Here is a 54,763-nt window from a genome sequence, read left to right as displayed (position 1 = left end):
GGCTGAACAACCGGCGCGATCATCTTGCCGGTTGAAGAGCGTCTGCGCTGGTCACCTCGGTGCGGCTCGTACGACCGCTCGTCAGCCCGTCCGGATCGGCAAGACAGGTAGGCACCGCCCATGACTGATGAGTGGTACGTCCTCATCGAAGAGGACACTCGACTGACAGAGCGCGTCGAAGGCGTGGAACTGAAGCTGCATCGCTGGATGCTGGTGGGTACTCACCACATCGAGGGCGATGAGGCACAGGCTGCGGCAGCCGCCGAGGACGCTGCCCTGCACTACGTGCCACAGGTTCTCGCCCGCCATGCCCGACCGGGAGACGAGCCAGCGAGGCATGCCCTCCTCACCTCGGACGGTGCCTGGGTGGTGCTGGTGAGGCAGCGGCACCGGGACTGCCACATACGAGTGACCACGGCGCGGCTCGTGCATTCACGGGAGGAGAAGGAAGCCCCGCCCAAAAGCCTGAAGGAGAAGTTCCGCAGCGCCTGGGACGGACCGTCGCCTGCCGGGAAGCCGTGGACGCCGCCCGGCAAGGCATGAGCGACGTATCCGGAGACGTGCCTGGCGGAGAGGGCAGGATTCGAACCTGCGTGGGCCTCGTGAGGCCCGACCTTGAGGCGTGCTCGCTGGTCCCCGATCAACCACTCCGGGCACCTCTCCCTGCTCCCGGCTTCGGGGTGACCCGCGCCGTTCACGTGAACAACATTGGCAGACCCCACTGACGCCGGCCTGACATGTCGTCCGCTGGAGACGGGCCATGTGCCGCTCGGCTGCGCTGTGGGCATGACTCACGTCGGGGTGGACCGGACTCCGGTGGTGACGGCGACCGGAACCTCCGGTTCCCTGAACCGTGGTCATACACGGGATGTACTGCCTGGTAACTTCTGCGGGTGATCAATTCCTCCCGCTTAAACCGTCTGGCACGCGTCACGCTGATATCCGCGCTCTCCCTGGCCGTGCTGCCCGCCGCACCCGCCACCGCCGCCGACTCGGCTACCCCTCATCTCGACGCCGTGGAAAGCGCGTTGCGTGAGGTCTCGCCCGGCCTCGAAGGGGACGTGTGGGAGCGGACGAGCGGCAACCGGCTCGACGCCGCGGACGGCGACCCCGCCGGCTGGCTGCTCCAGACGCCCGGCTGCTGGGGCGACGCGGACTGCAAGGACCGCGTCGGCACCAAGCGGCTGCTGGCGAAGATGACCGAGAACATCTCACGGGCGACGCGGACCGTCGACATCTCGACTCTCGCGCCCTTCCCGGACGGTGCCTTCCAGGACGCCATCGTCGCGGGCCTGAAGTCCTCCGTGGCCTCGGGCCACAAGCTCAAGGTCCGCGTCCTCGTCGGGGCCGCGCCCCTGTACCACATGAACGTGCTGCCCTCGAAGTACCGGGACGACCTGCGCAGCAAGCTCGGGCCGGCGGCCGACGCCGTCACGCTCAACGTCGCCTCGATGACCACGTCGAAGACCGCGCTCTCGTGGAACCACTCCAAGCTCCTTGTCGTGGACGGGGAGTCCGCGATCACCGGCGGCATCAACGACTGGAAGGGCGACTACCTCGACACCGCCCACCCGGTCACCGACGTCGACCTCGCCCTGACCGGCCCCGCCGCCGGCACGGCCGGCCGGTACCTGGACCAGCTGTGGAGCTGGACCTGCCGCAACCAGAGCAACATCGCCAGCGTCTGGTACGCCGCCTCCGGCGCAGGGGGCTGCATGGCGACCATGGAGCGGGACACGAACCAGCGGGCCGTCCCGGCCACCGGCGACGTACCGGTGATCGCCGTCGGCGGTCTCGGCGTGGGCATCAAGGACGCCGATCCCACCTCGGCCTGGCATCCGGCCCTGCCGTCCACGTCCGGCACCCGGTGCGGGGTAGGGCTGCACGACAACACCAACGCCGACCGCGACTACGACACGGTCAATCCCGAAGAGAGCGCGCTGCGTTCACTGATCTCCAGCGCGAGCAGCCACATCGAGATCTCGCAGCAGGACCTCAACGCGACCTGCCCGCCGCTGCCCCGGTACGACACCCGTGTCTACGACGCCCTCGCCGCGAAGCTCGCGGCAGGCATCAAGGTACGCATCGTCGTCAGCGACCCCGCCAACCGCGGCGCGGTCGGCAGCGGAGGCTACTCGCAGATCAAGTCCCTCTCCGAGATCAGCGACGTACTGCGCAGCAGGCTCACCCAGGTCACAGGTGACGAGCACAGCGCCACGGCGGCACTCTGCTCCAACCTGCAGCTCGCCTCCTTCCGCGGCTCCCCGAGCGCGAAGTGGGCCGACGGACACCCCTACGCCCAGCACCACAAGCTGGTCTCGGTGGACGGTTCCGCGTTCTACATCGGCTCGAAGAACCTCTACCCGGCGTGGTTGCAGGACTTCGGGTACATCGTGGAGAGCCCCGGCGCCGCCCAGCAGCTCGACACCCAGCTGCTGAGCCCGCAGTGGTCCTACTCCAAGGAGTCCGCCACGGTCGACTACGAGCGGGGGATCTGCCGGATCTGAAGTCCCGCTGTCCGCACGGGAGTCCGCGGACAGTCCGGACACTCACCCGCTCAAGGCCGTCTCGATCGGCCTGATCACCGAGCTGCGTGCTACTCGGCGATGCCCCGCGTGAGCAGGACCATCGTGACGAAGGTGCGGTACAGGCGGACGGGGTCGTCGTCGCTCAGGCGGACGGTGACTTCGTCCGCACGGACCACACCGTTGATCCAGGTCACCATCTCGGCAAGGTCGGCATTGCGGAAGCGGACGGTCAGAGTGGCCGGCAGAGTGATCGCGGGCAGTCGGGCGTCCGCCAGCCGCCGCACCGCGGCACCGGCGGCCTCCCTGATGACCTCACGAGCCTGCTCCGGGTGCAGGCTGTCGGCGGCGAAACGGGAGACCGACGTCTTCACCACCGCCGCCCGGACGCCGGGGCAGAACGGCTCGATCTGCGCGGCGGTGACGTCGTCGCCGGTGATCAGTACGACCGGTACCCGGTGCCCCAGCGCGACCAGGGCGTTGATCCCGGCCTCCCCGGTCGGCACACCGTTCAGCCGGACCTCGGCGATGGCACGCGGGTTGTAGGTGTGCGACAGCGTGGCCGGTGCGCCGGACATGGATCCGTGGTACGAGACGAAGAAGACCGCGTCGAACGACTCGTCGAGCCCCTGCATCATGTACAGCGGCTTGTGCCGGCCGGACAGGTAACGTGCCCGGTGCGCCAGGCGGTCCGGCCGCAGATTGGACATCGTCGAGTGCGAGTCGTTGACCAGGAACTGCTGGGCCCCGGCCGCCGCCGCGCCCTCGATCGCCGCGTTGACCTCCTGCTCCAGCAGCTCCCGGTAGTAGGCGTACTCGGAGCCCGCCGGCCGGCACTGGTCCCAGTCGACCACCCCCGCGGTGCCTTCCATGTCCGACGAGATGAAGACCTTCATCCGTGTGCTCCCCTCAACAGCCTTCGATTTCCCGGGCGTTCACGATCGGATCACCGCCCGCGGCCGGTCAAGACCGGCAGCTGGCCCCTGCGTCAGATGCTGCTGCGCAGGCTTCGGAAGAAGGCTCGGATGTCGCCGACGAGGAGGTCGGGCTCCTCCATCGCAGCGAAGTGGCCTCCTCGATCGAACTCCGTCCAGCGGACGATGTTGTTCGTGCGCTCGGCGATGTGACGCAGGACGATGAAGTTCTCGTGCGGGAAGGAGGCGAACGCGCTGGGAGTCGTGGAGGGCTCGGGTGGCTGTCCCCAATAGGGGGCGTGGGCGCGCTCGTAGTAGATCCGCGCGGAGGAACCGGCGGTCCCGGTCAGCCAGTACAGCATCACGTTGGTCAGGAGATGGTCTCGATCCACGGCATCCTCCGGCAGATCGGAGGAATCGGTCCACTCCTTGAACTTCTCGATGATCCACGCAAGCTGGCCGACGGGGGAGTCCGTGAGTGCGTAGGCGAGGGTCTGCGGGCGCGTGGACTGGATGTCGGCGTAGCCCTGCTGCTCACGGCTCCACGCCTGCATCCGCTCCCAGGAGGCTCGTGTGCGTTCCTGCTCCACGGGGCTGAGGGCGGCGAGCTCCGCCTCGGTCGGCTCGGCCGTCGCTCCCGCGCCGGGAATCATGTTGAGGTGGACCCCGATGACTTGGCCGGGGCGGATACGGCCCAGTTCACGGGAGACGGCTGATCCCCAGTCGCCGCCCTGGGCCCCGTAGCGGTGATGTCCCAGGCGCTGCATCAACTCGGCGAACGCGGCCGCGACACGGCGGTACTCCCACCCCGATTCGCGGGTGGGGCCGGAGAATCCGAAGCCGGGGATGCTCGGAAGGACCAGGTGGAAGGCATCGGCGGGGTCGGCGCCGTGCGCGCGGGGGTCGGTGAGAGGGCCCGCGATCCGCTCGAACTCGACGATGGAACCGGGCCAGCCGTGCGTGACGATCAGAGGCGTGGCATCCGGTTCCGGGGAGCGGATGTGCGCGAAGTGGATGTCCGCGCCGTCGATCGTGGTCATGAACTGCGGCCACTGGTTCAGGCGGGCCTCCGCCGCTCGCCAGTCGTACTCGTGCCGCCAGTAGTGCGCAAGCTCCCGCAGGTAGTCACGCGGAACGCCGTAGGCCCAGCCCGCGTTCGGCAGTTCGTCCGGCCATCGGGTCAGGTCAAGACGGTTCCGCAAGTCCTCCAGATCGCTCTCCGGGATCGCTATGCGGAAGGGACGGATCGCCTCGTTCTGTGGTGTCGTCATATCGGCGCAGCTTAGGCTCCTCTGCATTTCAAGATCGGCAATTTTTCGGGGCAGGGCGCGACGGACCCGTGCGTCGTTCTCCTCAGTGGCGGATCAGGCCCGTCCGCTTGACGGTCGCCAGCAGCGGGGTGGTGTCGATGGCGGTGACCCCGTCCAGGGGGCCGACGGAATCGGTGAGGAACGTGTACAGGGCGTCGAGGTCGGCGGCGGCGAGCGCGACGACCAGGTTGGCGGGGCCGGTGGTGGCGGCACAGAAGCGGACGTGAGGGTGGTTGCTCAGGGTCTGTGCTGTCCCCTGCAGTGCGCCGGGCCGCACGGCGATCCACAGCAGGGCTTCGGCGTGAGCGCCGAGCAGTGCGAGGTCGAGTTCGGTGGCAAGGCGGACGACCTTGCCGCGCACGAGGGCGTCGAGACGCCGACGGGCGGTGAGTGCGCTGGTGTCGGCGCGCCGGGCGAGGTCCGTGTAGGTGGCCCGCCCGTCTTCGCTCAGTGCCGTGATCAGCGCGGCGTCGATGTCGACGGGCGGGGGAGGCGTGGTGTGCGGGGTGAGGTCGGGGACGAGCTGGGCCAGTTCGTCGGGTGAGAGGAGTCCGGCGGTCCAGCGGAACGCGGTGGGGAAGACCCGTAGCAGGGTGTGGGAGGTCCAGGTGCCGACCGCCTCCGTGGCGGGCAGGTCGCGCAGCAACAGTGCGTTGCGGGCGTCGGGGCCGGCGAGGAAGAAGATCGTGGAGATCTCGTCACCGCCGCCGAGGATGTCGACCCAGACGGTGTCGTTGCGGCGGGCCAGCGCATGGGCGACCTGAAGGATCTTGTTGGGGCGGCAGCGGATACGCAGGGCGATGGGGATCAGGTGCGGGAAACACGCCGGGTTGCGCACGGCCGTGGCCCGCAGGGTGCCGTCGGCGTACAGGCGGGCGACGTGGCGTACGACGGTGCGCTCGGACAGGCCCAGACAGTGGGCCACCTCGCGCCAGGAGGCCCGCGGCGACGCAAGCAGGGCGGCCGCGATCCGACGGTCCGTTTCGTCGAGCGTCTGGCGCATGATCTGCATCATAAGGCGCGACCGTGACACATTCCCTGCGCTGCAAGCCACTGAATGTACATGGATCGGCTGAAGCGCCGTACAACGATCTGAGTCAGCGGACAGGGTGAGCGAGCTGAGCGGTTCACCGGCGGCCCCTGACCCGCTGCAGACGACAACGTTGAGATGGCGATGGGAGACGACGATGACTGAACGAGCAGCCGATCTGCTCATCCGGGCCGGCGCGGTGCACACGCTCGTGACCGGCATGGCCCCGCAGCGCGCACTGGCGGTACGGGGCGACCGCATCGCGGCCATGTCCCCCGACCCCAGCGGCCTCGACGACTGGGTGAGCCCGCGCACCACCGTCTACGACCTGCCCGGCGCCACCGTGCTGCCCGCCTTCGACGACACCCACACCCACCTGATCTTCGCCGCGCTCGGCGCGCACGACGTCCCCGTCCACCAGGCCCACACCATCCCCGAGTTCCTGGACCTGATCCGGCAGCGGGCCAGGACCACCCCCGAGGGCGAGTGGATCCGGACCACCACCAACTGGCAGGAACTCAACCTGGCCGAGCGGCGCCTGCCCACCGCGGCGGAACTGGACCGGGCCACCGACCGGCACCCGGTCCTGGTCAAGCGCGGCGGCCACAACGACGTCGTCAACACCTACGCGCTGCGCCTCGCAGGCATCACCGAGGACACCCCCGTACCGCCGGGCGGTGTGATCGGCCGAGACGCCGACGGCCATCTCAACGGACGCCTCATCGACAACGCCATGCCCCTGGTGGAGCGCCTGCTCCCTGCCCCCGACCGGGCCCGGCGCATCGAAGGACTGCGCCTGGCCGGCGGTCAGTACGCCGCCACCGGCATCGGCACCGTGCGCGACTGCGCGGTCACCCCCGACGACTACGCCGTACTGCTGGCCGCCCGTGAGGCGGGGGCCCTGAGCACCCGGGTACGGGCCCTGATCTCGGCACTCGGCCTGACCGGCAAGGCACAGGTGGAGGACCTGCTCGACACCATGGAGGACTGGCGCGACGGCTCCGACCCGTGGCTGCGGGTGTGGGGAGTGAAGTTCGGGCTCGACGGCGGCCTGGAGGCCGGGGCCACCGAGGAGCCGTACGCCTGTGACCACGCCTTCTCCGGAACGCTGACCTGGGATCCCGACGCGCTGGTCGAGGCGGTCGAGGCCGTGGTGCGGCGCGGCCGGCGGGTCGGCACGCACGCCTACGGCGACCGCGCGGTCCGCATCCTCCTGGACGTCTACGAACGCGTCCTTCAGCGCAACCCCGGCCTGCCCGCCGGCACGCTGGTGATGGAGCACGGCGGCCTGGCCGGCCCCGAACAGCGCGCCCGCGCCGTCGCCCTGGGCATTCCCGTCACCATCCAGCAGCCGCTGCTCCACGACACCGCCGAGGTGGAGGAGGGCTTCTGGGGCCCGGAACGCGTCGCCCGGCTCTTCCCCGCCCGGGGCTGGCTCGACCTGGGCGCCCAGGTCAGCGCCGGATCGGACTTCCCGGTCGGCCGGTTCGGCGCCATGCGTTCCGTCTGGGGCATGACGACCCGGCAGACCGTGATCGGCGTCAAGGGCCCCGAACACGCCATCACCTACGACGAAGCCCTCACCCTGCACACCACCCAGGCCGCCCGACTGCACGGCGAGGAGGACCTGCGCGGCACCCTCACCCCCGGCCGCCTCGCCGACCTCACCATCTGGGACCGGGACCCCGCCCTCTGCCACGGCGACACCCTGCGCGACCTCAACCCCACCCACACCTTCGTCGGTGGCCTCCTGGTCACACCCGCGGGCGAGCGGTAAGGGGGACGGCGGCGTTGAGGGACGGCACGTGGCGTTCGCGGCCGGCATCGGAGCAACCGGGTCGAGTCAGCATGGCAGGACCGTGACGCCGAGCCCTTGCAGGAAGCGGACGACACTCTCGTAGTAGGTGAGTTCCCCGGCGGTGTCCACGCTGATGGAGGCGAGCGCCTCACGGGCGACGTCCGCGTCGTGCCATACCAAGGTGAAGGGCGCCCGGGGAAGGTTGCCGCCGCATGGGCAACCCCGCAGCACCGCCCAACACTGGTTGAAGTGGTACCCCGGACCGGCGATGGCCTCGCCCAGGGCGCACTTCAACCCGGGGACGTCGGTCACGTACCGCCCGTCCAGCCGGCACACCGTACCGGGTGCCTCCGGGCCCATGTGCGGCTCGGTGAACCGCAGCCACTCGTGCCGGCCGTCGGCCGGGAACCGCGCCCACTCGTTGCGCTCACGGGGACGGCCCTCGTACCAGGCGTCCCAGACCGACCGGGCTCCCGGCGGCCGTCGGTTCTCCGAGCCGTGCCGGAGGGTTACGTCGACCAGAGCGCCGCCGCGGGCGGAGGGGCGGCACTCGTCGATGCGGAGTTCCAACTTCTCCTGGACGAGGATCGGCCGCCCCTCACGGTCCAGCGCCCACAGCTCGACGGGGCTGCCGTCCCCACCATGCCGGGGTCGGACCAGCCGGGACAGCAACGGCGGTGAGGGCTCGCAGCCGATGAGCTGCAGGGGATCGGGGTCGGGGCGCTCCCGGTACAGGCCCTCCACCCGCCGGGCACGCCCGATCAGGTCACCGGAGACCCCGTTGAACACGCGCACGTCGGCGGCGGCAGGTTCGCGGGCCTTCGGCCCGTCGGACACCACGGCCTCGACGACGACGTCCACGAGCGCGTCATCGTCCGCCCCGGCTCTGGCGTCGACCACCAGGACATCGGCCAGCGACCACCAGTGATCGTCGGGCCACTTGTCCTCCGCGCCGGCTGCCGCGTTCTCGACCAAGAGTTCCAGGTCACCCAGCGGCACGGGGGAGAGCCTGCACCGTTCGACGGCCTTGCGAAGCCGCCCAGTGGGCCTGCACCCGATGATGGTGAGCGTCTCCTTCGCGGGCGGGCCGTCCGCGAAGAGTCCCCCTAGATCGGCGAAGCGGGCCCACAGCGTCTGTTCGCCGTCCCACTCCTCCTCGACCAGCGCGTAACGCAGCGGCAGGTCCCGGGCCCAATTGATCTGACGCAGAGAATCCCCCAACAGAACGGCCCCACACCATGCCTGACCTGAACGCATCATAGGCGCGTCGGCGCGAAGCACCGCTCCCGCCCGTGATCACCGGTACCGCAGGCTCCTGCACTACCGGCCCCTGCACCCCATGCCGTCAACCGGAAGGGACTCTCCGCTGTCAGGCGCCGACGATCAGTGCGATCCCGTAGGCGGCGACCGCCACGCACGCGCAGAAGCACAGCACCGCCACAGCCGTGCCGATCGACCGGCCGGCACGCCGGGTCCGTTCCTCACCGGTGCCGCCGGGCCAGGCGGCGATGCCGAGGGAGAACAGCACGACCGTGAGCAGCGTGATACCGAGGCTCACACCGAAGACGCCGGCGAAAGCACTCCAGTCGATGTGCATCGGTGGCCTCCCTCTGCCTGTGGACCGGACGGCCGCCTCGCTCACGCCGCGGGGTTCTCCGCGTGGCGGGGCAGCGCGGCGGGCAGTTCATTGACGTTGTCGGCAGTCACGGGGTGGCGCCGTGACAAGGCCCAGAACCCGGTCGCCGAGCCGGCGGCCGCGACCGCCACCAGGGCCACACCGAGAGTTCCGTGATCCGCGATCCAGGCCGCCGCGCCGCCGACGGCCGCCGCTGCGGGCAGCGTCAGCAGCCACGACAGGGCGATGCGCCCGGCTGTGCCCCACCGCACCTCCGCCAGTTTGCGCCCCAGGCCCGCGCCAAGGATGCTGCCGGTGCACACCTGCGTGGTCGACAGAGGAAATCCCATGTGGGAGGACGCGAGAATCACTGCCGTGGCGCTGGTCTCGGCCGCGAAGCCCTGAGGCGCCTCGATGTCGGTGAGGCCCCTGCCCATGGTGCGGATGATCCGCCAGCCGCCCATGTACGTGCCGAGCGCGATCGCCAGACCGGCGGTGAGCACCACCCACCAGGGCGGCCCGGAGCCGTGGGGCAGTACCCCGGCGGCGATGAGAGCCAGAGTGATGACGCCCATGGTCTTCTGCGCGTCGTTGGTGCCGTGCGCCAGCGCGACCAACGATGCCGAACCGACCTGTCCCCTGCGGAATCCGCTCCGTGCCCGATCGGGCGCCGTCCGCCCGGTGATGACGTACGCGAGGAAGGTCGCCAGTACGGCCACGATCCCGGCGACGATCGGCGAGAGGACGGCAGGGATCACGATCTTCTCCACGATCACCCCGAACTGCACGGCGGATCCGCCGGCACCGACCCAGACGGCACCGATCAGCCCCCCGAACAAAGCGTGCGACGAGCTCGACGGCAGCCCGGCGAGCCAAGTCATCAGATTCCAGAGGAGTGCGCCGACGAGACCGGCGAAGATCATGACCAGGGACACCTTCGAGTCGTTCACGATGCCGCCGGAGATGGTCTTCGCGACAGCCGTGGACAGGAATGCGCCCGCCAGGTTGAGCACACCGGCGACCGCGACCGCGACACGTGGTCTCAGTGCACCGGTGGCCACCGACGTCGCCATCGAATTGGCGGTGTCATGGAACCCGTTGGTGAAGTCGAAGGCCAATGCTGTCAGAACGACGACGATGAGAAGGAACGAGACGGTACCCACTGGGACCTCACGAGGGATCGCCTGACCTCGCGCCTGCCGTGCGTGCCTGCCCGGACGCGCCTTGCCTCCCACGCTAAGCGGCGTTTCCGGAGCCCGCGACCTCGGGGCGGCGCACGGCTGAGGCGCGGCTCGGGCGACGTCACGCGCGAGCGCGTGCGGCCCTGTAAACGGAGAGACCGCTCAGCGCTCACCGGCCGGCCCCGGCCACAGTGCCCGCACCGCGTCAGGTACCTCGGCCACAACAGCGGGCTGGAGCAAAGCCACTTGGAGGATGTAGCCGGGGAGGACGGAGAGCAACGTTGAAGCGATCGCCTCAGCCGTCACGTTCACGGGCAAACCGCCCTGTTCCTGCTGGTAACGCACCATGGTGATCAGGTTGGCGCGGATGCGGCCCATGAGATCGTCGAGCTTGCGCGCCAGCGAACGGTTTCGCATGGCCTCTCCCCAGACCAGGACCGCGAGTCCGGCCACGTCCTCCTCGACGGACTTGGCCCGAATCACGTCGAGCAGCTCCGCCAAGACCTCCCCGATGGATTGGCCCTGCTGGTTCGTGGCGACGTCGAGCGTGATGTCGAGGACATCGCGCATGTTCTCCTCGGCGATCGCGAGGATCATCTCGTCCTTGCTGGTGAAGTGCCGATACACGGCGCCCGCGGACAGCCCCGCCTCTGCGAACAGGTCCTGCATGGACGTGGAGTGGAAACCGTCACGGAGGAAGCAGCGGCGCGCCGCGTCCAGGATCTGCTCGCGGCGGGCGTCCATGTGCTGCTGGGTGACCTTGGGCATGAGAACAGCCTAACCAAGAAAACGAACATTCGTGTTGACGCTTGCTCGCACTGCGGGTGAGACTGAAACCTAAGAAAACGATCGTTCTTTTTTGTGGGAGGATGGGTTGTGAGGAACCCCTTGTCAGGGCACCGGGCATGGCGGGAAGCGGCCGTTGCCGCCGTGGCGCTGCCAGTAGTGATCACTCTGGCGGTGATGGCTTTCGCCTGGCCGGCGGGGCGGATCTCGCCGCGCGACGTCCCGGTCGGGATCGTGGGAACTGGGGCGGCCGGCCAGCACGCGGTGGAGGGACTGACCCGTGCGAAGCCCGGCGCGTTCGACTTCCACCTCTATCCCGACCAGCAGGCCGCGCGGTCGGCGATCAAGAAGCGCGATGTCTACGGCGCCTTCGCCATCTCCGGCCACACCATCACCGTGCTGAAGGCCTCCGCCGCCGGCCCTTCCGTGGCTCAGCTTTTGACCGATGTCGGACAACGACTGGCCGACAAGGCCACCTGGCAGATCGCCCAGCAGCAGGCCGCCGGGGCTCATTACCCGGCCAAGGACCAGAAGCAGGCAGCCGCCCAGCATGGTGCTGCCCGGCAGAAGGCTGCACAGCAGAAGGCCGCCAGGCAGGGAGCCGCCGGTGCTGATTCCTCGGTGAAGGTCGTTGCGAAGGCGGTCGACGTGGTGCCCGTCGCGGCAGAGGACCCCCGGGGGTTGGTGTTCAGCTCATCGGTGTTCCCGCTCACGATCTGCGGCATCCTGATCGGGGCGTTTGTCGCTATGGCTCGCGGCCTGGCACGCCCGCTGTACCGAGTGCTGACACTTGCAGTCGCCTGCGCCGTCGCGGCCCTGGGTGTCTATCTCGTGGCCCAGGGTTTCCTGGGGGCGCTGCCCCGCGATCACGTGGCCACGTGGGCGATCCTGTCGCTCGACCTGCTCTCCGTCAGCGCCACCGCTGCCGGTGTGATCCGACTTCTCGGGCCGGGCGGCCTTGCGCTCAGCGCCGCGCTCATGGTCTTCGTCGGGAACGCCTTCTCCGGCGCCACTTCTGCTCCGGAGATGCTCCCCAAGGGCGTGGACCACATCGGCCAGTGGCTGCCCCCCGGCGCCGGAGCCAGCCTGCTCCGCGATACCGCGTACTTCGACGGCAACGCCGGTGCAGGCCATCTTGCCGTCCTCGCTCTGTGGAGCGTCTGCGGGCTCACAGCGGTCATGTGCGGCCACTGGGTCACCGGGGAAGCCCGCGGCACGAAGACCAGCGCGACGGCTCCCGGGGAATTGCTCCCGGCCTTGGCGGGGTCCGGCGACGCTTTGCCGGTTCGGCGTCACGCGCCCGCCCACGCCCACGCCCGTCGCCATGACGGTGACGGCTGACGCCGAGCGCCTTGTGCGCGCGCCAAGCAGTTCGGCCCGGTGTCGAAGGTGAATGAGGCGCTGACGCACAGCTGCTCCCTGACTGCGCGAGGAGTTGAACCGCGACGCCTCGCGCCGTACCGGAACGGACACACACCATGACCACCCCACAGCACCCCCAGCCGGCACCCCGGTCCGAACGTCCGCAGTCGACCGATGGTTCACCGGCCATCGCTCGGGCCTTCGCCCTGCTCAGCAGAAGCTGGAACGGTCTGATCCTCATGGCTCTGGCCAAAGGTCCGGCCGACTTCGCGCAGATTCGTGAGCGGGTCCCCGGCATCAGCGACCGCATGCTCGCCCAGCGCCTCCAGGAACTGACCGCGATCGACCTGGTCGCCCGGGACGCCCCGCCCGGGCTGTCGTCGCGAGGCCGCTACGCGCTCTCTCCGCACGGCAACGCTTTCCTCATCCCCCTGGCCGTCTTGTTCTTGTGGGCGGAGGATCACCTTCCGGTGAGCCGCTCGCCGGAATCGGATCAGCCGGCCACGCCGGGCGGCGGCTGACCTCCCTTTCCGCTCCGGCAAGGGGGACCGGGGCCGGACACGTGACTCCAGCGGGCGAGTCCCGCGCTGTCGCAGCGTCCTGGATCCGCTTGACGGAGCCAGGACGCACAAGGACCAGGGGCAACGGCACTCCCTCGTGCCGTTGCCCCTGGTCCTTCCCGTTGATCATGATTCCCGTGTCTGTCGATCCAAGCCTGCAGACGGCGGCCGCGTGGGCGTCGTGACAGGCGGGGATGTCAGGAGAGCCAGTCGGTGTAGCGGGTGGGGGCGAGGTGGGCGTCCTTGTCGGTGAGGACGTCACCCTTGACGACGGCGAACATGCCGGCGCTGGGGTCGGTGGCGACGGTGCGGTGGTCGCCCTTGTGGGACAGGGTGATCCGGCCCAGCTCGTCCAGGGTGAAGATCTCGGGGCCCGCGATGTTGCGGATGCCGTTCAGCGGGGCGCCCGCAGCGACCTCCGCCACTGCGGCGGCCACGTCCTTGGAGGCGATGGGCTGGATCGGGGTGGCGGGGAGCCGGACGGTGTCGGCGTCGGCGGTCCAGGACAGGACCGCGTCGATGAACTCCATGAACTGCGTGGCCCGGACGATCGAGTACGGGATCGCTCCGGCCGCGAGGAGCTTCTCCTGAAGAGCCTTGGCGCGGTAGTAGTCCAGCTCCGGCACCTGGTCCGTGCCGACGATCGAGAGGATGACCACGTGGCCGACGCCGCCCTTGCGGGCCGCGGCCAGGAGGTTGTCCATCGAGGTCTGGAAGAAGGCCGGGGAAGCTTCGTCGAAGGTCGGGGAGTTCGTCAGGTTGACCACGACGTCGGCGCCCGCCACCGCCTCGTCCAGTCCCTGGCCGCTGATGACGTCGACGCCGGTGGACTTCGAGTGCGGTACCGCCTCGTGCCCGGCGGCGGCCAGGTTCTTGACGACCTGCGAGCCGATCAGTCCGGTACCGCCGATGACTGCGATCTTCATGACATGCCTTTCATGGAGATTGTGTGCGAAATATGACATACGAACCGCTACGTAGGTGCGGAATGAAACGGCTCGTTGGTCGAACGAGGAGGGGCGGCGTCAGAGGCCGTCGACGAATGTGACCGTCTCGTCGAGCGGCGCCCGGCCTATGCGGGCGTCACCTGCTGTGACGTCTTCGAACCCGATCGACATGCCGCAGAAGAGGACGAGCCCGTCCGGGGGTGACAGAACTTCCGCCACGGTCTTGTGGTACTTCGCCCAGGCCATCTGCGGGCAGCTGTGGAGCCCTTCGGCGCGGAGCAGCAGCATGACGGTCTGCAGATACATGCCGGCATCGGCCCATTGGGGCAAGCCCATGTCCCTGTCGATGTAGCAGAACAGGGCGGCGGGTGCGCCGAAGCAGTCCCAGTTCGCGGCGGCCGCCCGCTGGCGCGCCTCCACGTCCTCGCGCGCGATGCCGAGCGCGCCGTAGCGCTGCTCGCCGAAGGCGAACCGGCGCTCGCGGTAGGGAGACCTCAACTCGGGCGGATACATCTCGTACTCCGGCGTGTCCCAGGGGTCGCCCGAGGCCAGACGTTCGCCGGCGCGCTTCTTGAGTTCGGCCAGCGGTGCGCCGGTCAGCACGTAGGTGTGCCACGGCTGGATGTTCGATCCGGACGGCGCCCAGGCCGCCGCGGACAGCGCCCGCTCCAGCGTTTCCCTCGGCACGGGCCGGTCGGTGAACGCGCGCACCGCCCGTCGACTCGTGACCGCCTCGTAGACGTCCATGACCGCCCGCCTCCATCTGCTCAACGGGCCCACCTTCATTACGTTCAATATAGTATCACTCAATACCGTATCGAGCGTGACTATCTTGAGGTGTAAATCCCCGCTCGCGGAGCGTCTCGCCGGGTGGCCCCGAGGTGAGGACGCTGTGTGAAGCTCTCGCTTCAGAGGGTCACGCCATCAGGGCGGCCGTGGGCGACCTGTTGGCAGGACGCGCACGGGACGGGACGACGATGATGCTGGGCGAGGGTGAAGGGTGCGCCGTCTGCGTGCGGCGACGTTCGCCCCAGCCCTCAGGTCCGGGGTCGCCGCGGAGGCCGCATGAAATCGAGCGCGCCGACGCCGCGGGCAGTCGGCGCGCCCGCGTGCTTACGCCTCGTCGTCCGCCGGATAGGCGAGCCGGGTCAGCAGATCCGTCAGCTGCTCGGACTCGCCGGGCCCCAGTTCGGCGACCAGGCGCTCGGCCAGCGGCTCCGCCGCCACATGGGCTGCGTCGAAGAGCTCAAGACCCTGAGGTGTGATCTCCACAGCGCGCACACGTCGGTCACCCGGAACGGCCTTGCGTACGGCCAGCCCCTTCCGCTCCAGGTCGTCCACGACGCGCATGATCCCGGCCTTGTCCGACCCTGTCGCAGACGCCAGATCCCGCTGCACCGTGGGCCCGTGATTGACCAGCTCGATCAGCACCGCGAAATGCCGCAACTCGATGCCGAGCGGCCGAAGTGCCTCTCCCATCACCGCGGCCGCGCGCCAGTGCGCCCGGCGCAGCAGCAGACCGAGACCGAAAGGCGACGTGTCGCCGGGGCGGTCGGTCGCATGCGAGGCGGTGGGCTGGTGGGGAGTGTCTGCGGCCATGAGGCCAGACTACTTCATTCGATACGGTATCGCCTGAAACCAAAGTGTCCTTGCCTTGTGGGGTGACGCGACGCCACATATCGTTCCGATGTATCAACTCGATATATCGGTGCGGCACTTGAGGTCGTCCGGCCAACGCGGGGAGAAACGATGAAGTCGATCGACTACGACTCGGAGCAGCACCAGGACTACGCGCGCGGCCGCGCGCTGACGCAGCAGCAACTGCAGGTATGGATGAGCGCTTTCGAAGCGGCGCTGCCCGAACGGCGTCCGCTGGCGGGGCTGGATATCGGCTCGGGGACGGGCAGGTTCACCCCCGCGCTGGCAGAGGCATTCGGGCCGGTCATCGGCGTCGAGCCGTCGGTTCGTATGCGCGAGGTCGCACAGACGCAGTCCCGGCATCCCGATGTGCGGTATCTCCCAGGCACCGCCGAGGAGATACCCGTGCCGTCCGACAGCGCCGACTACGCCCTCATGGGCTGGTCCTGGCACCACGTCCAGGACAAGCCCCAGGCAGCCCGGGAGCTGGCCAGGGTGGTCAGGACCGGAGGGCGGCTGCTCCTGCGCACGAACTTCAGCGACCACCATCCCCGGCCGTGGTGGCTGGAGTACTTCCCCCGCGGCTACGAGGCGGACGCCTCGATCTTTCAGCCACTGCACGAAGTGATCGCGACGTTCACGTCGGCCGGCTGGCGCGTCGCGAGCTTCGGCACGGTCACCGAGCCGTCCTCGGGCACCCGAGGCGCCATGCTCGAACGACTGCGCCTGCGCACCCTCTCCTTCTTCGCACAGCTCACTCCCGACGAGCTGGAGGTCGGCTTCCACCGGCTGGAGAAGGCTGTCGCCGAAGACCCCGGCGCCCCGGCGCCCGTGTTCGCCGAGCCGCTGCTCACGCTCGAACGGAGCTGATGCGGCTCCTCGTCAGCGCCCTCATCCGCTGCCGCAGTTGCACCGGATGACTTGATGCCTCGCCAACGCGGGTAGGTGCGGGCCCCAGGCAGGCCCTACCCTGCCTTCCGGTGGAGCTCCTTCTCCATCAGCGTGAAGGACTTGGGTGTCCCGCTCGGCTGCGGCTTGCCCTCCTTGCCGCCCACGACGCGGTAACCGGCATGCCGGTAATAGGCGTTGAGCTGTGTATTACCGGCCAAGCAGTCCAGGCGCACGCATGATCGTCCCGCCGCGGCCACTCGCTCTTCGGCGGCGTCCAGCAGCAGTCTCCCCGTGCCGGGTGCGGCGACATCCCTGTCCACCATGAGGCGGTGTACGTATCCGGCCACGGGCGGCTGCGGGCCCCAGGCGTCTTCGTCCTCCCACCACAGCTCCCAGGCGCCGGCGATCCGCCCGCCGACCTCCGCCAGCCAGACTTCGCCGTGCGCCATCACCCGGCGGAAGTGCTCCTCGTCCAACTCTCCCGGCAGCCACTGCCCGGTTATGCCGCGGGTGAGCATCCAGCGTGCCGCCTCGTCGCGGAGGCGGACCAGGGCGGCCAAGTCGGCATCGGAGGCGGAGCGGACACGTAGATCGGTCATTCAGGGATCTTCGCATGTCCCAGCAGCGGTGATCCGTACGGTCAATCGATGTGATCGCTCGATCGTGAGTTCTTCCGCTCTCGTACCCGGTCCGGCGCGATGCTCGGAGAAGCGGCGCGTGACCGGCGCCGTCCGGACGTGTTGTGGGTGGGGGAAGAGCGTGACACGAGAAGCGGAATCGGGAGCGCGAAGGGGCCTGGACGAGCAGGCGGTGCTGCTGGTGGCCGGGCTGGCCGATCTGGCGGTGACCACGCTGGATTCGGCCGTGGGAACGGTGCGGGGCCTGCTGCGGCGCTCGGACGCCGCGGAGTTGGCGGCGCAGGCGGAGCAGGACCTCATGGCACGTGGGCGCCTCGTGCTGGACCGGTACGCGGCTGTACCCCCGGCTCACCTGGAGATCCTCGCCCGGCACGCCCTGGCTCGACGAGCGGCGGACGATGTCTGACCCGTGGGAGCCGGCGGCGTTCAAGACCCGTGTCGACGAGGTGTTGCACCGGTTCGTCGCCCAGGAGGCCGACCGGTTCGCCGCGGTCGATCCGCTGCTGGGTCCGGTGGCAGATCAGCTCGAGGCTGCGGTCGCCGACGGAAAACGATTACGCGCGGCGTTCTGCTACTGGGGCTGGCGTGCGGTGGGCCAGCCGGACAGCGACGCGCTGGTGCGGGCGGCGGCGTCCATGGAGCTGGTGCATGCCGCAGCGGTCGTGCACGACGACCTGATCGACGAGAGCCCGTTGCGGCACGGGCGCCCCACCGCACACGTCGTCCTGCGCGGTGCCGTACGGCACCGTCCGCACGCCGATGCCGCCGCGCGGTCGCTGGCCATGCTGGTGGGAGACCTGCTGACGGCGCTGGCCGGACACCTGTTCGCCACGAGCGGTCTGCCGGCCGCCTACCTCGCCCGGGCCCGCCCGTTGTGGGCGGTGATGGCCCGCGAACTGATCGCGGGGGAGTGCCTCGAAATCCTGCGCACCGGAGTCGGCCCGGACACCGAGGCGTCCCTGAAGGTGATCCGGTACAAGACCGCCAAGTACACCGTCGAGCAACCCCTGCTGATCGGTGGTGCCCTGGCCGGGGCCGGTGAGCGGCTGCGCGAGGGCTACTCCGCGTACGGGCTGCCGCTGGGCGAGGCATTCCAGCTTCGCGACGACTTGCTCGGCTTGTTCGGAGACCCGGAACGCACCGGCAAGGCCAGCGCCGACGACGTGCGCGGACACCGGCCCACCGCCCTACTGGCGGAGACCTGGCGCCTCGCCGGTGACCACGACCGTGAACGGCTGCACACCCTGCTGGGCCGCCCCGGCCTGGACACGGATGCCCTGGACACGGTCCGCGAGGTGATGCGCCGGCTGAAGGCACCCGACCGCATCGAGGCCCTGATCAGCGCCCGGGTCGAGCAGGCACTGGACGTTCTGCACGAGCTGGACGTACCGGCGCACGCCGTCGGCGCGCTGACCTCGCTGGCGCAGTCGGCGACGAACCGCGTGTCCTGACCCGTGCACCGCCGCCGCACAGCCCTGAGCCGACCGCGACCTGACCGACGTCAGCCCCTCCAGCCGCTCGCGGACGACCCCGCGACAGACAAGGAGCCCCCTCATGACCTGCACCGAAGCATCGATGGACGCCCTGCGGAACGTCGGTGACGAACTCGCCGACGCCACCGTGGCCGCGCTCTTCGAACGCGGCGAGGTGGGCACCTTCAACACCCTGATGCGCTACGTCTCCACGGCAGGCGCCCCCCTTCCGGACGGGCTGCCCGACGTGGCCAGGGACTACCTCGAGGCCACTCGTGTCCCGCCGGCCTGGGTGGACTGGGCCGAGATGGAGAAGGCCCGGCTGTTCTTCATCGACAACAACGTGCACATCTCCACCGCCCTGTCCTTCGCCTCCATGCCGGCCTGCTACGTCGTCCCGCACGTGGCGAAGCTGCTGTCCGCCACCCATGGGCTGAAGTACCCGTCCAAGCGGATGGCGGAGACAGGCCAGTTCACCGTCTACCTGATGCAGCCCGACGCCTTCGAAGCCGGCAGCCGCTTCATCCCCGCCGCACAGAAGGTCCGCCTCCTGCACGCCTCCATCCGCCACCACCTCAGGCGCGAGAACCGGTGGGACACCGATGTACTCGGCACGCCGATCAACCAGGAGGACATGATCGGCGGGCAGATGTTCTTCTCCATGCTCGTGCTGGACAGCCTGCACCGCCTCGGCATCCACATGTCACAGGAAGGCGCGGAGGCCTACTACTACGCCTGGCGTGTCGTCGGCGCCATGCTGGGCGTCGACCAGGACGCCGTCCCCAAGAGCCTCGACGAGGCCCGCCACTTCCTCGACCGGTACATGGTCCGGCACATGGGCCCCTCCGAGGAGGGCGCCCACCTGACCCGCCAGCTCATCGACCTCTACGAAGAGGTGGTACCCGGTACCTTCTTCGACCCGATCGTCTCCGCCCTGATCCGCCACCTCGTCGGCGACACCTGCGCCGACTGGCTCCGCGTACCGCAGACACCGTGGGACACCGTCGTCAAGGCCGTACCCCATCTCCTCGGCGTCCTGGAGACCATCGAGGACCGGTCCCCGCTCGGTGCCTGGGCCCTGGACCGCCTCGGCCACCTCACCACCGTGCTCGAACTGTCCTCCCTCACCCGCGGACGCGTCATGCACTACGCCATCCCCGAACAGCTCAAGAAGGACTACGGCATCCCCAGCGCGACGCCCCGCACCCACCGGTGGACCCCACCGGCCGTCACAGTGTCCTGACGATTTCAGCGCACAACCATCGGCCGTTGCCGCGGGTCTCACAGTCGAATCTCATCTGAGTGCGCTCGTGCTTCGCCATCGCTCGCGCTTCAAGGAGGAACCGTGGGCATCCGCAGACCGGCCGTCACCACCGCCGCAGCCGCCGCGCTGATCGGGGCGTTCACCGTGCCGCTCGCCGGCGACACGGCGTTCGCCCGTGAGGGCGCCACCACCGTGCGCGAGGACTTCAACGGCGACGGCTTTCAGGACCTCGCTGTCGCCGCCCCCGCAGCCAGGGTGGGCGGTCACTCCTGGGCGGGCTACATCGCGATCAGCTACGGCTCGGCGGGCGGACTCGGCCCGGCGCGTACGACGATCATCACCCAGGACACCCCGGGCGTGCCCGGCACCTCCGGCGACAACCACGGCTTCGGCTACGCGCTGATCGCCCGCGACCTGGACGGTGACGGCCTGACCGACCTGGCCGTGGTGACGAACGAACACCAGCCGGCGAACAACATCAGCGGTTCCGTGATCATCCTCTGGGGCAGCGGAACGGGTATCTCCGGCACGGGCGCGATCCGAGTCCCCGCACCGGCGAACTCGTTCGTCGGTGAAGACATCACCGCCGGCGACTTCGACGGCGACGGGCACCCGGACCTGTTCATGCGCAACGCCGAGGACTTCGACCTCCGTGCGGTGCTCCACGGCCCGTTCGGCCGGAACGGCGCACCAGCCCGTGAGCAGCAACTGACCGCGTTCAGCACGGACAACACGATCTGCTCCACCGCGGCAGGGGACTTCAACGGCGACGGCATCGACGACCTCGCCACCTTCTACGTCTACGAGGACCACGCCGAGGGCGGCAAGCTGTGGCTGGGCACACGACAGGGCCTGTCCACCGTCCCGCAACGGCTCCCCTCCGCGAACACCACCGCCGTCGGAGACTTCGACAGGGACGGCTACGTCGACCTCGCCACCAGGGTCTTCCCGAACGGCGAGACGTATCTGGAGGACGACCCGGGCACGATCAAGATCTACTACGGCTCGGCGGCCGGGCCCAGCACGACCCGTACGAAGACGATCACGCAGGAGACCGCAGGCGTGCCCGGCGTGAGCGAGAAGGGCGACCAGTTCGGGGCGCGGCTGAGCGCCGGCGACGTGAACGGCGACGGTTACGCGGACCTGGCCGTGGGCGACCCGGGCGAGGCGATCGGCTCGGTAGCGAAGGCCGGCTCGGTGGTCCTGCTGAAGGGCGGCAAGGGCGGTCTCACCGGTAGCGGCGCGCAGGCGTTCCACCAGGACACACCGGGTGTGCCGGGGGCAGTGGAGAAGGGCGACCTGTTCGGCGGCTCGGTACGGCTGCTGGACGTGACGGGGGACGGGAAGGCGGACCTGGCAGTGGGCGCGCCGGGGGAGGACCTGGGCAGGGTCGCGAACGGCGGCGCGGTGTGGCTGCTGCGCGGCACGGCTTCCGGTCCGACGGCTTCGAAGGCCTTCGCGGAGAACCCGGTGGATCTGGGGGCACCGGCGGCGGGAGCGCAGTTCGGCAGGAACCTGGGTGGGGACAACGGGCCGGGGCTGGTGATTCCGTAGGTCTCCCTGGTACCTACGGCGCTTCTTTCGGATCACGCCGCTCCATGGCGACGTACCGACCGATGCCCTCCGGGCCGGGTGCGGCCGCGGGCAGGGGTGCTGCGCCTTCGGGGCGCAGACCGTGCAGGTAGACCGCTACGTGCCGGACGGCCAGAGCCGCGCCTGCTTCAGCAGGCAGGTGCGGCATGGGGCGACAGGCCATGGCGGCCGCGGTGATCAGGTCCTCTGCGGTGACGTCATCGCGCACGACGCCGGCGGCCTGGCCGGCCGCAAGGAGTTCCTCGACGTTGTCGCGGATGGCGCGTTGGAGTTCCTGGACCCGCCGATCATGTACGACCGGTCCGCCGATCAGTGGGAGCACGAGGCGTTCGCGTTGTTCCACCACGCGCCGGAAGAGCTGATTCAACGCCACCGCCGGATCGGCCGACTCCAGACGTGCCGCCTCTACCGCCGCCAGGCAGATCTCGAAGCCGTCGATGATGACCTGCCGGATCAGCGCGTCGCGGTCGGGGAACCGGCGATACAGGGTGCCTGCGCCCACTCCTGCGCGGCGCGCGATGTCGTCAAGGGCCACCGCGGTGCCCTGCTCTCGAAACAGTTCGCGAGCGGCGGCGAGGATTCTCTCGCGGTTGCGCTGGGCGTCGGCGCGCAGGGGCGGCTCAGTGGTCATGCGGCGATCGTAAGCGGCCTTGGGTAACTGGAGATTTTTCTCCGCTTGAGTCGTATGGTGGGAGGTGCCAATCGGCATTCCAAGGCCGACACGGAGGGACCACTCATGTCCGCAGACCGTTTTGTCCTGCTGCAGCCCGGAGAGAACCGGCACACGCGCGTGCCGCTGCCGCCCGGCTTCGGTGTCAAGGTCGCCACCACTGACAGCGAAGGCAGACTCGCCGTCCTGGAGAACCGCTTGGACGTCGATGTCCCGCCCCATGTGCACGAGTTGATGGACGAGTTCGTCTACGTGCTGGAAGGGGAGATGGAGATCGACTACGAGGGGACGACCTACCGGCTGACACCCGGCATGTGCGCGCTACTGCCGCACGGCGTCCCGCATGCCATGCGCAACGCGTCCCAGCCCCCGGCGCGAGCCCTGCAGATCTCCACACCAGGCGGCTGGGACCAGTTCATGGAAGATCTCTTCGAGGCCGGCCCCGCCGTCAGGAACACCGAGGGCGCAATGGACCTGGAGAAGGTCAACACGATCGGCGAAAAGTACGGCATGCGCTACACCCGAGGCACGATGGCCTTGGACTGAGCAGCTTCCGCGGTGGCCACCTCGCATAGTGGCCACCTCGCATGAAGGGCTCTCCGCTCTGCACCATCGTCACCGAGACCCACCAGCCGTCCTGAGCGCCGGCTCGGACCGACGGTTCAGCCGATGCGAGCTCCCGTGCCGCTGACGCGGACCCGCGGGTCGCCCGCGCGCAGCGTCACCGTGAGTTCGCCAGGGCGGCCCAGATCCTCGCCCTGATGCAGGGTGAGGACGGCGTCCTCGGGGACCAGGCCGAGCTCACGGGCGTACGCACCGAACGCGGCGGCCGCGGCGCCGGTTGCCGGGTCCTCGACGACGCCGCCGACGGGGAACGGGTCGCGGACATGGAAGACGGCGGCCGACTCTCGCCACACCAACTGGACCGTGGTCAGGTCCAAGTGGTGCATCAGGGCTTCGAGGCGCGCGAAGTCGTACGCGAGATCTGCGAGGCGCGCGCGTGTCGCCGCCGCGAGAACGAGATGGCGGGCACCGGCGAACGCGATCCGGGGCGGGAAGGCCGGGTCGAGATCGGCAGCCGGCCAGCGGAGCGCGGCGAGCGCCTCCGTGAGGTCGGCGTCGGCGATCTCCTCGATGTGCGGCTCGACACTGGTGAGTGTGGCCCTGACCTCTCCGCCCTCCTCGGCCACCTCCACCGGCACGATGCCGGCACGCGTGGCGAATACCAGCTTCCCAGGGCCCGTCCGCTCGGCGAGCGCGACGGCGGTCGCGATGGTGGCGTGCCCGCAGAACGGCACCTCGGCCTTGGGGCTGAAGTAACGGATGCTGTACGCCCGTCCCTCCTGACCGTCGAGGCCCTCCGGGGACGGGGTCAGGAACGCGGACTCCGAGTAGCCGAGGTCGGCTGCGACAGCCAGCATGTCGCTGTCGTCCAGGGCGCTGGCATCCAGAACGACGCCGGCGGGGTTTCCGCCGTCAGGGGTGCTGGAGAAGGCGGTGTATCGCAGTACTTCGGGCCGCGGCGCATTCGTCGTCATGCCTGCGGCAACACGGGCCGGTGCCGCGGCTATTCCTGGCCGCGGGTGCAGGCAGGGCCGAGCCGGCCCATGTGGCCGCCGACACTCAAACGGCTGCTTCAGTACGCCGCCGTCACCGATCGCCACCCGCGCCGGGCAGCTGCCTAGACCGCCGGACTGCCGAACCAGTGGCCGGCGGCCCGCTCGAACGCTTCACGATCAAAGGCGCTGTCGTCTGCCCACGCGACGATGCCGTCAGGCCGGACGAGCACGGCACCGAGTCCGAGGTCGTTGCGGGCCGGCCCGGCTGCATAGCGGATCCGCCTGTCCCAGCGCTTCGCCGAGTCGTGCAGCCGGCGGCCGGGGGTGAAGTCAAGGGCGACTCCTCGCCCTTCCTGCATCAGGTCGCCGAGGCGGGTGCCGTCCTCGAGACGAAGTTCCGGGGCGTTACGGCCGACCAGCGGCTGCTCGCTGCCGAGGTCGTAGCGGACCGACGATCCGGACAGTTTCTCGAACACGTACGTCGTTCCGTCACGGGTCCCGATCAGGTCGCGGATCAGCGCCTGAACCGCCTGACCGTGCTGGTCCGGCCGCAGGGTCGCCACCTGTGCGCGCGTCCAGTCGAGCACCCATGCACCGATCGGATGACGCTCACGGTTGTAGGTGTCGAGAAGCCCCTCCGGCGCGTCCCCTCGCGCGGTCGCCGCGAGCTTCCAGCCCAGGTTCAGGGCGTCACCGATGCCGACGTTGAGGCCCTGTCCTCCCATGGGAGAGTGAATGTGGGCGGCATCGCCCGCGAGCAGTACGCGCCCCTGCCGGTACGTCGTCGTCTGCATCGCCCGATCGGTAAAGGTCGAGGCCAGATGGACATCACTGAGCGTCACATCGGTGCCGGACACACGGCGCAGAACCGCCTCTAGGTGTTCGCGACTCGGCGACTGCGAGCGATCGAACGTGCCTGCGTCGAACTCCATCATGGCGACATGTCCTTGCATGGGCATTTGCACGTACAGGCCCGTGGGCGTCAGGTTGAACCCAGGGCGCAGTTTCCCGGGATCGGCGAGGGTGGCGAACATGGTGTAGCCGGTGATCTGCGGCTCGGTGCCGACGAACTCGAAGCCCGCGAGCTTGCGCACCGTGCTGCGTCCGCCGTCGCAGCCCACGAGCCAGCGAGCCGCGTACTCGCGCTCATCGGCGTGCGCGACCACGGTCTCCTCGTTCTGCGTGACGCCTGAGACCCTGACGCCGCGCCTGATCTCCACGCCCAGCTTCGCCGCCCGCTCGGACAATATCCGCTCCACTGCTTCCAGGTATGTCAGGACGCCTTCCATCGCCGGGCCGGGAAGCCGGAACGGCAGGGCGGTGACGTCGACGTCGGCCGGATCGAGCACCATGCCGGCGAAGTGACCCACCTGACGAGGGGGCGCCGGCTCGTCCGGCGCGTCGGGATAACCGTCGACGCCCGACGCCGTCAGTAACTCCTGCAGCATTCCGCGGCGGTAGAACGATTCGACCGTCGTGGCGGTCAGGCCCCGCAGGCCGAGGGGGAGTGCCGTTCGGGGGGAATGCAGCTCCGGCTCCTGCTCAAGCACAAGGACGGAACAGTCCGCGAGGCCGAGCTCGCACGCCAGGAACAGGCCGACCGGGCCCGCGCCCACGATCACTACGTCATACACGAAGATCACCTTCCTGAATCGGATACAACTGCGCAGTGGGTAGCGCTCGTGCGGCTGAGCAGCTCACCGGCCCTGCTCGAACATGGCGATCAGGCCGTGGGGCGCGTCGTCGCCGAAGAGCAGGTCGTTGAGCTGGGCGCCTTCGGCGGCGGCTGCGGCACTGCGGCGGAACATGGCCTGCTCGTATCCGCTCAGCGCGGTCTCGATGTCATCGGGGTGCGCGGCGATGGCCTTGCCGAGTTCGGCACCGTCGTACATGGCCAGGTTGGCGCCTTCGCCGTTCGGGGCGGCGAGATGGGCGGCGTCGCCGAGCAGCGTCACCCCCGGCGACCGGTCCCACCGGTGCTCGATCGGCAGGGCGTGGAGGGGACGCAGGACCGGCGTGGTGTCGGTGTCGGTGATCAGTGCAGTGAGCTCCGCTGCCCAGCCGTCGAACTCCCGCGAGATCCCTGCGGTCGCCGCGGCGGAGTCGGTGAAGTCGATGCCGGCGAACCACTCCACCGGCCTGGAGAGCGCCACGTAGGTGTGGAGGGTTCCGCCTCGCTCCCGGTGGGCCTGGATCCCCTTGCCCGGCGCGAGCGCGAACAACGAACCGTCGCCGACCGCCTTCGCGGTGGCCGGGTGCCGGGTGTCGCCGTCGAACAGGTAGGTCTCGACGAACGACCGGCCGGTGTACTCGGGTTGGACCTCGGAGAGCAGCGGTCGGACCCGGGACCATGCGCCGTCCGCGCCGACCAGCAGACTCGTGACGACGGTGGCGCCGTCGGCGAAGGCCACCTCGTGGCGGCCCCCGCCCAGAGCACGGGCACTGCTGACCTTGTGGCCCCACCGGACGGTGCCGGCCGGAAGCGAGTCGAGCAGGATCTGCCGCAGCTCACCGCGCTGCACTTCGGGGCGGCCGCCCGTCCCGTCGTCGGGCATGTCGACCAGAACGGTCCCGTCCGGTGCGAGGAACCGCGTCGCCTCGCGGCCCTCCAGGACCAGGCCGCGGAACTCGTCCATCAGGCCCGCCGCCTGGAGTGCGGCCTGGCCGTTGTAGTCATGGATGTCGAGCATCCCGCCCTGCGCACGCGCCCTCGGGGAGGATTCTGCCTCGTAGACCGTGGACGGGATTCCATGGACGTGCAGGACGCGGGCGAGAGTCAGGCCGCCGAGTCCGGCACCGATGATCGTGACGTCATTGCTCATGGTGACTCCTTGCCTGTCGGACGCCTGCCGGGCGGGCACCCGGCAGGAGCTGATGAAAAGGTGCCGGATGCCGCCGACAAGCCGCCTACACCGGACCGACAGGCCCCCGATACGGCCGAACGATCAGGTCAACACCCCGAGCCGGCACCGGACTTCGCCGGCTCGACCTCCTGGGTCCGCTGCAGGCCGTCATCCCGGTGCGCGGCCGGCTGGCCGTCATACGAACCCGAAGCAGTCGCGACAGAGGAACCGGCACGTCCGTCAGTAGGAGGAGGCCGGGAAGCGGGCGTTGATGAGCTCCTGCGCCTCCTCCTCGGTCGCCACCGCGGGCGGCGAGCCGTCGAGGGGTTGCTGCGCCGTCTCTTTCAACAGGTACACGCACACCATGCCGACCAGAGCGGCCGCCGGCCCGCCGTACCGGGCCTCGGTGGGGAAGAGTGCGGGCAGCGCCGCGGACATGGTGCCCAGCAGGCACACCAGCGAGAAGCCGAGCATCAGCATGCCCACGACCACGGCCGCGATGCTCCCCTGCCGCAGGTACACACCGATGAGGCCGAGGGGCCGAGAGGCCCGGCGACCAGGAACGGGATCCGCCAGCCCCAGTCGTTCATGCTCCCCGTGCTGAGCAGGGCGTTCATGACGGTCACCAGGGTGGCTGCGCCTACGTAGCCGGCGAGGGTTCCCAGCTCCGGGAAGCTGCCGAAGAAACCACGCCGCCGGCGTCCGATGCGGTCCCCGAAGCTGTCGCCTCTCTCGCGATCAGCCGCAGGAATCGCTCATGCGGCTTCCGTGCTCCGAGTGCCGCATATCGCTGCTGGGGACACCCGAACGGCGACCTGCGCCGCATCAGGGACGGGTTCGGCGACGGTCGCTCACCCGTGTCGGGCTGTCATCCGGATTCTCCGGACTTTTCGGTGTGCCTGGCGTCGTGCTGGACGAGGAGGGAGAGCAGGTCCGCCACGGTCAGGGCCGCCTCCGCCGGATGGCGCAGGATGGTTCCGGGCTGGATCTGGTAGACGTTGGACCGGCCTTCGCGGTTGTGGGCGAGGTAACCGTCCGCCTCCAGGTCGGAAATGATCTTCTGGACCGCGCGTTCGGTGAGTCGGCAGTGCGCGGCGATGTCGCGGACGCGGGGCCGGCTGTTGCTCGCGATCGCAGCGAGGACCCGGGCGTGGTTCGTGAGGAACGTCCACCCGGTGTGTGGCTCAGGCACTTCTCCCATGGGACCAGGATAGGACGTATCATTCGCGCATCCAAAAGGGTGAAATAAATTTCCCGTATTCCTTGACAGGCTATGGTCGGCGAGCCGAACCTGAATACGGAGACAGTGGGCGCCAGAGCAGGAGGCGGCCATGTGGGAGCTGAATCTTCCCAGGCAGCGGGCCAGGGGGGCCGAGATGGTGAGCGGATCACCAGTGAGGAGCTGCTCCGCCGTGGCCGGTGCAGCGCCGCAGGATCTCCTGATCGACGTGTCGCCCCGCGGGGGGCGCGTCAGTGTGACGATTCGCGGCGAGATCGACATCAGCGTGCAGGCGGCACTCGAAGCCGCGCTGCAGGACGCCGTGGGGCGCAGCACCCACGGTGTGGATCTCGACCTGAGCGGGACAGCCTTCTGCGACTGCTCCGGCTTGAGCTGCTTCCTGGCCGCGCGGCATCGCGCGCTGGCGGCGGGCAAAACGGTGACCATCCAGGCTGCCAGCCCCCTGGTGCAGCGCCTGCTGGGCGTCACGGGCACCTGGCCGCTGTTCACGCTTCGGCAGCGAGCCCCGAGCCATCCGGCATGCGCCCCCGGCCTGTCGGCCACGACATCCGCGGAGGATGCGCCGTGCGGTGACGATGACCTGCGCGCCGAGGTCGTTCAGCTTCGTCGGGCCGTGCACACGCGCCCTGTAATCGATCAGGCCATCGGGGTGCTGATGGCAACGTACAGCCTCAGGGCGCGGGAGGCGTGGCAGGTGCTGGTCGCGGTCTCCCACGACACCGACGCCGAGCTCGCCGTGGTCGCTGAGGAATTGGTGACTTCGGTTCGGGGCCGGCCGATGTCCGACGCGGTCCAGCAGGAGGTGTGCGCGGCCGTGGCCTCGCTTCGCACCGGCCGTGCAGGTTCCGATGGGGTGCCGGGGCAGCAGTCCGTCCAGGAGGAAGGTGCAGGCGACCGAACGGCGTCTTCACCGGACGAGGCATGAGCAGGGAGAGAGGCGTTCAGGGTGCACAGCCCGTCGGTGCCCGGTACTGCCGGACCGCCGGGGCCGACATCGAAGAGGTACCGGCCGAGCAGGTCCTCGCGGGTTGAGCCCGTGTGTGACTCTCGGCAGGTTGTCCATGAAACCGCCGGAGGAGTCAGTGGTGGACGACGGTCTCGGAGGTGTGTCTGCGCCTCGTGCGTTCTGCGACCTTTGCCGGGCATCCATCGCCCCTGAGCAGGCTGTGAACGAGCAGGTGAAGGATTCGTCGTTCGCTCACCCCTTTGACCCCCGGCAGGACGGCCTGCGCACCGTGACCGCCTGTTGCGCGGATCACCTGGCCGAGCTCCAGCGACAGTACGGCGAGCGGCCCTACGTCACGGAGGAACTGTGGGTGGCGAAGATCGATCGGGCGATGCAGCAGCACCGCATGGGGCTGAGCAATGAACAACTGGTCCGGGAGACCGGGCTGACCTTGCTGCAACTCGAGGCCGCGGCGCGCTGGTGCCTCGGCGCCGGAACCGGTGCCGATGGCCGGGACGTGGAAGAAGCGTGAGCAGCCGGTCTCCGGGTGCGGGCTTGGTGGAGCCGGAGAGGGACCGCCCGTTCAGGGACGTACGACGGCTGTCCGCCCCTACTGCTGATGCGGGAGCGGGTGGTAGAGGGCTTGGGCGCGGGTCAGGTCGGCGGGCCCGTCCTGGTCGAGGTGGAGAAAGTAGTCCACCTGCCATGCCTGCGTGATGTGGGCCTGTCGGCTGGTCGTGGTCACCCACGGCGGGTACACGCGCAAGCCGCGCTTCCCGCCGGCGCCGGCGCGGGAGACGACGCCGTGTTCGCACAGCACCTCGCCAGGGAACACGAACTGTCCGAAGCCGTCCTTGTGGCGGCTGCTGATGACGAAGAGGTCCACGTCGTCGTCGGTGTCGAAGGGGCGGATCGGACCTTTCTCGGACCGCTGCCACACGGTGACGAACTGGCCGACTTTCGTCGGGGTGGTCTTGGCCACGCGGAACCGGATCGAGCGGCCATCGAGAGTGAACGCGCAGGCTGCGTACTCGGCGCTTTCGGGTTCCGGCACCGGCAGCGAGCAAGCGAACTCATTGGCGTCGTAGACCAGTGCCTTTGCCATTTGCAGATCACCGTGAAGCCCGGACCACGGTTGATTCGTCACCATGCCGCCATCCTGCCACCCACATCCGTAACGGCGTCCCGCCGGACAGCTCATCACTTCCGATCATCCGACAAGCACATTGGAAGACTCTCCGATCATCTTGGGTCGCTTCCGGGCAGACTTATCGCTCGCTGTGCCGACGCGCTTACGGTGCGGTTGCGGGCGGGTGAGGAACCGGAGCCCGCCGCAACCGACAACCAAGGGGAAGCGCCGATGGCGACTGTGGAAGTGGCCCTGAAGGAAATGATGACCGGGATCGAGGGGGCACAGGGGGCGGCCGTCGTCGACTACACCAGCGGCATGGCTCTCGGTACCTTGGGCGGTGGCCGAGACCTGGACCTGACGGTCGCCGCGGCCGGGAACACGGACGTGATCCGTGCCAAGGTTCGCACGATGGAGCATCTGGGCCTGAAGAGCCAGATCGAGGACATCCTGATCACGCTGGAGGGGCAGTACCACCTCATCCGGCTGGTGACCGGTCGCAGCGGCAACGGCCTGTTCGTCTACGTCGTCATCGACAAGGACCGCTCGAACCTGGCCATGGCCCGCCATCAGCTCAAGCGGATCGAAGAGCAACTCGAGGTCTAGGCGGCCCCCAAAGGACCGGGCTGACATGCGCCCATGAGTTGAAAACTTCTTCAAGCCATCACATGGAGAGGATGACAACTCATGAACGAGGGGGCCCGGACCGAGAAGAATGAGCAGGCACGACGCGTATCGCGGTGGCGTTTTCAAGGCGCCACCGCGATACGAGAAGACACCTCGACAGGCAGGAAGAGTGCTATGCAGGTCCCTCTCTACCAAGCCAAGGCAGAGTTCTTCCGAATGCTCGGACACCCGGCGCGAATCAGGGTCCTGGAACTGCTGCAGCACGGCCCGGTCCCGGTGCGGGACTTGCTCGCTGACATCGAAATCGAGCCTTCGAGTCTCTCGCAGCAGCTGGCGGTCCTGCGCCGTGCAGGCATCGTCGTATCCACGCGAGAGGGATCCACCGTCAAGTACGAACTCGCCGGCGGCGACGTGGCCGAACTGCTGCGCTCGGCCCGCCGCATCCTGACCGAGCTCCTGGCCGGGCGGAACCAGCTCCTGGCGGAACTCCAGCAGACCGACATGGCCCCGCCTCAGGCAGCAGCGGCAGTCAGCACTTCGGCGAGGTCTGCATAAAGAGCGGTGCGAGTGACCGTCACAGACTTCCTGCCGGGCTTCCAGGCCGGGAAACGGTGGCTTCATCTGCTCTGATGCCACCATTGCGGCGCCAACAGCACGGCCTGTTCCTCATTGCGGGCTCGATCCCGTTGTGGCCTGGATGACCGTTCGACCCGACCATCCTGTCCTGGTGGCGCTGGTTTCAAGTGGTGAAGATCGCCCACTGCTCTCAAAACCGCCGACCCGGGCATCATGGCGCTTGCCATCGTCGGCGCCGCCCACCACCTGCTGATGACGAGTTGGCCCGGCATGCCTGACCCAAGGCCCACCATGACGCGCCTGGTGGCCGTGTTGGTGGACGGCTAGCAGGCCGCCGGGTGCCGGCGTCGAGTACCGCCCCGGGCATGTCCGGACAGGTTTCCGGCGAGTGCGTGAACCGACCGTCGGCACGCCCGCTGGAACCGCCCGACCCCTGTGCTCGTCTTGTGCGCTGATTGTGTACGAAGCAGGGATGTAGGGGGGCGTTGTGACGCGGAACGTGACGAAGACCGGTCTCCTGGTGGTGGCCATGGCGACGGTGCTCGGGGCTACGGCCTGCGGCGGGGAAGCCGGCGCGGCGGCCGGGGGGAGTGGTGGGAAGCTCCCCGGGCACGTGAAGGGGGAGTCCGCGGCACCCTCCGGGGACGCGGTGTCGTCCGGTTCGGCGCCGAACTCTCTCGGCAGCGTTGGAAAGTTGTCTCAGACCGCGCAGACCGGAGTGTCTCCCGTCACCCGGCACGTGCCGTGGAACCTGGACATCCTGGACCAGCGGTCGCGGCCGCTGAACGGGAAACTCACCACCACCGCCACGGGCAAGGGCGTTCACGTCTACGTGATCGACACCGGAATGGACATCGCCCACAAGGAGTTCGGCGGACGTGCCCACCTCGGCGCCGACTTCGTGGGCCCGAAGGATTCCGGTGACTGCTTCAACGAGGGCGGGATGGGCCACGGCACGTTCGTCGCGGGCATCATCGGCGGGGCGAAGTACGGGGTGGCGCCCAAGGCGGACCTCGTACGGGTCCAGGGTGTCCTGTGCGAGAGCGAGGGCGGTGGCTCCCCGGCGGCGGCCGAGGCGGCCGTGGTGAAGTCGGTCAATTGGGTCACCGCGCACGCGCAGAAGCCTGCGGTGGTGAACATGTCGCTCAACTTCGACCACCGGTCGGCGGCCGTGGAGTCTGCGGTGAAGAAGATGGTCGGCGCGGGGATCCCGACGGTGGTGTCGGCCGGTAACTTCCATGACGACGCCTGCAAACACTCCCCGGCCGGCGTCCCCGGCACGATCGTCGTGGCGGCCTCCACCTCGAACGACCGCGCGTGGAGCGACACCGACTCCTACGGATCGGGCTACGGACGGTGCGTGGACCTGTACGCCCCCGGGCAGAAGGTGACCGCCGCCCTCGCGGGCGGCGGTACGACCACGGAGACCGACGGCGCGACGTCCTGGGCCGCGCCGCATGCGACAGGAGTGATCGCGCTGTACCTGTCGGCACACCCCCACGCCACGGCCAACGAGGTCCACGTCTGGCTCGACCACGCGGCCACCCGCGGTGTCCTGCGCGGCATCCGCTCCGACACTCCCAACCGGCTGCTCAACACCGGCGGCCTCTGACCTGCCCCGGCCGCCCCGGCAAGGTGCAGCCCGGCGAGATGCAGCCGGGCGTGCTCCCATCCTCCGTGCCTCGATGCCGACGATCGAGGCACGGGGCATTGCGTGGTTTCGCGCGGCTGAGGCTCAAGCCTTGTCGGCGACGAGCGGCGTCCCGGCCTGTTCGGCCTCGGCCGGTGCCACCGCCTGCACGCGGCCGCGGGGAAGGATCACGGCCACGACGAGCGAACCGGCTGCGGCCACGCACACGCCGGCGATCATCGGTGGTGTCACGTCGTTCAGCGCCCCCGTCGACGTCGTGCTCGCCGCGGCACCCATGATGGCGATGCCCAGGGCTCCGCCGAGGTTCATCGCGACGTCGGCGACCGCCGAACCCGCGCCCGACTGCTCCGGCGGAGCAGCACCTACGACCGAGTCGACCGAGGTCGGGGCGCCGAAGCCGATACCGAAGCCGAGGATTCCGAGCGAGACGAGAATCCGCAGGCTCGACGGAGAGTCTCCGAACGCCAGGACCGCCATGGACACGGCGACCATCAACGGGCCGAGCGCGGACACCGGTCCCAGCCCGAAGCGCTGCACCAGCTTCGGTGCCACCGGCGCGATGAACATGACCGTGCACATCCCGAGCATGTGCAGGCCCGCGGTCAGCGGACGGTAGTGCAGGGTGAACTGCAGGTACTGGGTGATGACGAAGAGGCTGCCGAAGACCCCGAAGAACACGGTCGAGATCGTCACCAGCGGCCCGCCGAACCGGCGGTCACGGAAGACGGCATGACTGAGCATCGGGCTGCTGGTGCGCTGCTCCCACCAGATGAAGGCGCCCAGGACCGCGACGCCGCCGATGAGGAACACCAGCGTGCGCGGCGAGGTCCAGCCGTGGGACGGAGCCTCGATGATGGAGTCGATGAGCGCGAGCGAACCGACGGCCGTGAGCACGAGGCCGGGCAGATCGAGGCCTGCGTGGCGTTCGTTGCGGGACTCGGGGATGAGCAGCAGGCAGCCGGCCACCGCGACCGCGATCATCGGGATGTTGATCAGGAAGACCGACCCCCACCAGAAGTTCTCCAGGAGGAGACCGCCGACGATCGGGCCGAGCGGAATGCCGAGCGAGGCGACGCCCACCCAGATGCCCATCGCCTTGGCCCGCTCGTCGGGCGGGAACACCTGGCCCAGGATCGCGAGCGTGCAGGGCATGATCATCGCTGCGCCCAGGCCCATACCCGCGCGGGCCGCGATGAGTGTGTCCGCGGATCCGGCGAATGCGGCCGCCGCCGAGGCGGCCAGGAACACCAGCAGGCCGGTGAGCAGCCCGCGCCGGCGGCCGAAACGGTCCGCGAGCGCACCGGCGAAGAGGATCGGCGCGGCAAAGGCCAGTGAGTAGGCGTCCACCGTCCATTGCAACTGCCCGGGCGTGGCGCCGAGTTCAGTTCTGATCGACGGGATCGCCATCGTGATGATCAGCATGTCCAGTGACGCGATCACCAGTGCTAAGCACATGATGCCGAGGATGACCCACCGACGTGGGTGACCCTGAGGCGTGTTCATAAGGAGCCCTTCCTGCAGTGGTCAAGGCCGGGTGCGTCACTGTAGGACCGTCAAGTTGACAGCGTCAACCTGGGTAAGGTTCGCAGCGTGGGAACAATCAGTCGAGGTGGCACGGGTGGCGCGCGATCCGCGCTGGTCGCGGCGGCGAGCGCGCTGCTGACACGTGGGGGTCCGGAGTACGTGACCCTGCGCGCGGTGGGTGCGGCGGCGGGCGTGTCGCGGACTGCGCCGTACCGCCACTTCTCCGACAAGGACGATCTGTTGAGTGCGGTCGCCGCGCAGAGCATGGACCGTCTCACTCAGGCGATGCGGAACGGTGCGGACGACGAGGCCGCAGGGGGGACACGTCTGTACCGTGCGTGCCTCGCCTACGTGCGGGCCGCGAGGGAGATGCCGGCCCACTACCGCCTCATGTTCGGCGACATCGCGATCGACACTCCCAGTGAGGAACTCGAGCGCGCCACCGACGCGTGCGCGAAGGTTCTCTGCAACCTCGTCATCGAGGCGAAGGGTGACGGCGTACTCGCCGCCGGCGACGTACGGGAGGCCGGCACCGTGCTGTGGGCGGCACTGCACGGCCTGGTGGACCTCACGCTCTCGCGCCGGCTGCGCGAGCCGCGCACGGTCGACGGTGTCGAAGGCATGCCCGCCCTGGTCGCGCTGGCCCTGCGGAACTGGGTCTCCGCGAAGGCCTGATGGGGCGCCCTTTCGGGCTTCCGTGGACTCGTCCGCATGGTGCCGAGGATTCCGCGTTTCGCGGCCGGTTGAGTGACGAGCGTCACACTGCTTCAGGTTGACGGTGTCAACCTCGCCCGTCACAGTGGATGTTGGTTGACGTTGTCAACCTAGCGTCGCCGGCGTCACTTCAATCGTGAAGTCAGGGATCCAGTAGGAGAGCAGCCGTAGAGCGCGCTCGAAGTGCACGGTCAATTACGGGGAGAGTACTGGTGTCGACCGATTCCCACACGCACGACCGCAAGCGCATCCAAGAGTTCGTGATCAATCAGATCGAATCCATAGGCGTCGAAAAAGATACTGTCTCGCTCGACGACACCCTCGAGACCCTCGGTCTCGACTCGCTCGACGTCGTGGAACTCAGTCAGACCGTCAAGAAGAAGCTCGGTATTCCCGTCAAGCCCAATGATTTCGTCAACACGGTGACGATCTCGGACGTGCTCTCGGTCATCTGTGAGCGCGCGGAAACAGTGTGAGGCGGCGCGTCGTAGTCACCGGAATGGGAGCGGTAACGCCTCTCGGAGCCGGGGCTGAAGCACTCCACCACCGTGCCGTACGCGGGGACAGCGGTATCACCGACGGACTCGGCCGGTGCGCCGACTTCGACCCCATGGAGGTCTTGAGCAGGCGCGAAGCGCTGCGCATGGACCGGTTCTGCCAGCTCGCGGTGGCGGCCGCGGACGAGGCCGTCCGGCAGGCGGGCTGGAACGACGGTCCACCCGCCCCGGCGCAGCGGGTGCACTGCGTCGTCGGCACCGCGATCGGCGGGCTCGACACGCTCGAGGCACAGCTGAACGTCCTGCGGACAGAAGGCCCGGAGTACGTCTCGCCGTTGACGGTTCCGCTGCTGATGGCCAATGCCGCACCGGCCCACCTGTCGATGCGCTTCGGTCTCGCCGGCGAGACATCCGCCCTGGCCACCGCCTGTTCCAGTGGAGCGCAGGCGATCGTTGCCGGAGCTCGGGTCATCCGCTCCGGAGAGGCCGACGCCGCGATCGTCGGCGGGGCCGAGGCAGCGACGACGGACTTCACCAAGGCGATGTTCACCTCGAGCGGGGCACTGTCGCCCACCGGGACATCAGTGCCGTTCGACCGCACGCGGGACGGCTTCATCCTGGGCGAAGGCGCGGGCGTCCTCGTGCTCGAGGAGGCGGAGACCGCCCGGGCCCGTGGCGCCCCGGTACTCGGGGAGATCCTCGGCTACGGGGTGACGAGCGATCACCACCACGTCACAGCCCCGGAACCGTCGGGCGCCTTCGCCGCCGCCGCGGTGCGTGCGGCGCTCGCGGACAGCGGGATCGACGCCAATGACGTGGCGTACATCAACGCGCACGGCACCGGCACCCGGCTGAACGACGCCGCGGAGTCGACCGCGCTGCGCCGAGCACTGGGGGACGCCCTGGCGGACATCCCGATCTCCTCGACCAAGTCCTACGTCGGGCATCTGCTGGGCGCCGCGGGCGCGGTCGAGGCCATCGCGACCCTGCAGGCACTCCGGTACCGGACCGCACCGCCGACCCACGGACTCAGCGAGCCCGACGAGGACCTCGGCCCGCTCACCCACGTGCAGGCCGCGCTCGCACTGAAACCGTCCGACAACGGGTGCATCGGGCTGACGAACTCGATGGGCTTCGGCGGCCACAACGTCACCATCGTGATCGGGGCCTGAACGTGCAGACCACTCGACAGATCACTCCATCAGCCGACCGGGTACCCGCCCGCGCCGCGACCGCCGCACCGTGGCCGGCGTACACACCCGAGAAGCTCGGCCTGAGCACCGGCACCACCGTCGACCGGAGGTACGCGCACAAGCAGTCCGGCGAAGACGTCCTCGTCAACGACGTCGCACGCCACCAGGACACCGGCATGCTCACCGCGGTCGGCACCCTGGCGAAGGCGCACCGCTATTTCAACGACTCGGTGATCGACCGGTACGACGCGCTGCACCTCGCCGAATTCATGCGGCAAGGTGTGGAGGTCATCGCGCATACACTGCTCGGCGTTCCGCTCACCCACCAGTTCGTGCTGCGCACCGTGCACCTCCGGATCACTGAACCGGCTGCGGCCGTCACCGCCGCTCACGCGGTCATCGCCTTCTCCGAGAAACTGGTTCGTCGTAACGGATCCGGTGTTGCCTATGCCGCAGCGGGGCCGGTCCACTGCATCGCCGACGGGCGCCACATCGCTCGCTGCGACGGCCTGGTCGGATTCCTGGCGCCGGAAACCTATGACGCGATGAGGGGCGAGGACGGGCGGAGGCGACTTGCCGCACCCGCGGGCCGCGTCCTCCCGGACCGGCCGCAGACGGTCGGCAGACAATTCCCGGAGAACGTCTTCCTCGGCCGGGTCACCGGACCTGTGCGGCAAGCGAGTTGCGTGCTGGTGCCGCAGACACATCCGACCTTCTTCGACCGCCCGCTCGACCACTACCCGGGCATGATGATCGCGGAGGGCGCCCGGCAGTTGGCCGTACTCTCCTTCGCCGAAGCCACCGGTACTCCGGCCAATCAGGTCCACACGCACGACGCCGCGCTGAACTTCACCAGCTTCGCGGAGCTGGACACGCCACCCGCGCTGCGGATCGTGTCCTGGGCCGCGGACGAGGCCGGCAACGCGGCCGACGCGGGCGCCGAGATCACCGTCGTGGCACAACAGGGCACGCGGACCACATCGACGTGCACGTTCCGTCTGTCCAGCGCGACCGAGGCTTTATCGGAAGGGAGGCTGTCATGAGCGTCGTCGTCTCGGGAGTGGGCGCGGCCCTGCCTGCCACGGCGGTCGAGAACGACGCCTTCGCAGATCTGGGGATCTCGGACACGTGGATCCTCGACCGGACCGGCGTGCGCCGCCGGCATCACCTCCAGCCCGGTGAGCGGCTGGTCGACCTCGCCGGCGCGGCGGCCGCGCAAGCGCTCGACGACGCCGGCGTCGACGCCTCGGACGTGGACTTCGTCGTCGCGGCGACCAGCACGCCCGACCGGCTGTCGCCCGGCCTCGCGCCGGAGATCGGCCACCTGATCGGCGCCCGGTCGCCCGGCGCGGTCGACATGAACGGCGCCTGCACCGGGTTCCTCTACGCGCTGGACTACGCCATCTCGCGGGTCAGCCACGGTTCGGCGGACCGCGTCCTGGTCGTCGGCGCGGATGCCATGTCCCGCCTGACCGACCCGGCGGACCGCAACACCGCCGTACTGTTCGGCGACGGCGCCGGAGCCGTTCTGGTCGAGGCGGCGCGCGGTGCGGTGTGCGAAGTCTGCGTTCCGTTCCTTTCGTTCGGGTCCGCGGCCGAGTACGCCGACGCCCTGTACGTCGACCATCACGACAGAGTCGTCCGCATGGACGGCGCCCAGGTCTATGCCTCCGCGGTCGAGGCCATGACCGACGAGATCGCGTCGGCTCTGACCGCGCACGACATCACCCAGGGCGATGTCGACCTGCTCGTCTGCCACCAGGCGAACAGCAGAATCCTCAAGGCGGTCGTTCGGCAGCTGGGCTGGAGTCCCGAGCGCGCCGCGTCGTACGTCGATCAATTCGGCAACACCTCAGCGGCCTCGATTCCGCTCGCCCTTCGCAAGGCGCAGGACGACGGCAGGCTCAAACAGGGGCACACCGTCGTGCTCGGTGCTTTCGGTGCCGGATTCACCTGGGGAGCGGGCGTGATCGGGTGGAAGGCGTGCAGGCACGGCTGACCTGCACGCCGAGCAGCTGAGACCGGTCCTGCGGAACCGGCCCCTCACCCTTCACGCGCAGCGCCCCGATGCCCATCGATTTCCGTACAAACACGGGGGATCCGTGTTGCGTCCAACCTCGTCGAGGAGTGGAGTGCAATGACCAGTTCGAACGCGGCCACCACCATGGTGTCGCCGCCGGCAAGTGATGAAGAAGCCATGCTGCTCAACGGCTACCGGAAAATGGTCATCGGCCGCCGTTTCGATCAGCAGGCGACGAACCTGGCGAAGCAGGGCAGTCTCGCGGTCTACCCGTCCTCGTCGGGCCAGGAGGCGTGCCAGGTCGGCGCCGTGACGGCCCTGCGGAGCACAGACTGGCTGTTTCCCACCTACCGTGACTCGGTGGCCGTCGTCACCCGGGGCGTCGCACCCGGCGAGGCGCTGACGCTGCTGCGCGGCGACTGGCACTGCGGCTACGACCCCAAGGCCACCCGCACCGCGCCGCACTGCACGCCGCTGGCGACGCAGGCCGCCCACGCTGTCGGACTGACGATGGCGGCACGGCTCAACGGGGACGACGTGGTCGCGATGGTGCTGTGCGGCGACGGAGCCACCAGCGAAGGCGACTTCCACGAGGCCGTGAACCTGGCGGCCGTGTACGACGCACCGGTGGTCTTCCTCGTGCAGAACAACCGCTACGCGATCTCCGTGCCGCTCGCCAAGCAGACCAGAGCCGAAACGCTGGCCGCGAAGGCCGCGGGGTACGGGATCACCGGCGTACAGATCGACGGCAACGACTTCGGCGAGGTCCACCGCGCCGTGTCGAGCGCCGTCGACGCGGCCAGGGCGGGACGCGGACCGGCCCTGATCGAAGCGCTCACCTACCGGATGGCACCGCACACCAACGCCGATGATCCCTCGCGCTACCGCGACCCCGCCGAGACCCTGGCCTGGCGGGAGAAGGATCCTGTCGCCCGTCTCGCCTCGACGCTGCGCGCCCAGGACCTGCTCGACGACGCCGCGCAGCGCGCGATCGACGAGGAAGCGGCCGAGTTCGCCGCGCGGACCAGGCAGGAGGTCACCCGCTACGAGGCGCCCGCGCCCGCCGAGATGTTCGCGCACGTCTATGCCCGGCCGACGCCTCAGCTGAGGGAGCAGGCCCGGGAACTCGCCGAGAGGGGGGTCGCATGACGACCGAGACCACACCACGGATCACCACGGCGCCGACGCCGGCACCGGCTGTCTCGATGGTCACCGCGATCAACTCCGCGTTGAGCGACGCGATGCGGGACGACGAGCGCGTGGTCGTCTTCGGCGAGGACGTCGGGCACCTGGGCGGCGTGTTCCGCGCGACCGACGGTCTGCTGGCCGAGTTCGGCGAGCGGCGCTGCTTCGACACACCGATCTGCGAGGCGGGCATCCTCGGCGCGGCGATCGGGATGTCGTTCTACGGCGCCAGGCCCGTCGTGGAGATGCAGTTCGACGCGTTCGCCTACCCGGCCTTCGAACAGATGGTCAGTCACCTGGCGAAGATGCGGAACCGGACCCGGGGCACCCTGGCGGCCCCGGTCGTCGTCCGCATCCCCTACGGCGGCGGCATCGGTGCCGTGGAACACCACAGCGACTCGTCCGAGGCGTACGCGGCGCACACCCCCGGCCTGCATGTGCTCACACCCGCCACCGTCGCCGACGCCTACGGCATGCTGCGGCAGGCGATCGACGGCGCCGACCCCGCGCTGTTCTTCGAACCCAAGCGGCTGTACTGGGAGACCGACCACGTCGACCTCACGGCCGAGGTCGAGCCCATCGGCCGGGCGGTCGTGCGCCGCACCGGAAACGACGCCACATTGATCACCTACGGGCCCGCGCTGCCGATCGCTCTCGCGGCAGCCGATGCCGCGGTGGCGGACGGCTACGACCTCTCCGTCGTGGACCTGCGCTCCCTTGTGCCGTTCGACGAAGACACCGTGTGTGAGGCGGTGATGCGTACCGGCCGCGCGGTGATGGTGCACGAAGCGTCCGGCTTCGGCGGCTTCGGCGCCGAGGTGGCCGCCCGTGTGACCGAACGCTGCTTCGCCTACCTCGAGGCGCCGGTGCGGCGCGTCACCGGCCTGGACGTCCCCTACCCGCCGCCGCAACTGGAGCGGTTCTACCTGCCGACCGTCTCCAGGGTCCTGGACGCCGTCGCCGCCACCTTCGAGGAAGCGTGAGCCCCCGGATGACGACTCGTAAGACAGCCGGGACGGAGACGCAGGACACGGCCGAGTGGGTGTTCGTCCTGCCGGACCTCGGTGAGGGCCTGGTTTCCGCGGAGATCATCGAGTGGCTCGTCGCGGCCGGCGAGGTGGTCGAGATCGACCAGCCGGTGGTGGTGGTCGAGACGGTCAAGTCGACCGTGGAACTGCCCTCTCCGTACCAAGGACGCATCACCGAACTGCACGCCGACGTCACAAGGATGGTCCCGGTCGGCGCGCCGCTGGTGTCCCTGATCGGACCGCGGGGCCAGCAGCCGCCCGCGGGCGGCACCACCCACCTCGTCGGTCAGCTCCCGGCTCCGGCGGCCGGGGCGGCCGAACCCCCGGCCCGTCGGCTGCCCGCGAAGGGGCAGCAGCGGGGACGCGTCACGGCGGCTCCCGTCGTGCGGCGGCTCGCTCGCGAGCTGGGGGTGGAGCTCAGGGACGTCACGGGCACCGGCGACGGCGGTGTGATCACGAAGGACGACGTCCGTGCCGCCGCCGGCACCCCCGTTCAGGAGGAACCCAGTTGAGCACGAACCAGGCTTTGGCCGCGGACCAGGTCGTGGTGTGCCATGACTGAGGGGCCGGCCGTACACCGGGAGACGCTCGGCGACGTGGTCGTGCTGACCATGAACAGGCCGCAGCGGCACAACATCCTCGACACCGAGATGACCGACGCGCTGGTGAGCGAGACGTCCGCGCTCGCCCGGGACGACAAGGCCGCCGGGGTGATCCTCACCGGCGCGGGCCCGCACTTCTCGCTCGGCGGCCCGCTGGACGAGTTCGACGAGGTGCTCGGCGGTGATGACGACGCGGTGCGCGCGCACTGGCTGCAGCGCACCGAGGCGCTGGCGGCCCTCGTCCAGAACCTGTACACGATGCCCTGCCCGGTGATCGCCGCCGTGCACGGCCAGGCCGCGGGCGCCGGCTTCTCGCTGGCACTTGCCTGCGACGTACGGATCGCCTCCGACCGGGCGAAGTTCAACTTCGGCTACGGCGCGCTGGGTTCGTCGACCGACGGAGGGATGAGCTGGCTGCTGCCCAGGGTGCTGAGCCCCGCGAAGGCCGTCGAGCTGCTGCTCGAGCAGCCCGTCATCCGGGCGGCGCGCGCGCAGGCCGAAGGGCTCGTCACCACGGTGGTGCCGGCAGCGGACCTGCAAGAGAGGGCACTTGAGGTCGCCGGCGGCCTCAGCCGCAGCGCACGCCATGCGGTGACGGCCGCCAAACAACTGGTGCATGACGCGGCCTTCGCGACGCTTGCCGACCACATGAGGAACGAACACCGCGCATTCGTCGAAGGAATGCTCACCGACGACATGCGCCATGCGCTGGCAGCCCGCCGCCGCGGCGAACTGCCCACCTTCGGGAGCGCGCGATGACTCCGTCTTCGGCACCGTCGTCGCGCGAGCGTATCTGACGTATCGGCAGGTACGGCAGGTACGGCACGAAAAGTCCAGTGAACGAATGTGAAGCAGAGAGGGTGTTGTGCATGTCGCACAGCCTTGAGAACGACGCCGTCGTGACCGAGAAGGACGCCGCGGTCGTCGCAGAAATGCTGGCCGCGTCGAGGCGGAAGGACTGGGACCGCGTGGCCGAACTCCTCGACCCCGAAGTGGTCTGGTCCCTGCCCGGAAAGTCACGCATCTCCGGAGACGCGGTGGGGCGGAAGGCGGTGGTCGAACGGGCCCGGGCCATCGACGCCGCGAAGCTCACGACGGACCCGCAGCACCTGCACATGGGCAGCCGCAGCATCATCGCGACCATCCACAACACGGCCGAGACGCCCCTCCCGCTCGACGAATGGCTGGCGTTGGTCTTCACGGTCAGGTCCGGTCTCATCACCACCATCGACACGCACCTGACCGACGTTCCGATGCTCGAGCGGTTCTACGCGGCCACGGCCTGACAGGGGCGAGAGCCCGCCGCACACCGAAGAAGCGCACATCACACGAAAAGGAAGCCGAGTGGACGTCAAAGAACTCATGCACACCCTCCTGAGGGCGTGGCAGACGCACGACGACGACGAGCGTCGCGCCCTGGCGGAGAAGGTCTTCGCACCATCCGCCGTGCACCGCGTCGCCGGGGAGAACCTCAAGTTCACCGGGCGTGACGAGATCGTGGCCAACATGGCTCAGGTGAACCGGGAGCAGATCCAGGGGGCCGGTGTCGCCTTCAACTACGGCAGGACCGTGCAGAACGACAACGGCATCTACCAGGAGTGGACCATCACGGCTCCCGACGGGAACGTCCTCCGCTCCGGCCGGGACTTCTACATCCGTGACGACGAGGGGCAGATCACAGCCTTCTACATGTACGGCGGCGTGTGATCCGTAAGCCCCGCCGCGACGCCCGCGGCGGGGCTCCCCCCATCCGCGGCCGAGTGCCGCGTCGAGATCCCTTCGATTCCAGCAGTGTGAGAGGTGACACCGGGCGTGACGGAAGTCAGTGTCGTGGAAGACCTGCAAGAGTGGCGGCTCGACGAGGATGTCGCCCTGTCGTTCGACCGCACGATCGATCGTCGCCGGGTGCACCGGTCCGCGGTGTCCGAGGTGTTCATCACCGACGTGCGCGCGCTGGGCGAAGGCCGCGTGGCCCTTGCCGCACAACTCCCGGCCTACCACGCGTATTTCAACGACCACGGGTCGGCGATGACGGTGGACCCGCTGCTCGTCATGGAGATCTGCAGGCAGGCGGGATCCGCGACGGCCCATGAGCTGGGCGTCGACGCGAACGTGGTGGCGATCCCCGAGGACTGGCATCTGTACGTCGCCGAGCCGGCCGCATGGCCCAGGGACGAGCCCGTGATCGACCTGCGTATCGCCGGTGAGTTCCCCTTCACCCGCGTACGTCGTGGCCGCCCGCGCGCCGGGATCTGCAAACAGCGCGTCTTCGCCGGCGGCCGACAGGTCGCGACTCTCCAGGCCAAGGGCCGGTTCCTGGACCACGCGGAACTGGAAATGCTGCGCACCGCGCAACGGGGCACCCCGCCGCCGTGGACCTCCGACATGCTCTACCGGCCGGATCCCCAACTGGCCCAGCCCCACATCGTGGGCCGGCGCGACCCCCTGAACGTGGTCCTTGCCGATCTGGGGCACGGGGAAGGCGAGATGTCGGCGCGGGTCGCGCTGCCGCTGGCCAATCGCGCGCTCTTCGACCACCCCTACGACCACGTGACGATGTCCGTACTCACCGAGGCCGCCCGGCAGTTGATCGTGTCGGTCGTGAACGCCCCGGGACACGCCATGCGGGGCTGGCACCTCACGCGGCTCGCCGGACGTTTCTCCCAGTTCGTGGAGTTGGACGCGCCGGTCACCGTCCGTGCCCCGCTGCCCGTGTCCGAGACCGGCGAGTGCGAGATCCCCGTTGCCGTCGAGCAAGGCGGTGAACAGATCGCCGACATAGCGGTGACCCTGACCCGCGGTGTGGAGGAGCGATGAGCACATACCCGGTCACGACGGTGTGGACCGATTTCGGCGGTGTCCTGACCCCTCCCATCGAGGAGAGCCTCGCCAAGTTCTGCGCGGACAACGGACTCATGCCGCAGGAGTTCATGGGTGCGGTGCGGACCGTCAGTGCCCAGTTCGGTACCTCGGACCTCCTCGAGCCGCTGGACACGCCGATGATCGACGAACCGGCATGGCTGCAACTGGTCTCCGAAGCGCTCGGCAGGCCCGTCGGCGTACGCAGTTTCGGCGAGGCCTGGTTCGACGGCCGACCGGCGAACCACGAGTGGGTCGAGACACTGCGCGCGTTGCGCCGGCGCGGTGTCGGGGTGAGCCTGATGTCGAACATGGTCCCGAGCTGGGACGAGCGCTGGCGCCGCATGGTCGACGTCGACGAGTTGTTCGATCACGTCGTCCTCTCCTTCGAAGTGGGATGCCGCAAACCGGGTGCGGAGATATTCGAGCTGGCCGCGAACCGGGCAGGGGTACGTCCCGATGCCTGCGTGCTGATCGACGACACGGAGAAGAACTGCGCGGGCGCACAGGCCGCGGGCTGGCACGCCATTCACTTCGTCGACGCGCGATCGGCTGCCGAACAACTGGCCCAACTGATCGGCGAACAGCCGAAGTGAGCGACACATGACGTCGCGCCCACCCGTGACCCGAAGAACTGAGGAAAGCGAGCAGCAAGTGGTCGATCCGAACGTCGGCTGTGCCTTCGTGACCGGTGGTTCCCGAGGCATCGGCGCGGCGATCGCACGCGAGCTCGCCGCCGCCGGGCGGCCGGTCGCAGTGGGATTTCTCCGCAATCGCCGAGCAGCGGAGTCGGTCGTGTCCGACATCGAAGGCACGGGTGGCACGGCGATCGAAGTGGCCTGCGATCTACGTGATCCCGAGGCGATCGACCGGTCTTTCGGCAGGCTGGAAGAACGCTTCGGGCGGGTGGCCGTCCTGGTCAACAACGCGGGTGTCCGCGCCGACGGCCTCTTGCTCGCCATGGAGGACGACGAATGGCGTCAGGTGCTCGACGTGAACCTGACGGCCGCCTACCACGCCTCGGCGCGCGCCCTGGGACCGATGGTGCGGGCGCGCCACGGCCGCATCATCAACGTCACGTCGATCCTCGCCCAACAGGCCCTGCCCGGCGCCGCGAACTACGCCGCGGCCAAGTCGGGCCTCGCGGGCCTGACCCGGGCCCTGGGTGTCGAAATGGCACCCAAGGGGATCACCGTGAACGCGGTTGCTCCGGGGCTCATTCGCACGGACCTCACGCGTGAGGTGGGGCACTTCGAGGATTCGGCTCGCAGGAAGGTACCGATGCGGCGACCGGGGCGGGTCGAAGAGGTCGCGGCCTGCGTACGGTTCCTGGCGAGCAGCGAGGCGTCGTACGTCACCGGACAGACCCTGACGGTGGACGGTGGCATCGCGGCGTCGGCCTTCAGCATCACGTGACCGGATCGAGGCGGGGCGGGTCCGCTCGGCCGGTCCCGCGACGGCCACGGCGCAGTCGGCCGTGGCGACGTACGGCTCCCGGCGGCAGAACGGTGGGCCGTCGAAGCCACGGTGACTCGGCGTGCTCCGCGCGACGAACGGGTCAGGGCAGCACCAGGGAGCCGCCATCGAAGTACGTGAGCAGCGGCTCAGCGGCATCCGAGCGGGACGGCGGGTGGAAGGCGAGGGCGCGCAGGGCCGGCGCGACCCGGGTCGCCTCACTGCCGCGGATGAACTGCATGCCGCCGAGCAGTTCCAGGGCGCGCGACGCGATGTCAGGGAGGGCGTTCTGGACGGCGTAGCGGGCCACCAGGACGCCGGCCACCGACTCCTCGTCGCCGAGGAGAGGGCCGGTCACCCGGGCGGCGCCCTCGAGGAGCGCGACGGCGGCCTCCATGTCGATGGCGAGGGCGGCCCGCTCGGCGGCCGTGCCGCGCTGGTGGTCGAGCACCTGCTCAACGAGCCACATCGCGCCGCCCGCGTAGCCGGCGGAGATCAGCAGCTCGAACCAGACGATCCCGGCCGACCGCAGATCGTCGAGAAGGGTGGGGGCGTCGGTACCGGCCCGCACCATGAGGCCATGGGGTACGAACACGTCCGCCAGGCGCACCTCGTCGCTCTCCGCGCCCGCGAGCTGGTCGTTGGCCCAGAACGGGTGCACGCTCAATCCGGGCGCGTCGGCGGGCACGAGGGCGAGCGCCGGCTCGGGTTCGGCGCCACCGGCGCGGTGGATGGCGACGCTCGCGGTGAACAGACTCATCGAACGCGACATGCTGCAGGGCTTCTTGGCGCCGGTCAGCAGGAACCCGCCCTCCACCGGACGCGCGACCATCGTGGGTTCGAGGACGTTCTGGCCGGTGCTGCCCTCGGCCCAGCCCGAGGCCAGCACCAACTGCTCGGGCACGATCCGGTGCAGCAGCGCGCTCTGTCCGTCGGTGAGCCGACCCGCCTCGGCCGCGAGCGAGTACAGCATCGCGACGGTGAAGTGGTGCATGGAGACCGCTGCGACCAGCGAGGGCGACACCGAACCGAGCGCCAGTTGGACCCGTAGCGCGTCCAGCGGGTCGGCTTCGAGGCCCCCGTACCTCCCGGGTATCAGCAGGCCGACCCCGCCATGCATGCGGAACAGATCGATGGCCGGGCTGCCGGGCCGCTCTCGCTCCGGGTACGGGCTCTGCTCGAGTTCCTTGAGCAGCCACGGGTGGAAGCGCTCGCACACGGAGCGGGCAGTGTCGAGTGAACGCATGAGAACCTCCGGAACGGACGCGCGGAGCCGATCTCAGGTGCCGAACACCGCTTAGGTCGGGGTGACGTTGCGGGCGCACTCCCTGAACGTGGCGCGCAGAAAGGCGCAGTTGCTGCCCCGCTCCGGGTGCCCAGCTGCTTCCGCCGCCCCAGCAGCACGCCGGCCTGTCCGGGTGCGGCGGCCGTGTCGGCCTGGCCGGCCATGTCGATCACCGAGTCGTCCGCGATCGCACAGCGGCCCACCACGTCGGGGTGCCTGGCCGTCCCGGATTCGGGGTCCTGCTTCAGCCGGAAGGTGTCTCGGTACTCCCCTCCGGTGCGGCTTCGACAGCTCCTTCGATCTCGGTCTCACCTCTCTCTGACGCACCGCGGCCGGCTGGACCGGTCATTCGGCGGAGAGGGCAGGATTCGAACCTGCGTGGACCCCGAAGGATCCGACCTTGAGGCGTGCTCGCTGGTCCCCGATCAACCACTCCGGGCACCTCTCCTCGCTCCTGGCCCCGGGGCGCTGCCCCGTTGCCTTCGCGTGGAAAAGACTGGCAGGAAGCACTGACGGGGCGCTGACGGGCCGCTGATGCACCCCGTGCCTCCGCAGCCGCCGTGCCAGGTGCAGCCGCCGTGCCACGCCGTCCGCCACAGGAATGGGCAGAGCGGGTGGAGCTTTAGCCCCCGCGTGGCCCGCCGCCCCGGGACCGGCGGGCCGGCGTCCTCAAGGACGCCGACGCGGGGTAAGCGGAACCTACTCCTCCGATTACTGAAACGGAAGCCCTTGCTCCCATTGACCCTCGGCCTGCATAGATGCAGCCTGAGCTCCACGCGCAGCGAGGGAGCACAGCATGAGCCGAGCCACCGACACACATCGCGTCATCGAGTACTGGACGGACAAGGACACCCACGTGATCTTTCCCGTCGAACGAAGCGAAGAAGTCGACCGCATGAGCGATGCCCAGTTGATCTCGAAGTACGGGAACCCCGAGGACGGGGCAGCCACGCGCATCGTTCACTAGGTGATGTCCGGGCGGGCAAGCCGGCCTCACTGCGGGCAGAGCCCTGACGCTCATGGCAGGTGATGGTCGGTGCGGTGGCGGCTCGGCGGTGTTCCCCATTGACGCGTGAAGGCCCGCGAGAACGCCGATACCGAGGTGTAGCCAACGCTCCTGGCCACGGCCGGCAGCGCGTCGGCGGTGTCACGGAGGCGTCGGCCTGCCAGTTCCAGGCGCCAGCGGGTGAGGTAGGCCAGTGGTGGCTCGCCGACGAGTTCCGTGAAGCGCCGGGAGAGCGTGGCGCGGGAGACGCCGACCCGGCGTGCCAGTTCCTCGACGGTCCAGGGCTGCGCCGGGTCCTCGTGCAGGAGTGAGATCGCGGCAGCCACCTGCGGGTCTCGCAGGCCCAGGACCCAGGAGGCGCCGTGATCGCCCTGCTCCGCGGTCCACCGACGCACGATGTGGACGAAGAGCACGTCGGTCAGCCGGTCGATGACCGTCCGGGAACCGGGCCGGGGCTCGGCGAGCTCGGCTGTGAGCATCCTGAGGGTGTCGGCGAGTTCGCTGCGCTCGTGGTCTTCGCCGTCGGCAGCGGGCAGAACCAGCACCGGTGGGAGGGTGAGCAGCGGGCGGGAGACGCGTCCGTCGAAGCGGTAGCCGCCGCAGATGATCTGGGTACGGGGCCCGGGGCCGGGGATGTGGACCTCCGACTCCCGGTGTCCGGGTTGCGCGGCGACGAGGTCGTCATAGGCCGTCGCCGGTCCGCTCGGTGCGCCGGACATGACGTGGCCGGCGCCGACGGGCAGCAGGACCAGATCACCAGTGGCGAGCCGGACCGGCTCGGCCCCCGGGCGGCGCAGCCAGCAGGAGCCGTCGACGACGGTGTGGAAGACCGCGATCGGCAGCTTCGGGAACTCGATGCCCCAGGGCGCTGCCACGTCGACCCGGGCGAGCACGGTGCCGCCGATCTTGGCTGCGGCGAGGACATCCGCGAGCGCGTCCATGCCGGCAGCCTAGACGAATACGTGAGACGAACGGCAATGAATGTGCGCATCACAAGCATGGATCGGCTCAGTCGGTGTTCGTAGCGTCGAGATGTCCGAACCTGTTCACTGAACGGAGTACCCCGTGCCCGGCACGAAGGTCATCCCCCTCCCGCTCCTCGGGAAGCGGAACGTCAACGCCTATCTGCTCCTCGGCCGCCGACCGGTCGTCGTCGACTCCGGTGTCCCCGGCAGTGGCCGCAAGGTCTACGATCGCGTCGCCGAGCAAGGGGTCGACCCGAACGACATTTCCATGATTGTCGTCACTCACGGTCACATCGACCACTTCGGCGGAGCCGCCGAACTGAGCCGTCTGACCGGGGCGCCGATCGCCGCGCACGTGGACGATCTCGGGCAGTACACCAGCGGCCGGGTGCGCGAGCCCTACCTGCCGACCGGGAGGCTGGGCAGGCTGCTGGCCCCGCTGCCGCCTTTCCATGTCCGGGCCGAGCCGTTCACTCCGCAGGTCCTCGTCCGCGGGGAGACACCGCTCGGGGACTACGGCATCGACGCACGCATCGTCCCCACCCCGGGCCACACCGCGGGGTCGGTGTCCGTCCTCACCGGGGCGGGCGACCTGGTTGCGGGAGACCTGATTGCGACACCGCTGCTGGGGCTGCTGCCCCGTCGGCCCTGGAACCCACCGTTCCACGACGACCCGCTCGCCAATCTGGCCAGTCTCCGGCGCATGCTCGACCTGGGACCCGAGCGTCTGCACGCAGGCCACGGTGGCGTGCTTGACCCTGACCGGGTACGGCGGTGGGCGGTGCGGGAGCAGCGACGGCTGGAGCGGCTGGAAGCGAGGGGACGGCTGCGGGTACGGGTGAATGACGCCGTTTCCAGCGATGCCTGAAAGCCTGTCACCGTCCCGCGATCACCGGTGCCCTTGAAGATCTCCGGACCGTCATGGTGCTATGCGGATTCCGGAGGCGGACGGAGATTGCTTTCCAAGGCTGTGGCGCTGCTGCTCGTTATCGGGTTGGTGCCGGAGCGGCTGCACACGGCAGAGTGGCATGGTGACTCAGCTGGACGCGACTGTCCCGCTGGTAGCCACGACCCTGCTCGAATGGCGTGATCAGCTGGCGGAACTGGCTGAGTGCCGCCTGTTCAAAGGGAGTCCTTCGTGACGGGACGCGACGTCATACTCAACGAACTCGCCCAGGAACTGCGCCCGATGGCGCAGGGCATCGAATGGTTCGACGGCCTCGGCCCGGAGGAGCAGTCCGAGGTGCTGCTCTTCCTGAGCCATCACTGCACGCAGGCTCGCGCCGTCACCGAGGACGGACCGGAGAGCATCCGCCGAGCCGGGCTGCGCCCGACGCACACACCCGCGGTGCTGATCACCCGCGGGCGGATCGACCAGCAACTGGGAAAGATCGCCCTTCTCACCCCTGTCGACGAGCGCCGTAAGGCGTTCCGGCTTCTGATCGCGGTACTCGCGATCGCGGACGGACGGCGCCGCGAGCGCTACTGCTCCGGCGGATGCGGTCACTGGTGGCACCGGCTGACCGCCACTGAATCCGCCGGCTAGAATCCGTCGCTCCCGGCCAGGCCACCCTCGGGACGCCGCTCGACCGACGCGGCGACCACGCCGAAGCTGGTTTCAACTCGACGTTCAAGTAGAGCGCGGACGGGCTCAGGCGGAGTCGTGTGTCCGGCGCAGGACCAGGGAGACGAAGCCCCAGGTTTCCCGGTAGACGCGCAGCCATTCGGTGCGGCGGCCCGTGGCCGTCTCGAGCACCTGCGAGCTGTCCGGATGGTCAGGGTGGTCCAGGGCCCATGCGGCCAGGGAACCCCAGCAGGCCCATTCGTAGTCGTCCAGCTCCTGACGCGTGCTGACGTGCCCCTGCACGGGAGTCCAGCCGTCGGCGACGACACGGTCAAGGGTGGTCGCCAGGTCGGTGAAGTTCCCGAGCATCTCGACGGCCTCCTGCGACGGGGACCTTTCCCAGAACCCGTCACCGATGAGGACACGGCCGCCGGGAGCGAGGTGTTCGCGGGCCGCGGCGAGGGTGGGGAGCAGACCACCGAAGGCATGCGCGGCCCCGAAGCTGAGGACCACGTCGAAGGGCTCCCCGGACACGAACTCCTCGGCCTTCTGGTGGTGCAGGACGAGGCGCTCCTGGACGCCGAGGCCGCGTGCGGCGGCGGCCGCCTGGGCCAGGGCGTCCTCGGAGATGTCCACGCCCTCGGCGTGCACACCCGGCCGCGTGGCCAGGGCGCGCAGAAGCCATTCACCTCCACCGCATCCGAGGTCGAGCACCCGCTCGTCGCCCTTCGGGAGCCCGCGGTCCAGCAGTCGGCGTACCGACTCATCGCCGAGCGGAGATTTGATCGGGTGGTCGGCATGGGCGATGCGGGAGATCTGTTCGCGATTCACCGCGGCAGCATGCCAACGGCAGAGCGAGGGCGCACCTCATTTACGGCGACCCCCGGAGCAGCGTCACCGGGCCGGGATCGGCTGGGTGATGTTCAACGGGTTGCCATCGGGGTCCTGGATGTGGGCGACGCGCTGTCCCCACGGCATGTCGTTGGGGCCACCGCGGACCGAACCGCCCAGCGCCGTCACCCGGCCGAGAGTCTCGTCGACGTCGTCGACACCGATGCTGAGCAGGATCCGCGGTGCCGCCCCGGTCCCCGGGTCCGTCTTGGCCACCAGCCCGAGGTCGGTGTCGCCGATGCGCAAGCCGATGTAGAAGGCCGGGCCTTCCGCCGGTACCCGGAAGATCTCCTCGGCGCCGAACAGTTTCGTATAGAAGCCGAGCAGGACGTCCTGGTCGGCAGTGATGATCACTGGCTGGATGGTGGACATGGCACTCCTGTCGAGAACGGTCGTGTCGCTGGGTGGACCGTTCGAGGACGGTGAACTCATCGGCGTGAGCGTGCAGTCCTTCATCTGTTCCATGACGCCGAGAGATCGTCCGTGTTTGTCGGAGCCGGCATCGCCTCGACGATTAACCGATCGACATCCCGATCTCGACCGGGTTGGCTGAGCCGCATGCCCGAACTGCGTACTGACCGTCTCCTCCTGCGCCGGTGGCGGGAGTCCGACCTCGCACCGTGGGCGGCGATGAACGCCGATCCCGAAGTCCGGGAGCACCTGGGGGAGTTGCTGACGCGTGAGCAAAGCGATGCCGTGGTGGCGGAGATACAGGCCGCGTTCGACGAGCGGGGTTTTGGGTGGTGGGCGCTGGAAGTGCGGGAGTCCGGCGAGTTCATCGGGCGCGTCGGCTTGGACGAGGTGGGCGAGGACATGCCGTTCGCTGGGGTGGACATCGGTTGGCGGCTGGCGCGTTCGGTGTGGGGCCACGGTTACGCCACCGAGGCTGCCCTGGCCTGCCTGGCTTTCGGCTTCGGGACCCTGGGACTGACGGAAGTGGTTGCGTCGACGACCGTCAACAACCTTCGTTCCCAGGCGGTGATGCGCCGCATCGGCATGACCCGCGACCCGGCCGACGACTTCGAGGATCCAAGCGTTCCCGAAGGGCCACTCCGCCAGTGCGTGCTGTACCGGACCTGTACCAGGCGCGGTTGATCAGGCCGGGGCCGTGCGGCTGCGGCCGCTGGGTGCTGCCCGGGGTCAAGAACCACAGGGACTAGATCTGGGGCAAGGGTGAGACCCTCACTGCGCGACCGGCTTCCGCTCGTGGGGGATCTGCTCGCCGGCTTCGATCGCCACCGGGAGCCGATTCTCGGCGGGTGGCAGCGGGCACGTCGCGAAGTCGGTGTAGGCGCACGGCAGGTTGGTGGCGCGGTTGAAGTCCAGCACGACGGTGCCGTCGGGTTCGGGGGCGTCGATCTGCAGGGCGCGGTTGGCAGCGTAAGTGGTCACGCCGGAGGTCGTGTCGGTGAACAGCACCGTGAGGCTGCCCGGTGCGAGCCCGTCGAACGCCGTCAGGCTGAGCTCCCGGCCGCCGATGCGGAAGGCGATACGGCCAGGTGCGTCGTAGACGTGCTGCAGCCCCTCGACGGCGGCGCCCACGGTTGTCGGTTGCGGTTCGGCGAAGGGGACGTACCTGCCGGTGACCGCCCAGCGCGGGTCCGGGGCGTATGCGGGCGTCCCGGTGAACGCGGTGCGCAGTGGATGCTGTGGGTGCCTCGGCCGGAGCAGGTCGTGGCCGCCGCGCTTGGCGATCTCGATCACCGCATCGCCCCAGGCAGCCTTGACGTCGCCGCGTTCCCGGATGACGCCGAATGCGTGTCGCCCGTGCACCGGGGTGCCGTCGACGACAAGTTCCTCGCCGTCACCGAGGACGACAGTGACGCCGGCGTCGTCCGACGACCAGGTGCCGGGCGCGTCGGGGAAGCGTACGGGGTCGGCACTCAGCCAGTGCAGGCCGGTGATCGCAAGGAATCCGTGCTCGTGGGCGAGCGCGGCATCCCTCCGAAGGTGCCACGCCTCCCAATCAGCGGCGAAGGCGTCGATGCCGGCGGGGGAATCCTGGACAGTCATGCGTACTCCTGCGGGATGCGGTGCTGATGGAGGGTGGGGGTACTGGGAGTACGGGTCACGTGGTGCCATGTCCGCCGATCTCGATCACCGTCTTGCCTCGGGTGCCTCCGGCCTCGAAGCGTCGGTGGACCTCGGTGAGCTCCGCGGACGGGACGACGGTCGGGGGGTCGTGGGGAAGCGCCCCGGAGGCAAGAGCGGACAGTGCCCTGGACAGGTGCTCGCCGATCGTGGCGGGGGAGCGGCGGGCGACGTCGCCGATGTTGTATCCGGCGACGCTGCGGCTGTTCTTCCACAGATCCCAGACGTCCGCCGTCCAGTCCGCGTGGCGTCCGAGGTCCCCGTAGACCACGACCCGGCCGAATGGGGCCAGCACATCCAGACTCGCGCGCCGGACCGGCCCGCCGACCGGGTCCAGCACCAGGTCGACCCCGCGTCCCCCGGTGAGTTCCAGGACCGAGGCCGTGAAGCCTTCGCGGGCGAACAACGCGTCGTAGCCAAGAGCGCCGGCCTGTTCGCCCTTCTCGGGGGAGCCCACCGTGCCCAGGACGAGGTTCGCGCCGAGCGCGCGTGCGATCCGAGCCGCGGCCGAGCCGATTCCGCCCGCGCCGGCATGGATCAGCACGGTCTCGCCGTCGCGCAGCCGTCCCGCGTCCGCCAGCACCCCGTAAGCCGTCGGATACACGCATGGCACTCCCGCCGCGTGTGCCAAGGGGAGCGTGCCCACCGGCCGGACGAAGTCCGTGTCCGCCACGGCGAACTCGGCGTAGCCGCCGAAAGCCGGAAGGTAGGCGGCGACACGCTCGCCGGCAGCCGGTCCTCTCGCCCCGGTGCCGAGCGCGACGACCGTGCCGGATACCTCCAGGCCGGGCACGTCGTAGCCGCCGTGGCCGTCGGGCTCGCCGAACTCGCCACGCCGGTGCTGCACCTCGGCGAAGTTCACCCCGGCGTACGCGACCTCGATCAGCACCTGGCCCGGACCTGGCACCGGTGTCGGCGTCCGGATCTCCTCCAGGACCTCAGGGCCGCCATTCGACTTGAATCCATATGCACGCATGCGGTGTCTACCTCAACCGTTGTGTCGGGCTGGAAGCCGAGAGCCTTGGCTCTCCACGAAGGAGGTGCGTGTCAGGGGACGCCGCTCGCCGGAGGCGCTCTCGGTTCAGAGATGGGCGAAGGGGACGCACCAACCGGATCCTG

General features: G+C 69.3%; 58 protein-coding genes and 4 pseudogenes. 35 read left to right on the top strand and 27 right to left on the bottom strand.

Annotated features, from left to right (window positions below; all coding sequences use genetic code 11):
* The first annotated feature begins 120 nt into the window (after positions 1 to 120).
* Complete coding sequence (locus AC07DS_RS26730) at positions 121 to 543, top strand: hypothetical protein (RefSeq protein WP_479149191.1); 423 nt, start codon at positions 121 to 123, stop codon at positions 541 to 543.
* Positions 544 to 565: 22 nt separating this feature from the next.
* Here AC07DS_RS26730 and AC07DS_RS26725 read toward each other — a convergent pair.
* A pseudogene (locus tag AC07DS_RS26725) lies at positions 566 to 663 on the bottom strand.
* 230 nt (positions 664 to 893) lie between these two features.
* Here AC07DS_RS26725 and AC07DS_RS26720 point away from each other — a divergent pair.
* Positions 894 to 2,507, top strand: coding sequence for a phospholipase D-like domain-containing protein (locus tag AC07DS_RS26720; protein WP_479149189.1), 1,614 nt, complete (start codon positions 894 to 896; stop codon positions 2,505 to 2,507).
* Between the two features lie 89 nt (positions 2,508 to 2,596).
* Here the strand turns inward: AC07DS_RS26720 and AC07DS_RS26715 are convergent, their stop codons facing one another.
* From AC07DS_RS26715 to AC07DS_RS26705, 3 genes are all read right to left on the bottom strand, one after another.
* Positions 2,597 to 3,421 (bottom strand): M55 family metallopeptidase, encoded by an 825-nt coding sequence (locus AC07DS_RS26715; RefSeq protein WP_479149187.1) that lies wholly within the window; start codon positions 3,419 to 3,421, stop codon positions 2,597 to 2,599.
* Between the two features lie 92 nt (positions 3,422 to 3,513).
* Positions 3,514 to 4,710: an epoxide hydrolase family protein gene (locus AC07DS_RS26710; protein WP_479149185.1), complete on the bottom strand. Its 1,197-nt coding sequence runs from the start codon at positions 4,708 to 4,710 to the stop codon at positions 3,514 to 3,516.
* A gap of 82 nt (positions 4,711 to 4,792) precedes the next feature.
* Positions 4,793 to 5,752 (bottom strand): Lrp/AsnC family transcriptional regulator, encoded by a 960-nt coding sequence (locus AC07DS_RS26705; protein WP_479149183.1) that lies wholly within the window; start codon positions 5,750 to 5,752, stop codon positions 4,793 to 4,795.
* A gap of 184 nt (positions 5,753 to 5,936) precedes the next feature.
* On the opposite strand from AC07DS_RS26705, the gene AC07DS_RS26700 reads away from it, so the two are divergent.
* Positions 5,937 to 7,556, top strand: coding sequence for an amidohydrolase (locus AC07DS_RS26700; protein ID WP_479149182.1), 1,620 nt, complete (start codon positions 5,937 to 5,939; stop codon positions 7,554 to 7,556).
* Positions 7,557 to 7,622: 66 nt separating this feature from the next.
* Here the strand turns inward: AC07DS_RS26700 and AC07DS_RS26695 are convergent, their stop codons facing one another.
* The 4 genes from AC07DS_RS26695 to AC07DS_RS26680 all read right to left on the bottom strand — a co-directional run bounded on the left by AC07DS_RS26695 (position 7,623) and on the right by AC07DS_RS26680 (position 11,141).
* Entirely contained in the window at positions 7,623 to 8,798 is a 1,176-nt protein-coding gene (locus tag AC07DS_RS26695; protein WP_479149180.1) for a barstar family protein, read from the bottom strand.
* 148 nt (positions 8,799 to 8,946) lie between these two features.
* Positions 8,947 to 9,174 (bottom strand): hypothetical protein, encoded by a 228-nt coding sequence (locus AC07DS_RS26690; RefSeq protein WP_479149179.1) that lies wholly within the window; start codon positions 9,172 to 9,174, stop codon positions 8,947 to 8,949.
* A 41-nt stretch (positions 9,175 to 9,215) separates the two neighbouring features.
* Entirely contained in the window at positions 9,216 to 10,355 is a 1,140-nt protein-coding gene (locus tag AC07DS_RS26685; protein WP_479149177.1) for an inorganic phosphate transporter, read from the bottom strand.
* Between the two features lie 180 nt (positions 10,356 to 10,535).
* Positions 10,536 to 11,141 (bottom strand): TetR/AcrR family transcriptional regulator, encoded by a 606-nt coding sequence (locus AC07DS_RS26680; protein WP_479149175.1) that lies wholly within the window; start codon positions 11,139 to 11,141, stop codon positions 10,536 to 10,538.
* A 195-nt stretch (positions 11,142 to 11,336) separates the two neighbouring features.
* Between AC07DS_RS26680 and AC07DS_RS26675 the strand changes: the two genes are divergently transcribed.
* Entirely contained in the window at positions 11,337 to 12,500 is a 1,164-nt protein-coding gene (locus tag AC07DS_RS26675; protein ID WP_479149174.1) for an ABC transporter permease, read from the top strand.
* Between the two features lie 137 nt (positions 12,501 to 12,637).
* Complete coding sequence (locus AC07DS_RS26670) at positions 12,638 to 13,042, top strand: winged helix-turn-helix transcriptional regulator (RefSeq protein WP_479149172.1); 405 nt, start codon at positions 12,638 to 12,640, stop codon at positions 13,040 to 13,042.
* 236 nt (positions 13,043 to 13,278) lie between these two features.
* On the opposite strand, the gene AC07DS_RS26665 is transcribed toward AC07DS_RS26670, so the two are convergent.
* From AC07DS_RS26665 to AC07DS_RS26655, 3 genes are all read right to left on the bottom strand, one after another.
* Positions 13,279 to 14,007, bottom strand: coding sequence for an SDR family oxidoreductase (locus tag AC07DS_RS26665; protein ID WP_479149170.1), 729 nt, complete (start codon positions 14,005 to 14,007; stop codon positions 13,279 to 13,281).
* Positions 14,008 to 14,106: 99 nt separating this feature from the next.
* Entirely contained in the window at positions 14,107 to 14,775 is a 669-nt protein-coding gene (locus tag AC07DS_RS26660) for a nitroreductase (RefSeq protein ID WP_479149382.1), read from the bottom strand.
* A gap of 366 nt (positions 14,776 to 15,141) precedes the next feature.
* On the bottom strand, positions 15,142 to 15,627 hold the full coding sequence (locus tag AC07DS_RS26655) for a MarR family winged helix-turn-helix transcriptional regulator (protein ID WP_479149168.1): 486 nt from the start codon (positions 15,625 to 15,627) through the stop codon (positions 15,142 to 15,144).
* A gap of 150 nt (positions 15,628 to 15,777) precedes the next feature.
* On the opposite strand from AC07DS_RS26655, the gene AC07DS_RS26650 reads away from it, so the two are divergent.
* Positions 15,778 to 16,536: a class I SAM-dependent methyltransferase gene (locus tag AC07DS_RS26650; protein ID WP_479149166.1), complete on the top strand. Its 759-nt coding sequence runs from the start codon at positions 15,778 to 15,780 to the stop codon at positions 16,534 to 16,536.
* Between the two features lie 95 nt (positions 16,537 to 16,631).
* On the opposite strand, the gene AC07DS_RS26645 is transcribed toward AC07DS_RS26650, so the two are convergent.
* Positions 16,632 to 17,156: a GNAT family N-acetyltransferase gene (locus AC07DS_RS26645; RefSeq protein WP_479149164.1), complete on the bottom strand. Its 525-nt coding sequence runs from the start codon at positions 17,154 to 17,156 to the stop codon at positions 16,632 to 16,634.
* Positions 17,157 to 17,316: 160 nt separating this feature from the next.
* Here AC07DS_RS26645 and AC07DS_RS26640 point away from each other — a divergent pair, with 160 nt between their 5' ends.
* From AC07DS_RS26640 to AC07DS_RS26625, 4 genes are all read left to right on the top strand, one after another.
* Positions 17,317 to 17,601, top strand: coding sequence for a polyprenyl synthetase (locus AC07DS_RS26640; protein ID WP_479149162.1), 285 nt, complete (start codon positions 17,317 to 17,319; stop codon positions 17,599 to 17,601).
* Entirely contained in the window at positions 17,594 to 18,646 is a 1,053-nt protein-coding gene (locus tag AC07DS_RS26635) for a polyprenyl synthetase family protein (protein ID WP_479149161.1), read from the top strand. The genes AC07DS_RS26640 and AC07DS_RS26635 overlap by 8 nt, the downstream gene beginning before the upstream one ends.
* Before the next feature lie 103 nt (positions 18,647 to 18,749).
* Positions 18,750 to 19,910, top strand: coding sequence for an oxygenase MpaB family protein (locus AC07DS_RS26630; RefSeq protein ID WP_479149159.1), 1,161 nt, complete (start codon positions 18,750 to 18,752; stop codon positions 19,908 to 19,910).
* Between the two features lie 102 nt (positions 19,911 to 20,012).
* Positions 20,013 to 21,485, top strand: coding sequence for an FG-GAP and VCBS repeat-containing protein (locus AC07DS_RS26625; protein ID WP_479149158.1), 1,473 nt, complete (start codon positions 20,013 to 20,015; stop codon positions 21,483 to 21,485).
* 13 nt (positions 21,486 to 21,498) lie between these two features.
* Here AC07DS_RS26625 and AC07DS_RS26620 read toward each other — a convergent pair whose 3' ends face one another.
* On the bottom strand, positions 21,499 to 22,155 hold the full coding sequence (locus tag AC07DS_RS26620; protein ID WP_479149156.1) for a TetR/AcrR family transcriptional regulator: 657 nt from the start codon (positions 22,153 to 22,155) through the stop codon (positions 21,499 to 21,501).
* 105 nt (positions 22,156 to 22,260) lie between these two features.
* On the opposite strand from AC07DS_RS26620, the gene AC07DS_RS26615 reads away from it, so the two are divergent.
* The gene (locus tag AC07DS_RS26615; RefSeq protein ID WP_479149155.1) at positions 22,261 to 22,740 is read left to right on the top strand and encodes a cupin domain-containing protein; all 480 of its coding nucleotides are present in this window, start codon (positions 22,261 to 22,263) and stop codon (positions 22,738 to 22,740) included.
* A gap of 116 nt (positions 22,741 to 22,856) precedes the next feature.
* Here AC07DS_RS26615 and AC07DS_RS26610 read toward each other — a convergent pair whose 3' ends face one another.
* The 5 genes and pseudogenes from AC07DS_RS26610 to AC07DS_RS26590 all read right to left on the bottom strand — a co-directional run bounded on the left by AC07DS_RS26610 (position 22,857) and on the right by AC07DS_RS26590 (position 27,797).
* The gene (locus AC07DS_RS26610) at positions 22,857 to 23,732 is read right to left on the bottom strand and encodes a PhzF family phenazine biosynthesis protein (protein WP_479149153.1); all 876 of its coding nucleotides are present in this window, start codon (positions 23,730 to 23,732) and stop codon (positions 22,857 to 22,859) included.
* A gap of 143 nt (positions 23,733 to 23,875) precedes the next feature.
* Positions 23,876 to 25,387, bottom strand: a complete 1,512-nt coding sequence (locus tag AC07DS_RS26605) for an FAD-dependent monooxygenase (RefSeq protein WP_479149380.1) — start codon at positions 25,385 to 25,387, stop codon at positions 23,876 to 23,878.
* Positions 25,388 to 25,450: 63 nt separating this feature from the next.
* Complete coding sequence (locus AC07DS_RS26600; RefSeq protein WP_479149151.1) at positions 25,451 to 26,575, bottom strand: FAD-dependent oxidoreductase; 1,125 nt, start codon at positions 26,573 to 26,575, stop codon at positions 25,451 to 25,453.
* Between the two features lie 261 nt (positions 26,576 to 26,836).
* Positions 26,837 to 27,294 (bottom strand): annotated as a pseudogene (locus tag AC07DS_RS26595) (hypothetical protein); the annotation flags it as partial.
* Between the two features lie 170 nt (positions 27,295 to 27,464).
* Entirely contained in the window at positions 27,465 to 27,797 is a 333-nt protein-coding gene (locus AC07DS_RS26590; RefSeq protein ID WP_479149149.1) for a helix-turn-helix transcriptional regulator, read from the bottom strand.
* A 211-nt stretch (positions 27,798 to 28,008) separates the two neighbouring features.
* Here AC07DS_RS26590 and AC07DS_RS26585 point away from each other — a divergent pair, with 211 nt between their 5' ends.
* Together AC07DS_RS26585 and AC07DS_RS26580 are read left to right on the top strand one after the other, a co-directional pair.
* Complete coding sequence (locus tag AC07DS_RS26585; RefSeq protein ID WP_479149147.1) at positions 28,009 to 28,761, top strand: STAS domain-containing protein; 753 nt, start codon at positions 28,009 to 28,011, stop codon at positions 28,759 to 28,761.
* Positions 28,762 to 28,921: 160 nt separating this feature from the next.
* The gene (locus tag AC07DS_RS26580; protein ID WP_479149145.1) at positions 28,922 to 29,314 is read left to right on the top strand and encodes a hypothetical protein; all 393 of its coding nucleotides are present in this window, start codon (positions 28,922 to 28,924) and stop codon (positions 29,312 to 29,314) included.
* Between the two features lie 78 nt (positions 29,315 to 29,392).
* On the opposite strand, the gene AC07DS_RS26575 is transcribed toward AC07DS_RS26580, so the two are convergent.
* Positions 29,393 to 29,932: a MepB family protein gene (locus AC07DS_RS26575; RefSeq protein WP_479149144.1), complete on the bottom strand. Its 540-nt coding sequence runs from the start codon at positions 29,930 to 29,932 to the stop codon at positions 29,393 to 29,395.
* A gap of 210 nt (positions 29,933 to 30,142) precedes the next feature.
* Here AC07DS_RS26575 and AC07DS_RS26570 point away from each other — a divergent pair, with 210 nt between their 5' ends.
* The 4 genes and pseudogenes from AC07DS_RS26570 (at position 30,143) to AC07DS_RS26555 (ending at position 32,726) form a co-directional block, all read left to right on the top strand.
* Positions 30,143 to 30,517 carry a roadblock/LC7 domain-containing protein gene (locus AC07DS_RS26570; RefSeq protein WP_479149142.1) on the top strand — a complete coding sequence of 125 codons (375 nt, stop codon included), beginning with the start codon at positions 30,143 to 30,145 and terminating at the stop codon, positions 30,515 to 30,517.
* Positions 30,518 to 30,712: 195 nt separating this feature from the next.
* A complete protein-coding gene (locus AC07DS_RS26565; protein WP_479149140.1) occupies positions 30,713 to 31,093 on the top strand; it encodes an ArsR/SmtB family transcription factor in 381 nt (126 codons plus the stop codon).
* A gap of 216 nt (positions 31,094 to 31,309) precedes the next feature.
* Positions 31,310 to 31,441 (top strand): annotated as a pseudogene (locus AC07DS_RS26560) (TetR/AcrR family transcriptional regulator); the annotation flags it as partial.
* 202 nt (positions 31,442 to 31,643) lie between these two features.
* Positions 31,644 to 32,726: a S8 family peptidase gene (locus AC07DS_RS26555; protein WP_479149378.1), complete on the top strand. Its 1,083-nt coding sequence runs from the start codon at positions 31,644 to 31,646 to the stop codon at positions 32,724 to 32,726.
* A 123-nt stretch (positions 32,727 to 32,849) separates the two neighbouring features.
* On the opposite strand, the gene AC07DS_RS26550 is transcribed toward AC07DS_RS26555, so the two are convergent.
* A complete protein-coding gene (locus AC07DS_RS26550; protein ID WP_479149138.1) occupies positions 32,850 to 34,220 on the bottom strand; it encodes an MFS transporter in 1,371 nt (456 codons plus the stop codon).
* Positions 34,221 to 34,355: 135 nt separating this feature from the next.
* Between AC07DS_RS26550 and AC07DS_RS26545 the strand changes: the two genes are divergently transcribed.
* The 14 genes from AC07DS_RS26545 to AC07DS_RS26480 all read left to right on the top strand — a co-directional run bounded on the left by AC07DS_RS26545 (position 34,356) and on the right by AC07DS_RS26480 (position 45,803).
* Entirely contained in the window at positions 34,356 to 34,964 is a 609-nt protein-coding gene (locus AC07DS_RS26545; protein ID WP_479149136.1) for a TetR/AcrR family transcriptional regulator, read from the top strand.
* A gap of 251 nt (positions 34,965 to 35,215) precedes the next feature.
* Positions 35,216 to 35,479, top strand: coding sequence for an acyl carrier protein (locus AC07DS_RS26540; RefSeq protein ID WP_479149134.1), 264 nt, complete (start codon positions 35,216 to 35,218; stop codon positions 35,477 to 35,479).
* Positions 35,476 to 36,672: a beta-ketoacyl-[acyl-carrier-protein] synthase family protein gene (locus AC07DS_RS26535; RefSeq protein ID WP_479149132.1), complete on the top strand. Its 1,197-nt coding sequence runs from the start codon at positions 35,476 to 35,478 to the stop codon at positions 36,670 to 36,672. The genes AC07DS_RS26540 and AC07DS_RS26535 overlap by 4 nt, the downstream gene beginning before the upstream one ends.
* Before the next feature lie 2 nt (positions 36,673 to 36,674).
* Positions 36,675 to 37,736, top strand: a complete 1,062-nt coding sequence (locus AC07DS_RS26530; protein WP_479149130.1) for an AfsA-related hotdog domain-containing protein — start codon at positions 36,675 to 36,677, stop codon at positions 37,734 to 37,736.
* Positions 37,733 to 38,692, top strand: a complete 960-nt coding sequence (locus tag AC07DS_RS26525; protein ID WP_479149129.1) for a ketoacyl-ACP synthase III — start codon at positions 37,733 to 37,735, stop codon at positions 38,690 to 38,692. Before AC07DS_RS26530 ends, AC07DS_RS26525 begins: the two co-directional genes overlap by 4 nt.
* Positions 38,693 to 38,830: 138 nt before the next feature.
* Positions 38,831 to 39,862 (top strand): pyruvate dehydrogenase (acetyl-transferring) E1 component subunit alpha, encoded by a 1,032-nt coding sequence (gene pdhA, locus AC07DS_RS26520; RefSeq protein WP_479149128.1) that lies wholly within the window; start codon positions 38,831 to 38,833, stop codon positions 39,860 to 39,862.
* A complete protein-coding gene (locus tag AC07DS_RS26515; protein ID WP_479149126.1) occupies positions 39,859 to 40,881 on the top strand; it encodes an alpha-ketoacid dehydrogenase subunit beta in 1,023 nt (340 codons plus the stop codon). The genes pdhA and AC07DS_RS26515 overlap by 4 nt, the downstream gene beginning before the upstream one ends.
* 8 nt (positions 40,882 to 40,889) lie before the next feature.
* Positions 40,890 to 41,438: a biotin/lipoyl-containing protein gene (locus AC07DS_RS26510; RefSeq protein WP_479149124.1), complete on the top strand. Its 549-nt coding sequence runs from the start codon at positions 40,890 to 40,892 to the stop codon at positions 41,436 to 41,438.
* Between the two features lie 84 nt (positions 41,439 to 41,522).
* Positions 41,523 to 42,287, top strand: a complete 765-nt coding sequence (locus AC07DS_RS26505) for an enoyl-CoA hydratase/isomerase family protein (protein ID WP_479149122.1) — start codon at positions 41,523 to 41,525, stop codon at positions 42,285 to 42,287.
* A 110-nt stretch (positions 42,288 to 42,397) separates the two neighbouring features.
* Positions 42,398 to 42,814, top strand: coding sequence for a nuclear transport factor 2 family protein (locus AC07DS_RS26500; RefSeq protein ID WP_479149120.1), 417 nt, complete (start codon positions 42,398 to 42,400; stop codon positions 42,812 to 42,814).
* Positions 42,815 to 42,872: 58 nt separating this feature from the next.
* Positions 42,873 to 43,235, top strand: coding sequence for a nuclear transport factor 2-like protein (locus tag AC07DS_RS26495; RefSeq protein ID WP_479149118.1), 363 nt, complete (start codon positions 42,873 to 42,875; stop codon positions 43,233 to 43,235).
* Positions 43,236 to 43,340: 105 nt separating this feature from the next.
* Positions 43,341 to 44,345: an AfsA-related hotdog domain-containing protein gene (locus AC07DS_RS26490; protein ID WP_479149116.1), complete on the top strand. Its 1,005-nt coding sequence runs from the start codon at positions 43,341 to 43,343 to the stop codon at positions 44,343 to 44,345.
* Positions 44,342 to 44,983 carry an HAD family hydrolase gene (locus AC07DS_RS26485; protein WP_479149114.1) on the top strand — a complete coding sequence of 214 codons (642 nt, stop codon included), beginning with the start codon at positions 44,342 to 44,344 and terminating at the stop codon, positions 44,981 to 44,983. The genes AC07DS_RS26490 and AC07DS_RS26485 overlap by 4 nt, the downstream gene beginning before the upstream one ends.
* A 58-nt stretch (positions 44,984 to 45,041) precedes the next feature.
* On the top strand, positions 45,042 to 45,803 hold the full coding sequence (locus AC07DS_RS26480) for a 3-oxoacyl-ACP reductase family protein (protein ID WP_479149112.1): 762 nt from the start codon (positions 45,042 to 45,044) through the stop codon (positions 45,801 to 45,803).
* A 142-nt stretch (positions 45,804 to 45,945) separates the two neighbouring features.
* On the opposite strand, the gene AC07DS_RS26475 is transcribed toward AC07DS_RS26480, so the two are convergent.
* Both AC07DS_RS26475 and AC07DS_RS26470 read right to left on the bottom strand, forming a co-directional pair.
* Entirely contained in the window at positions 45,946 to 47,088 is a 1,143-nt protein-coding gene (locus tag AC07DS_RS26475; RefSeq protein WP_479149110.1) for an acyl-CoA dehydrogenase, read from the bottom strand.
* A gap of 392 nt (positions 47,089 to 47,480) precedes the next feature.
* Positions 47,481 to 47,575, bottom strand: a pseudogene (locus tag AC07DS_RS26470).
* 348 nt (positions 47,576 to 47,923) lie between these two features.
* Between AC07DS_RS26470 and AC07DS_RS26465 the strand changes: the two are divergent.
* Positions 47,924 to 48,094: a hypothetical protein gene (locus tag AC07DS_RS26465; protein ID WP_479149108.1), complete on the top strand. Its 171-nt coding sequence runs from the start codon at positions 47,924 to 47,926 to the stop codon at positions 48,092 to 48,094.
* A gap of 50 nt (positions 48,095 to 48,144) precedes the next feature.
* Here the strand turns inward: AC07DS_RS26465 and AC07DS_RS26460 are convergent, their stop codons facing one another.
* Positions 48,145 to 49,074, bottom strand: a complete 930-nt coding sequence (locus AC07DS_RS26460; RefSeq protein WP_479149107.1) for a cupin domain-containing protein — start codon at positions 49,072 to 49,074, stop codon at positions 48,145 to 48,147.
* 124 nt (positions 49,075 to 49,198) lie between these two features.
* On the opposite strand from AC07DS_RS26460, the gene AC07DS_RS26455 reads away from it, so the two are divergent.
* Complete coding sequence (locus tag AC07DS_RS26455) at positions 49,199 to 49,966, top strand: MBL fold metallo-hydrolase (RefSeq protein WP_479149106.1); 768 nt, start codon at positions 49,199 to 49,201, stop codon at positions 49,964 to 49,966.
* A gap of 270 nt (positions 49,967 to 50,236) precedes the next feature.
* Complete coding sequence (locus tag AC07DS_RS26450) at positions 50,237 to 50,644, top strand: DUF5958 family protein (RefSeq protein WP_479149104.1); 408 nt, start codon at positions 50,237 to 50,239, stop codon at positions 50,642 to 50,644.
* Positions 50,645 to 50,749: 105 nt separating this feature from the next.
* Here the strand turns inward: AC07DS_RS26450 and AC07DS_RS26445 are convergent, their stop codons facing one another.
* Entirely contained in the window at positions 50,750 to 51,493 is a 744-nt protein-coding gene (locus AC07DS_RS26445; protein ID WP_479149102.1) for an SAM-dependent methyltransferase, read from the bottom strand.
* Between the two features lie 63 nt (positions 51,494 to 51,556).
* Entirely contained in the window at positions 51,557 to 51,925 is a 369-nt protein-coding gene (locus AC07DS_RS26440) for a VOC family protein (protein ID WP_479149100.1), read from the bottom strand.
* A 186-nt stretch (positions 51,926 to 52,111) separates the two neighbouring features.
* Between AC07DS_RS26440 and AC07DS_RS26435 the strand changes: the two genes are divergently transcribed.
* A complete protein-coding gene (locus AC07DS_RS26435) occupies positions 52,112 to 52,648 on the top strand; it encodes a GNAT family N-acetyltransferase (protein ID WP_479149098.1) in 537 nt (178 codons plus the stop codon).
* An 87-nt stretch (positions 52,649 to 52,735) separates the two neighbouring features.
* On the opposite strand, the gene AC07DS_RS26430 is transcribed toward AC07DS_RS26435, so the two are convergent.
* Together AC07DS_RS26430 and AC07DS_RS26425 are read right to left on the bottom strand one after the other, a co-directional pair.
* Positions 52,736 to 53,566, bottom strand: coding sequence for a DUF1684 domain-containing protein (locus AC07DS_RS26430; RefSeq protein WP_479149096.1), 831 nt, complete (start codon positions 53,564 to 53,566; stop codon positions 52,736 to 52,738).
* Positions 53,567 to 53,621: 55 nt separating this feature from the next.
* Complete coding sequence (locus AC07DS_RS26425; RefSeq protein WP_479149094.1) at positions 53,622 to 54,620, bottom strand: quinone oxidoreductase family protein; 999 nt, start codon at positions 54,618 to 54,620, stop codon at positions 53,622 to 53,624.
* Positions 54,621 to 54,763: the final 143 nt, after the last annotated feature.

This window comes from Streptomyces sp. NPDC044064 (genome assembly GCF_056434245.1).
This window is presented reverse-complemented; position numbering and strand designations above follow the sequence as displayed.

What these genes read in the sequence shown, in the direction of transcription:
- AC07DS_RS26730 (WP_479149191.1), top strand. Translation starts at nt 121, where the DNA reads ATGACTGATGAGTGGTACGTCCTCATCGAAGAGGACACTCGACTGACA.
- AC07DS_RS26715 (WP_479149187.1), bottom strand. Translation starts at nt 3,421, where the DNA reads ATGAAGGTCTTCATCTCGTCGGACATGGAAGGCACCGCGGGGGTGGTC.
- AC07DS_RS26710 (WP_479149185.1), bottom strand. Translation starts at nt 4,710, where the DNA reads ATGACGACACCACAGAACGAGGCGATCCGTCCCTTCCGCATAGCGATC.
- AC07DS_RS26705 (WP_479149183.1), bottom strand. Translation starts at nt 5,752, where the DNA reads ATGCGCCAGACGCTCGACGAAACGGACCGTCGGATCGCGGCCGCCCTG.
- AC07DS_RS26700 (WP_479149182.1), top strand. Translation starts at nt 5,937, where the DNA reads ATGACTGAACGAGCAGCCGATCTGCTCATCCGGGCCGGCGCGGTGCAC.
- AC07DS_RS26690 (WP_479149179.1), bottom strand. Translation starts at nt 9,174, where the DNA reads ATGCACATCGACTGGAGTGCTTTCGCCGGCGTCTTCGGTGTGAGCCTC.
- AC07DS_RS26680 (WP_479149175.1), bottom strand. Translation starts at nt 11,141, where the DNA reads ATGCCCAAGGTCACCCAGCAGCACATGGACGCCCGCCGCGAGCAGATC.
- AC07DS_RS26675 (WP_479149174.1), top strand. Translation starts at nt 11,337, where the DNA reads ATGGCTTTCGCCTGGCCGGCGGGGCGGATCTCGCCGCGCGACGTCCCG.
- AC07DS_RS26670 (WP_479149172.1), top strand. Translation starts at nt 12,638, where the DNA reads ATGACCACCCCACAGCACCCCCAGCCGGCACCCCGGTCCGAACGTCCG.
- AC07DS_RS26665 (WP_479149170.1), bottom strand. Translation starts at nt 14,007, where the DNA reads ATGAAGATCGCAGTCATCGGCGGTACCGGACTGATCGGCTCGCAGGTC.
- AC07DS_RS26660 (WP_479149382.1), bottom strand. Translation starts at nt 14,775, where the DNA reads ATGGACGTCTACGAGGCGGTCACGAGTCGACGGGCGGTGCGCGCGTTC.
- AC07DS_RS26655 (WP_479149168.1), bottom strand. Translation starts at nt 15,627, where the DNA reads ATGGCCGCAGACACTCCCCACCAGCCCACCGCCTCGCATGCGACCGAC.
- AC07DS_RS26650 (WP_479149166.1), top strand. Translation starts at nt 15,778, where the DNA reads ATGAAGTCGATCGACTACGACTCGGAGCAGCACCAGGACTACGCGCGC.
- AC07DS_RS26645 (WP_479149164.1), bottom strand. Translation starts at nt 17,156, where the DNA reads ATGACCGATCTACGTGTCCGCTCCGCCTCCGATGCCGACTTGGCCGCC.
- AC07DS_RS26635 (WP_479149161.1), top strand. Translation starts at nt 17,594, where the DNA reads ATGTCTGACCCGTGGGAGCCGGCGGCGTTCAAGACCCGTGTCGACGAG.
- AC07DS_RS26630 (WP_479149159.1), top strand. Translation starts at nt 18,750, where the DNA reads ATGACCTGCACCGAAGCATCGATGGACGCCCTGCGGAACGTCGGTGAC.
- AC07DS_RS26620 (WP_479149156.1), bottom strand. Translation starts at nt 22,155, where the DNA reads ATGACCACTGAGCCGCCCCTGCGCGCCGACGCCCAGCGCAACCGCGAG.
- AC07DS_RS26615 (WP_479149155.1), top strand. Translation starts at nt 22,261, where the DNA reads ATGTCCGCAGACCGTTTTGTCCTGCTGCAGCCCGGAGAGAACCGGCAC.
- AC07DS_RS26610 (WP_479149153.1), bottom strand. Translation starts at nt 23,732, where the DNA reads ATGACGACGAATGCGCCGCGGCCCGAAGTACTGCGATACACCGCCTTC.
- AC07DS_RS26600 (WP_479149151.1), bottom strand. Translation starts at nt 26,575, where the DNA reads ATGAGCAATGACGTCACGATCATCGGTGCCGGACTCGGCGGCCTGACT.
- AC07DS_RS26590 (WP_479149149.1), bottom strand. Translation starts at nt 27,797, where the DNA reads ATGGGAGAAGTGCCTGAGCCACACACCGGGTGGACGTTCCTCACGAAC.
- AC07DS_RS26575 (WP_479149144.1), bottom strand. Translation starts at nt 29,932, where the DNA reads ATGGTGACGAATCAACCGTGGTCCGGGCTTCACGGTGATCTGCAAATG.
- AC07DS_RS26570 (WP_479149142.1), top strand. Translation starts at nt 30,143, where the DNA reads ATGGCGACTGTGGAAGTGGCCCTGAAGGAAATGATGACCGGGATCGAG.
- AC07DS_RS26565 (WP_479149140.1), top strand. Translation starts at nt 30,713, where the DNA reads ATGCAGGTCCCTCTCTACCAAGCCAAGGCAGAGTTCTTCCGAATGCTC.
- AC07DS_RS26555 (WP_479149378.1), top strand. Translation starts at nt 31,644, where the DNA reads ATGGCGACGGTGCTCGGGGCTACGGCCTGCGGCGGGGAAGCCGGCGCG.
- AC07DS_RS26550 (WP_479149138.1), bottom strand. Translation starts at nt 34,220, where the DNA reads ATGTGCTTAGCACTGGTGATCGCGTCACTGGACATGCTGATCATCACG.
- AC07DS_RS26525 (WP_479149129.1), top strand. Translation starts at nt 37,733, where the DNA reads ATGAGCGTCGTCGTCTCGGGAGTGGGCGCGGCCCTGCCTGCCACGGCG.
- pdhA (WP_479149128.1), top strand. Translation starts at nt 38,831, where the DNA reads ATGACCAGTTCGAACGCGGCCACCACCATGGTGTCGCCGCCGGCAAGT.
- AC07DS_RS26515 (WP_479149126.1), top strand. Translation starts at nt 39,859, where the DNA reads ATGACGACCGAGACCACACCACGGATCACCACGGCGCCGACGCCGGCA.
- AC07DS_RS26510 (WP_479149124.1), top strand. Translation starts at nt 40,890, where the DNA reads ATGACGACTCGTAAGACAGCCGGGACGGAGACGCAGGACACGGCCGAG.
- AC07DS_RS26500 (WP_479149120.1), top strand. Translation starts at nt 42,398, where the DNA reads ATGTCGCACAGCCTTGAGAACGACGCCGTCGTGACCGAGAAGGACGCC.
- AC07DS_RS26485 (WP_479149114.1), top strand. Translation starts at nt 44,342, where the DNA reads ATGAGCACATACCCGGTCACGACGGTGTGGACCGATTTCGGCGGTGTC.
- AC07DS_RS26475 (WP_479149110.1), bottom strand. Translation starts at nt 47,088, where the DNA reads ATGCGTTCACTCGACACTGCCCGCTCCGTGTGCGAGCGCTTCCACCCG.
- AC07DS_RS26465 (WP_479149108.1), top strand. Translation starts at nt 47,924, where the DNA reads ATGAGCCGAGCCACCGACACACATCGCGTCATCGAGTACTGGACGGAC.
- AC07DS_RS26460 (WP_479149107.1), bottom strand. Translation starts at nt 49,074, where the DNA reads ATGGACGCGCTCGCGGATGTCCTCGCCGCAGCCAAGATCGGCGGCACC.
- AC07DS_RS26440 (WP_479149100.1), bottom strand. Translation starts at nt 51,925, where the DNA reads ATGTCCACCATCCAGCCAGTGATCATCACTGCCGACCAGGACGTCCTG.
- AC07DS_RS26435 (WP_479149098.1), top strand. Translation starts at nt 52,112, where the DNA reads ATGCCCGAACTGCGTACTGACCGTCTCCTCCTGCGCCGGTGGCGGGAG.
- AC07DS_RS26430 (WP_479149096.1), bottom strand. Translation starts at nt 53,566, where the DNA reads ATGACTGTCCAGGATTCCCCCGCCGGCATCGACGCCTTCGCCGCTGAT.
- AC07DS_RS26425 (WP_479149094.1), bottom strand. Translation starts at nt 54,620, where the DNA reads ATGCGTGCATATGGATTCAAGTCGAATGGCGGCCCTGAGGTCCTGGAG.